The 57,671-nt window shown below is 38.3% G+C and carries 55 protein-coding genes and 1 other annotated feature (2 of these 56 running past the window's edge); of the genes, 51 read left to right on the top strand and 4 right to left on the bottom strand.

The window, feature by feature from the left end; all coding sequences use genetic code 11:
• From D1B32_RS06720 to pyrE, 17 genes are all read left to right on the top strand, one after another.
• On the top strand, positions 1 to 446 hold the 3' portion of the coding sequence (locus D1B32_RS06720) for a YggS family pyridoxal phosphate-dependent enzyme (protein WP_187393136.1). 226 nt of this gene lie to the left of the window's left edge; 446 of the gene's 672 nt are visible here — the last part of the coding sequence; its start codon lies beyond the left edge, outside the window; its stop codon occupies positions 444 to 446.
• A gap of 28 nt (positions 447 to 474) precedes the next feature.
• Entirely contained in the window at positions 475 to 906 is a 432-nt protein-coding gene (locus D1B32_RS06715; protein WP_095308513.1) for a cell division protein SepF, read from the top strand.
• A 6-nt stretch (positions 907 to 912) separates the two neighbouring features.
• Positions 913 to 1,179: a YggT family protein gene (locus tag D1B32_RS06710; protein ID WP_095308514.1), complete on the top strand. Its 267-nt coding sequence runs from the start codon at positions 913 to 915 to the stop codon at positions 1,177 to 1,179.
• Positions 1,180 to 1,241: 62 nt separating this feature from the next.
• The gene (locus tag D1B32_RS06705) at positions 1,242 to 2,018 is read left to right on the top strand and encodes a YlmH family RNA-binding protein (protein ID WP_095308515.1); all 777 of its coding nucleotides are present in this window, start codon (positions 1,242 to 1,244) and stop codon (positions 2,016 to 2,018) included.
• Positions 2,019 to 2,127: 109 nt separating this feature from the next.
• Entirely contained in the window at positions 2,128 to 2,631 is a 504-nt protein-coding gene (locus D1B32_RS06700; RefSeq protein WP_095308516.1) for a DivIVA domain-containing protein, read from the top strand.
• Between the two features lie 57 nt (positions 2,632 to 2,688).
• Positions 2,689 to 2,908 (top strand) — a binding site (T-box leader).
• A 68-nt stretch (positions 2,909 to 2,976) separates the two neighbouring features.
• Positions 2,977 to 5,733, top strand: a complete 2,757-nt coding sequence (gene ileS / locus D1B32_RS06695) for an isoleucine--tRNA ligase (protein ID WP_118888957.1) — start codon at positions 2,977 to 2,979, stop codon at positions 5,731 to 5,733.
• A 143-nt stretch (positions 5,734 to 5,876) separates the two neighbouring features.
• Entirely contained in the window at positions 5,877 to 6,347 is a 471-nt protein-coding gene (gene lspA, locus D1B32_RS06690; RefSeq protein WP_095308518.1) for a signal peptidase II, read from the top strand.
• A complete protein-coding gene (locus D1B32_RS06685) occupies positions 6,344 to 7,255 on the top strand; it encodes an RluA family pseudouridine synthase (RefSeq protein WP_095308520.1) in 912 nt (303 codons plus the stop codon). Before lspA ends, D1B32_RS06685 begins: the two co-directional genes overlap by 4 nt.
• A gap of 259 nt (positions 7,256 to 7,514) precedes the next feature.
• Positions 7,515 to 8,057, top strand: coding sequence for a bifunctional pyr operon transcriptional regulator/uracil phosphoribosyltransferase PyrR (gene pyrR, locus D1B32_RS06680; RefSeq protein ID WP_118888956.1), 543 nt, complete (start codon positions 7,515 to 7,517; stop codon positions 8,055 to 8,057).
• Between the two features lie 233 nt (positions 8,058 to 8,290).
• The gene (locus tag D1B32_RS06675) at positions 8,291 to 9,217 is read left to right on the top strand and encodes an aspartate carbamoyltransferase catalytic subunit (RefSeq protein ID WP_118888955.1); all 927 of its coding nucleotides are present in this window, start codon (positions 8,291 to 8,293) and stop codon (positions 9,215 to 9,217) included.
• Positions 9,174 to 10,457 carry a dihydroorotase gene (locus tag D1B32_RS06670; protein WP_118888954.1) on the top strand — a complete coding sequence of 428 codons (1,284 nt, stop codon included), beginning with the start codon at positions 9,174 to 9,176 and terminating at the stop codon, positions 10,455 to 10,457. Before D1B32_RS06675 ends, D1B32_RS06670 begins: the two co-directional genes overlap by 44 nt.
• Positions 10,450 to 11,550 (top strand): carbamoyl phosphate synthase small subunit, encoded by a 1,101-nt coding sequence (locus D1B32_RS06665; RefSeq protein ID WP_118888953.1) that lies wholly within the window; start codon positions 10,450 to 10,452, stop codon positions 11,548 to 11,550. The genes D1B32_RS06670 and D1B32_RS06665 overlap by 8 nt, the downstream gene beginning before the upstream one ends.
• Positions 11,543 to 14,746: a carbamoyl-phosphate synthase large subunit gene (carB, locus tag D1B32_RS06660; RefSeq protein ID WP_095308525.1), complete on the top strand. Its 3,204-nt coding sequence runs from the start codon at positions 11,543 to 11,545 to the stop codon at positions 14,744 to 14,746. Before D1B32_RS06665 ends, carB begins: the two co-directional genes overlap by 8 nt.
• Entirely contained in the window at positions 14,746 to 15,495 is a 750-nt protein-coding gene (locus D1B32_RS06655) for a dihydroorotate dehydrogenase electron transfer subunit (protein WP_275669470.1), read from the top strand. The genes carB and D1B32_RS06655 overlap by 1 nt, the downstream gene beginning before the upstream one ends.
• Positions 15,492 to 16,409, top strand: a complete 918-nt coding sequence (locus tag D1B32_RS06650) for a dihydroorotate dehydrogenase (RefSeq protein ID WP_118888952.1) — start codon at positions 15,492 to 15,494, stop codon at positions 16,407 to 16,409. The genes D1B32_RS06655 and D1B32_RS06650 overlap by 4 nt, the downstream gene beginning before the upstream one ends.
• A complete protein-coding gene (gene pyrF, locus D1B32_RS06645) occupies positions 16,406 to 17,119 on the top strand; it encodes an orotidine-5'-phosphate decarboxylase (protein WP_095308529.1) in 714 nt (237 codons plus the stop codon). The genes D1B32_RS06650 and pyrF overlap by 4 nt, the downstream gene beginning before the upstream one ends.
• Positions 17,103 to 17,717 (top strand): orotate phosphoribosyltransferase, encoded by a 615-nt coding sequence (pyrE, locus tag D1B32_RS06640; RefSeq protein ID WP_118888951.1) that lies wholly within the window; start codon positions 17,103 to 17,105, stop codon positions 17,715 to 17,717. Before pyrF ends, pyrE begins: the two co-directional genes overlap by 17 nt.
• A gap of 386 nt (positions 17,718 to 18,103) precedes the next feature.
• Here pyrE and D1B32_RS06635 read toward each other — a convergent pair whose 3' ends face one another.
• Complete coding sequence (locus tag D1B32_RS06635; RefSeq protein WP_187393137.1) at positions 18,104 to 18,868, bottom strand: class I SAM-dependent methyltransferase; 765 nt, start codon at positions 18,866 to 18,868, stop codon at positions 18,104 to 18,106.
• A 123-nt stretch (positions 18,869 to 18,991) separates the two neighbouring features.
• Here D1B32_RS06635 and D1B32_RS06630 point away from each other — a divergent pair, with 123 nt between their 5' ends.
• Together D1B32_RS06630 and D1B32_RS06625 are read left to right on the top strand one after the other, a co-directional pair.
• Positions 18,992 to 19,855, top strand: coding sequence for a LysR family transcriptional regulator (locus D1B32_RS06630; RefSeq protein WP_095308532.1), 864 nt, complete (start codon positions 18,992 to 18,994; stop codon positions 19,853 to 19,855).
• 105 nt (positions 19,856 to 19,960) lie between these two features.
• The gene (locus D1B32_RS06625) at positions 19,961 to 20,383 is read left to right on the top strand and encodes an organic hydroperoxide resistance protein (protein ID WP_095308533.1); all 423 of its coding nucleotides are present in this window, start codon (positions 19,961 to 19,963) and stop codon (positions 20,381 to 20,383) included.
• Between the two features lie 141 nt (positions 20,384 to 20,524).
• Here the strand turns inward: D1B32_RS06625 and D1B32_RS06620 are convergent, their stop codons facing one another.
• Positions 20,525 to 22,237, bottom strand: coding sequence for an Rqc2 family fibronectin-binding protein (locus D1B32_RS06620; protein WP_118888949.1), 1,713 nt, complete (start codon positions 22,235 to 22,237; stop codon positions 20,525 to 20,527).
• A gap of 93 nt (positions 22,238 to 22,330) precedes the next feature.
• Between D1B32_RS06620 and D1B32_RS06615 the strand changes: the two genes are divergently transcribed.
• From D1B32_RS06615 to spoVM, 15 genes are all read left to right on the top strand, one after another.
• The gene (locus D1B32_RS06615; protein WP_118888948.1) at positions 22,331 to 24,985 is read left to right on the top strand and encodes a cation-translocating P-type ATPase; all 2,655 of its coding nucleotides are present in this window, start codon (positions 22,331 to 22,333) and stop codon (positions 24,983 to 24,985) included.
• A 414-nt stretch (positions 24,986 to 25,399) separates the two neighbouring features.
• Positions 25,400 to 26,278, top strand: a complete 879-nt coding sequence (locus D1B32_RS06610; protein ID WP_118888947.1) for a YicC/YloC family endoribonuclease — start codon at positions 25,400 to 25,402, stop codon at positions 26,276 to 26,278.
• Between the two features lie 336 nt (positions 26,279 to 26,614).
• Positions 26,615 to 26,875, top strand: coding sequence for an extracellular matrix/biofilm regulator RemA (gene remA / locus D1B32_RS06605; RefSeq protein WP_095308538.1), 261 nt, complete (start codon positions 26,615 to 26,617; stop codon positions 26,873 to 26,875).
• A gap of 39 nt (positions 26,876 to 26,914) precedes the next feature.
• Entirely contained in the window at positions 26,915 to 27,535 is a 621-nt protein-coding gene (gene gmk / locus D1B32_RS06600; RefSeq protein WP_095308539.1) for a guanylate kinase, read from the top strand.
• A complete protein-coding gene (gene rpoZ / locus D1B32_RS06595) occupies positions 27,532 to 27,735 on the top strand; it encodes a DNA-directed RNA polymerase subunit omega (RefSeq protein ID WP_095308540.1) in 204 nt (67 codons plus the stop codon). The genes gmk and rpoZ overlap by 4 nt, the downstream gene beginning before the upstream one ends.
• Before the next feature lie 761 nt (positions 27,736 to 28,496).
• The gene (gene coaBC / locus D1B32_RS06590) at positions 28,497 to 29,699 is read left to right on the top strand and encodes a bifunctional phosphopantothenoylcysteine decarboxylase/phosphopantothenate--cysteine ligase CoaBC (RefSeq protein ID WP_095308541.1); all 1,203 of its coding nucleotides are present in this window, start codon (positions 28,497 to 28,499) and stop codon (positions 29,697 to 29,699) included.
• 2 nt (positions 29,700 to 29,701) lie between these two features.
• Positions 29,702 to 32,110, top strand: coding sequence for a primosomal protein N' (gene priA / locus D1B32_RS06585; protein ID WP_095308542.1), 2,409 nt, complete (start codon positions 29,702 to 29,704; stop codon positions 32,108 to 32,110).
• 32 nt (positions 32,111 to 32,142) lie between these two features.
• A complete protein-coding gene (gene fmt, locus D1B32_RS06580; protein WP_095308544.1) occupies positions 32,143 to 33,087 on the top strand; it encodes a methionyl-tRNA formyltransferase in 945 nt (314 codons plus the stop codon).
• 1 nt (position 33,088) lies between these two features.
• The gene (rsmB, locus tag D1B32_RS06575; protein ID WP_095308545.1) at positions 33,089 to 34,432 is read left to right on the top strand and encodes a 16S rRNA (cytosine(967)-C(5))-methyltransferase RsmB; all 1,344 of its coding nucleotides are present in this window, start codon (positions 33,089 to 33,091) and stop codon (positions 34,430 to 34,432) included.
• A 111-nt stretch (positions 34,433 to 34,543) separates the two neighbouring features.
• A complete protein-coding gene (locus D1B32_RS06570; protein WP_095308546.1) occupies positions 34,544 to 35,302 on the top strand; it encodes a Stp1/IreP family PP2C-type Ser/Thr phosphatase in 759 nt (252 codons plus the stop codon).
• Positions 35,299 to 37,461, top strand: a complete 2,163-nt coding sequence (gene pknB, locus D1B32_RS06565; RefSeq protein WP_118888946.1) for a Stk1 family PASTA domain-containing Ser/Thr kinase — start codon at positions 35,299 to 35,301, stop codon at positions 37,459 to 37,461. Before D1B32_RS06570 ends, pknB begins: the two co-directional genes overlap by 4 nt.
• 4 nt (positions 37,462 to 37,465) lie before the next feature.
• Positions 37,466 to 38,347, top strand: a complete 882-nt coding sequence (gene rsgA, locus D1B32_RS06560) for a ribosome small subunit-dependent GTPase A (protein ID WP_118888945.1) — start codon at positions 37,466 to 37,468, stop codon at positions 38,345 to 38,347.
• Between the two features lie 2 nt (positions 38,348 to 38,349).
• Complete coding sequence (gene rpe, locus D1B32_RS06555) at positions 38,350 to 39,006, top strand: ribulose-phosphate 3-epimerase (RefSeq protein WP_118888944.1); 657 nt, start codon at positions 38,350 to 38,352, stop codon at positions 39,004 to 39,006.
• A 5-nt stretch (positions 39,007 to 39,011) separates the two neighbouring features.
• Positions 39,012 to 39,662: a thiamine diphosphokinase gene (locus tag D1B32_RS06550; protein ID WP_118888943.1), complete on the top strand. Its 651-nt coding sequence runs from the start codon at positions 39,012 to 39,014 to the stop codon at positions 39,660 to 39,662.
• Positions 39,663 to 39,702: 40 nt separating this feature from the next.
• On the top strand, positions 39,703 to 39,786 hold the full coding sequence (spoVM, locus tag D1B32_RS06545) for a stage V sporulation protein SpoVM (RefSeq protein ID WP_095308552.1): 84 nt from the start codon (positions 39,703 to 39,705) through the stop codon (positions 39,784 to 39,786).
• Positions 39,787 to 39,914: 128 nt separating this feature from the next.
• Here the strand turns inward: spoVM and rpmB are convergent, their stop codons facing one another.
• Complete coding sequence (gene rpmB, locus D1B32_RS06540) at positions 39,915 to 40,103, bottom strand: 50S ribosomal protein L28 (protein WP_095308553.1); 189 nt, start codon at positions 40,101 to 40,103, stop codon at positions 39,915 to 39,917.
• Between the two features lie 341 nt (positions 40,104 to 40,444).
• Here rpmB and D1B32_RS06535 point away from each other — a divergent pair, with 341 nt between their 5' ends.
• The 13 genes from D1B32_RS06535 (at position 40,445) to D1B32_RS06475 (ending at position 51,860) form a co-directional block, all read left to right on the top strand.
• On the top strand, positions 40,445 to 40,807 hold the full coding sequence (locus tag D1B32_RS06535) for an Asp23/Gls24 family envelope stress response protein (protein WP_118888942.1): 363 nt from the start codon (positions 40,445 to 40,447) through the stop codon (positions 40,805 to 40,807).
• A gap of 31 nt (positions 40,808 to 40,838) precedes the next feature.
• Positions 40,839 to 42,497 (top strand): fatty acid kinase ATP-binding subunit FakA, encoded by a 1,659-nt coding sequence (locus D1B32_RS06530; protein WP_095308555.1) that lies wholly within the window; start codon positions 40,839 to 40,841, stop codon positions 42,495 to 42,497.
• A gap of 889 nt (positions 42,498 to 43,386) precedes the next feature.
• Positions 43,387 to 43,689: an urease subunit gamma gene (locus D1B32_RS06525; RefSeq protein ID WP_095308556.1), complete on the top strand. Its 303-nt coding sequence runs from the start codon at positions 43,387 to 43,389 to the stop codon at positions 43,687 to 43,689.
• A 13-nt stretch (positions 43,690 to 43,702) separates the two neighbouring features.
• A complete protein-coding gene (locus D1B32_RS06520) occupies positions 43,703 to 44,026 on the top strand; it encodes an urease subunit beta (RefSeq protein WP_095308557.1) in 324 nt (107 codons plus the stop codon).
• Complete coding sequence (gene ureC, locus D1B32_RS06515; protein ID WP_095308558.1) at positions 44,023 to 45,735, top strand: urease subunit alpha; 1,713 nt, start codon at positions 44,023 to 44,025, stop codon at positions 45,733 to 45,735. The genes D1B32_RS06520 and ureC overlap by 4 nt, the downstream gene beginning before the upstream one ends.
• Positions 45,736 to 45,745: 10 nt before the next feature.
• On the top strand, positions 45,746 to 46,201 hold the full coding sequence (gene ureE, locus D1B32_RS06510; RefSeq protein ID WP_095308559.1) for an urease accessory protein UreE: 456 nt from the start codon (positions 45,746 to 45,748) through the stop codon (positions 46,199 to 46,201).
• The gene (locus tag D1B32_RS06505) at positions 46,194 to 46,880 is read left to right on the top strand and encodes an urease accessory protein UreF (protein ID WP_095308561.1); all 687 of its coding nucleotides are present in this window, start codon (positions 46,194 to 46,196) and stop codon (positions 46,878 to 46,880) included. The genes ureE and D1B32_RS06505 overlap by 8 nt, the downstream gene beginning before the upstream one ends.
• Positions 46,881 to 47,067: 187 nt before the next feature.
• A complete protein-coding gene (gene ureG / locus D1B32_RS06500; protein WP_095308562.1) occupies positions 47,068 to 47,688 on the top strand; it encodes an urease accessory protein UreG in 621 nt (206 codons plus the stop codon).
• The gene (locus tag D1B32_RS06495; protein WP_095308563.1) at positions 47,681 to 48,505 is read left to right on the top strand and encodes an urease accessory protein UreD; all 825 of its coding nucleotides are present in this window, start codon (positions 47,681 to 47,683) and stop codon (positions 48,503 to 48,505) included. Before ureG ends, D1B32_RS06495 begins: the two co-directional genes overlap by 8 nt.
• Before the next feature lie 336 nt (positions 48,506 to 48,841).
• Entirely contained in the window at positions 48,842 to 49,378 is a 537-nt protein-coding gene (locus tag D1B32_RS06490) for an RNA polymerase sigma factor SigV (RefSeq protein ID WP_095308564.1), read from the top strand.
• On the top strand, positions 49,362 to 50,237 hold the full coding sequence (gene rsiV, locus D1B32_RS06485; RefSeq protein WP_118888941.1) for an anti-sigma-V factor RsiV: 876 nt from the start codon (positions 49,362 to 49,364) through the stop codon (positions 50,235 to 50,237). The genes D1B32_RS06490 and rsiV overlap by 17 nt, the downstream gene beginning before the upstream one ends.
• Before the next feature lie 99 nt (positions 50,238 to 50,336).
• Positions 50,337 to 51,155: a polysaccharide deacetylase family protein gene (locus tag D1B32_RS06480; RefSeq protein ID WP_118888940.1), complete on the top strand. Its 819-nt coding sequence runs from the start codon at positions 50,337 to 50,339 to the stop codon at positions 51,153 to 51,155.
• 243 nt (positions 51,156 to 51,398) lie between these two features.
• Positions 51,399 to 51,860 carry a HicA family toxin-antitoxin system gene (locus D1B32_RS06475; RefSeq protein WP_095308567.1) on the top strand — a complete coding sequence of 154 codons (462 nt, stop codon included), beginning with the start codon at positions 51,399 to 51,401 and terminating at the stop codon, positions 51,858 to 51,860.
• A gap of 61 nt (positions 51,861 to 51,921) precedes the next feature.
• Here the strand turns inward: D1B32_RS06475 and D1B32_RS06470 are convergent, their stop codons facing one another.
• On the bottom strand, positions 51,922 to 53,178 hold the full coding sequence (locus D1B32_RS06470) for an NCS2 family permease (RefSeq protein ID WP_118888939.1): 1,257 nt from the start codon (positions 53,176 to 53,178) through the stop codon (positions 51,922 to 51,924).
• A gap of 197 nt (positions 53,179 to 53,375) precedes the next feature.
• Here D1B32_RS06470 and sdaAB point away from each other — a divergent pair, with 197 nt between their 5' ends.
• The 4 genes from sdaAB to fapR form a co-directional block, all read left to right on the top strand.
• On the top strand, positions 53,376 to 54,038 hold the full coding sequence (gene sdaAB, locus D1B32_RS06465) for an L-serine ammonia-lyase, iron-sulfur-dependent subunit beta (RefSeq protein WP_095308570.1): 663 nt from the start codon (positions 53,376 to 53,378) through the stop codon (positions 54,036 to 54,038).
• Positions 54,039 to 54,060: 22 nt separating this feature from the next.
• The gene (gene sdaAA, locus D1B32_RS06460; protein WP_095308571.1) at positions 54,061 to 54,936 is read left to right on the top strand and encodes an L-serine ammonia-lyase, iron-sulfur-dependent, subunit alpha; all 876 of its coding nucleotides are present in this window, start codon (positions 54,061 to 54,063) and stop codon (positions 54,934 to 54,936) included.
• Between the two features lie 30 nt (positions 54,937 to 54,966).
• Positions 54,967 to 57,000 carry an ATP-dependent DNA helicase RecG gene (recG, locus tag D1B32_RS06455; protein ID WP_118888938.1) on the top strand — a complete coding sequence of 678 codons (2,034 nt, stop codon included), beginning with the start codon at positions 54,967 to 54,969 and terminating at the stop codon, positions 56,998 to 57,000.
• A gap of 142 nt (positions 57,001 to 57,142) precedes the next feature.
• A protein-coding gene (gene fapR / locus D1B32_RS06450) for a transcription factor FapR (protein WP_095308573.1) crosses the window boundary here: on the top strand, positions 57,143 to 57,671 show its 5' portion. 53 nt of this gene lie beyond the right edge of the window; 529 of the gene's 582 nt are visible here — the first part of the coding sequence; the start codon lies at positions 57,143 to 57,145; the stop codon falls past the right edge of the window.

The raw sequence follows: 57,671 nt of genomic DNA, 5'->3' as shown, positions 1-57,671 counted from the left end.
TTATTGGAACCTTGCAGTCACGAAAAGTAAAAGACATTATTGACAAAATTGATATGCTCCATGCTTTGGACAGGGCTTCACTTGCAAAAGAAATTAATAAACGAGCATCAGCACCTGTCGATTGCTTTATACAAGTAAATGTCAGTGGAGAAGCTTCCAAACATGGCTTGAGCGTAGAAGAGGTAATTCCTTTTATTGAGGAAATCGAGAAATACGAAAAAGTTCATGTAGTTGGATTAATGACAATGGCACCCCATATTGAAGACAAAGAGGAGATTCGGAAAGTATTTCGGGATTTAGCATTATTAAGAGACCGTATCAAAGCAAAGAAATTGCATCATGCACCATGTGAATTTCTTTCGATGGGGATGAGCAATGATTATGAAGTTGCGATTGAAGAGGGTGCAACCCATATCCGCATTGGCTCCCAATTAGTTGGTGAATGATCGCAAACTTAAGTAAAGAGGTGAGAGAATGAGTATTAAGAATAAGATTAAAAATTATTTCACCATGGATGACGAGTATGAGTACGAATATCAACAGGAAGAGATTACCCCAGAGAGTAAAGAAAGTACGAAGCAACAAACACAAAAGGTTGTAAGCTTAACTAGTATGCAGCAATCTACATCAAAAGTGGTATTATGTGAGCCAAGAACCTATAACGAAGCGCAGGAAATTGCAGATAACATTGTAAACAGACGTGCCGTTGTCATTAATTTACAACGCGTTGATCATCAACAAGCAAAACGTATTGTTGATTTTCTAAGTGGCACGGTATACGCTGTTAATGGTGATATTCAGAAGCTAGGCTCTGAAACATTTTTATGCACCCCGGACAATGTTGAAGTTTCAGGAACAATATCCGAAGCATTTGCCCAACAAGATGAATTTGAAAAAGGATGGTAGTAGTGGATGGTTGAATTATATACAATATTACATTATGCATTTGTATTCTATGGATATGCACTCATTGTGTATATTTTCATGTCATGGTTCCCAGGAGCAAGGGAATCATCCTTTGGTCAAATGTTGACCAAAATTTGTGAGCCTTACCTAGAGCAATTTCGTAAATTTATCCCACCAATTGGTATGATCGATATTTCGCCAATTGTTGGGATCCTTGTTCTTCATTTAGCTCGAGCAGGACTGCTTCAGTTTTTCCAAATGTTTTTATTTTAGAACGTATGGCGGTATTATGCTAAAAAGATTTTGACGAACAAAATGTTAAAGGAAGTAACAGGATGGATATTTACCAGCATTTTAGAAAAGAAGAACAGCCTTTTATTGATCAAGTATTGTCGTGGAAGGAACGCGTTGAGCAGACATTCCAGCCAAAGCTGACAGACTTTCTCGATCCACGCGAACAACAGTTAGTCGAAATGCTTGTCGGTTTGAATAATCCTGAATTAAAACTTGATAAGCATGGCGGAGGATTAAATACGGAACGAAAACGAATGGTAATTGCTCCTTTTTATGAGGAAATAGCAGAAGAATCTTTTCAGCTGACCTTATTGCAGACAACCTATCCAGATAAATTTATAACCATTGAACATCGGGATGTAATGGGCGCATTTTTATCAATGGGGATAAAGCGTACGAAGCTAGGAGATATTTATGCGGCAGACGGCCTCATTCAAATTGTACTGGCAGATGAAGTAAGTCCATATGTTACAGCAAATCTGAATGCAATAAAAAAAGCGACGGTTACATTTGGCGAGCAGCCGCTTACTCTTTTGAAAGAAAAACAAGAAAGATGGGTAGAAGCAGACAAAACAGTTTCGTCTTTAAGACTTGATGCTGTTATCAAGGAAATTTATCATATTTCAAGAAAAGATGCTTCAGCATTTATTGAAAAATTGCAGGTGAAAGTGAATCATAAGGTTGTTGACGATACTAAATTTCAACTGCAAGAGGGCGATATGATTTCGTTGCGTGGAAAAGGCCGAAGCAAATTAACTGCTATAAATGGGATGACGAAAAAGGATAAATGGAAAATTAGTATTGCATCTTTAAAATAATTTATAGTTCTTGCAGGATTTCCTGTTTTTTTGTCGAATTGATTTAAATACAACTTTGAGAACATTCGATTTTACGTTAATATATTTATACCTTGAGGAGGTGGCCACTGTGCCATTAACACCATTAGATATTCATAATAAAGAATTTACGAGAAAAATCCGTGGTTATGATGAAGATGAAGTAAATGAGTTCTTGGATCAAGTGATTAAGGATTATGAAATGGTCATTCGAGAAAAGAAAGAGCTGGATGAGAAAGTGAACCAGCTGAATGAAAGACTCGGTCATTTTACAAATATTGAAGAAACCCTAAATAAGTCCATTCTTGTTGCACAAGAAACAGCAGAAGAAGTAAAAGGAAATGCAACAAAGGAATCCAGGCTTATTATAAAAGAGGCAGAAAAAAATGCTGACCGCATCATTAATGAAGCGTTAAGTAAATCGCGTCGTATTTCAATGGATGTCGAAGAATTGAAGAAACAGGCTAAAGTTTTCCGCACAAGATTACGCATGCTTGTACAGGCTCAATTAGATATGCTTGGTACGGACGATTGGGAAGAATTATTTAAAACAGAGTTAGGCGAAGAACTCGAATTGATTGAAAATGAATCATAGTTCTTGACGTTCTTAAAAATATTACATATAATTCATACAAGATATGTCAATTATAATAACAATACGTTGAAAGAGAAAGTATAAAAGGACGTTGCTGAAAAGCGAGCTAGGAGATGGTGTGAGCCTGGTACAGCACTCTTTTAGAAAATCACTCTTGAGTATCCATTGTGAAATTTAGTAGTGATGGACGGCTTATCCCCGTTACGGATGTCGAGTGAATTTAAAATATCAATTTTGAATTTATAAGGGTGGTACCGCGAGTCTTCTCGTCCCTTTTGGGATGAAGAAGGCTTTTTTGTATTCAAAAGCGCAAGCGCTATTAAATAACTTAAGGAGGAAGCATAAATGGATTATAAAGAAACATTATTAATGCCGAAAACAGAATTTCCTATGCGAGGAAATTTACCAAATAAAGAGCCAAAACGTCAAGAACAATGGGAAGAAGCAAATCTATACGAAAAGAGTCTTGAACGTACAAAAGAAAGACCGTTATTTGTTTTACATGACGGACCACCGTATGCAAATGGAGATCTTCATATCGGGCATGCATTGAATAAAATTTTGAAAGACTTTATTACCCGCTATAAATCCATGACGGGTTACCATGCCCCATATATTCCAGGATGGGATACACATGGACTGCCAATTGAAACAGCTTTAACGAAGAACAAGAAAGTCAAACGAAAAGAAATGAGTGTAGCTGAATTTAGACAGCTATGTGCAGAATATGCACTCGGACAAGTGGATAGTCAACGCACACAATTTAAACAGCTTGGTGTACGTGGTGACTGGGATAATCCATATATTACACTGACGAAAGACTATGAAGCAGCACAAATTAAAGTATTTGGGGAAATGGCAAAAAAAGGCTATATCTACAAAGGCTTAAAACCGGTTTATTGGTCTCCTTCTTCTGAATCGGCATTAGCAGAGGCAGAAATTGAGTATCAGGATAAGCGTTCAGCTTCTATTTATGTGGCGTTTGAAGTTCGTGATGGAAAAGACTTATTCGATGGTGGAGAGAAATTCATCATTTGGACGACAACACCATGGACCATTCCAGCTAACCTGGGAATTAGTTTGCATCCCGATCTAGAGTACAACGTAGTAGAAGCAAACGGTGAAAAGTATGTACTTGCACACGCTTTACTGGAAGATGTTGCTGAAGAACTAGGCTGGGAAAATGTAAAGGTCGTAAAATCATTTAAAGGTCAAGAAGCAGATCGTGTTGTAGCAAAACATCCTTTCTATAATCGTGACTCGCTCGTAATGCTTGGTGAACATGTAACGACTGATGCTGGAACTGGTTGTGTTCATACCGCTCCAGGACATGGGGAGGATGACTTCTATGTGTCAAAAAAATATGGCATTGAAGCATTTTGTCCAGTTGATGATAAAGGAGTATTTACGGAAGAAGCTCCTGGTTTTGAGGGTTTATTCTACGATGCTGCCAATAAAGTGGTTACCGAAAAACTGGAAGAAACAGGTTCACTATTAAAAATGAGCTTTATTACACATTCCTATCCACATGATTGGCGTACGAAAAAGCCGACAATTTTCCGTGCAACATCTCAATGGTTTGCATCTATTAAAGACTTCCGTCAAGATATTCTTTCTGAAATTAAGGAAGTAAACTGGTATCCAAACTGGGGTGAAACGAGACTTTACAATATGGTGCGTGACCGTGAAGACTGGTGTATCTCAAGACAACGAGCATGGGGTGTTCCAATTCCTGTATTTTATGGTGAAGACGGTACACCGATTATTACAGACGAAACGGTTAATCATGTTTCTGAATTGTTTAAAGAACACGGATCAAACGTATGGTTTGAGCGTGAAGCGAAGGACTTGCTGCCAGAAGGATTTACATCAGAGTATAGCCCGAATGGTCAATTCACGAAGGAAACAGATATTATGGATGTTTGGTTTGATTCCGGATCGTCTCATGAAGGAGTATTAATGAACCGTGATGATCATCGTAGACCAGCAGATATTTATCTTGAAGGAAGTGACCAATATCGTGGTTGGTTTAACTCCTCATTATCAACAGCAGTAGCAGTTACAGGGAAAGCACCTTATAAAACGATTATCAGTCATGGGTTTGTACTTGATGGTAACGGAAGAAAAATGAGTAAATCACTTGGAAATGTCATCGTGCCATCCAAAGTGCAAAAACAGCTTGGCTCTGATATTTTACGTTTATGGGTTGCTTCTGTTGACTATCAATCCGATGTACGTATTTCGAACGATATTTTGAAACAAACTTCAGAAGCATATCGTAAAATCCGTAATACATTCCGCTTCCTGCTTGCGAACCTTGCTGATTTTAATCCAGCAACAGATGCAGTAGCTGAACATGAATTGGAAGAAGTGGATCGTTACATGCTGCATCGCTTACAGAAATTGCTATCTGATGTGCGTGAAAGCTATGAGAAGTATGAGTATGCACCAATTTTCCACCAAATTCATAATTTCTGTGCAGTTGATCTAAGCTCGTTCTATCTAGACTTTGCAAAAGACGTTCTCTATATCGAGGCAGCTGACAATAAACGTCGTCGTAGTATTCAAACTGGCTATTATGAAGTATTGACAACGTTGGTTAAGCTACTCACACCAATCATTCCACATACAACAGATGAAGTGTGGGAATATATCCCAGGGGCAGAAGCAGAGAGTGTACAATTGACAGATATTCCAGAACCAAGAGAAATTGCTGGAATGGACGCATTAGCTCCGAAGTGGAATCATTTTATGAATGTTCGTGATGATGTACTGAAAGCATTAGAAGAAGCACGAAATGATAAAGTTATCGGTAAATCATTAGAAGCAAAAATTACAATTGTTCCAAAAGATGAGGAAACAAAAGAAGTCTTAACAAATATGGAACATTTACATCAATTCTTAATCGTATCTGAAGCTGTTTTAAGCGAAAGCAATGCATCTGCAAAAGAATACAAGTTTGTTGATGTAGCTGTTGAAAAGCACCCTGGGGAAAAATGTGAACGTTGTTGGGTTGCTTCAGAAACAGTTGGCGAGGACCATGACCATCCGGAACTATGCTCGCGTTGTGCAGCAGTAGTAAAAGAGCATTATACCGAATAATGAAAAGCGTGTAATTCATAATAGCCCTCTTGAAATAAGGGGGCTATTATTATTGAAAAAGTGAAGAATAAAGTATACTATAAAAAAAGACTTGATAGAGGTTTTTAACCTCTTGTGAATACGGATGAAGCGGGGGATAAAAGATGATCTGGTATTATGTCATCGCGCTCTTTATTATCGGAATCGATCAACTAACAAAATGGATAATTGTAAGCACGATGGAACTTGGTGAGCGGATAACGGTAATCGAAAACTTCTTTTATATTACATCACATCGAAATTCAGGAGCAGCCTGGGGAATCTTACAAGGTCAAATGCTGTTTTTCTATATTGTAACAGCGGTCGTTGTAATCGGCATTATCTATTACATGCAAAAGTTTGCCAAAAACGATACATTACTAGCAATTGGCCTTAGCTTCGTTCTTGGTGGCGCAATCGGTAACTTTATTGATCGTTTATTCCATCAGGAAGTAGTTGATTTTGCTGATTTCTATATTTTTAATTATAATTTCCCTATTTTTAATGTTGCCGATTCTGCTTTAACTATCGGTGTTATTATCGTCATTATTGCAACGATTATGGATGAACGAAAGAAAGGAAAGGCCAAAAAATGACACAATTTCAACATGAAGTAACAGAGGAACAAAATAAAACAAGAGTCGATAAGCTGCTTGCTGCCATTAACCCAGAGCGATCTCGCTCGCAGATTCAGGGATGGATTAGTAAAGGGCATGTATTCGTAAATGAAGCGGAAGTAAAGGCAAATTATAAATGTCAAACTGGCGAAGTGTTAACATGGTCTATTCCAGAAGTTGAAGAGCTGAATATTCAAGGCGAAGATATTCCATTAGAGATTATTTATGAGGATTCTGATTTAATAGTAATTAATAAACCAAAAGGAATGGTTGTTCACCCTTCTGCAGGACATCAGACTGGTACATTAGTAAATGCACTCTTGCACCATTGTAAGGATTTATCCGGAATCAACAGTGTAGAAAGACCGGGAATTGTTCATCGTATTGATAAGGATACGAGTGGCCTGCTTGTCGTAGCGAAAAATGACCACACACACATGAAGTTATCAGAACAGCTAGCAACGAAGGAAGTAAAACGTAAATATGAAGCGATTGTCCATGGAGAGATCGGTCACGAATCCGGTATCATTGATGCACCAATAGGCAGAGATCCAAAAGACCGACAAAAAATGGGAATTGTTGATAGTGGTAAACCTGCAGTGACGCATTTTAAAGTTATCAAGCATTTTCCTGATTATACCCATGTAGAATGTCAGCTTGAAACAGGACGTACGCATCAAATCAGAGTACACATGAGGTATATCGGTTTTCCGCTTGTTGGTGATCCGAAATATGGCCAACGTAAAACACTAGATGCAGATGGTCAAGCCCTTCATGCGAAGACATTAGGCTTTACGCATCCACGAACAAATGAATGGATGGAGTTTGAAGTGGAAGCTCCAAAAGTCTTTCAAGAAGTCCTGGGAAAAATAAAGAATATGTATTGACAGATGATAATTAGTTTGTAATAATGAATGAAGATTAATAAAGGTGACCTTTAAATAATAGTCCTGTGAGGCTAAAAAGGAACGGTTTGTTCGTTAGGTATCGTATGTTCAAAACCCTTTTTTCCTACAGGAGAAGAGGGTTTTTATTTTTTATGCAGATAAGAAAGTATAAAACTTTCCTACCTGTATAAGTGCAACTAAGACATTCGCCTAAATGCTTTGCGAATGCCAAGTTTTCTAAGAAACGGGGTGCAAGTGATTGAATAAAAAAACAGAGATATTAGATACAGCTGCCATCAATAGGGCATTGACCAGAATGTCCCATGAAATATTGGAGAAGAATAAAGGCGGCGAAGATATAGTGCTTGTAGGTATAAAAACAAGAGGAGTTCCACTTGCTAAACGAGTTCACGATAAGATTAAGCAAATAGAAGCGATCGACGTTCCACTTGGTGAACTTGATATTACACTTTATCGTGATGATTTGGAAAAAGCGACAACAGATAATGAACCAGAAATTAAATCTGCAACGATTGATGTAGAGTTAACAGGAAAAAATGTTATTTTGATTGATGATGTCCTCTATACAGGACGCACAGTTCGCGCTGCAATGGATGCCGTAATGGATATTGGCAGACCGTCAAGAATCCAGCTTGGTGTACTTGTCGATCGGGGTCACCGAGAGTTGCCCATTCGCGCAGATTATGTTGGTAAGAATATTCCAACCTCTGATAAAGAGATTATAGTCGTTCAACTTGATGAAACGGATGAAGCAGAACATGTTTCGATCTATGAAAAATAAATAGTTACAACTTTTAAGCAAATCCAGAGAGATTTGAAAGGTTGTGTTAAGAAATGCGTGTATACACTACACGTCTACCTCTTTGCAGCCTTTTTGCAAAGAGGTTTTTTTATTGCTCTTGTAACTATTCAAATGGGAACCACTGTAGGTAACTGGAGACCCGTAATCACATCCATAAAGCATTCAAGTTCGACCCGAAATCCTAAAACGCTCACTTAAAAGGAGAGGATATGATGAGACATTTTATATCGGTTGATCAGCTAACAGAAAAGGATATTTATTCCATGATACAAAGAGCGGAGAGCTACCGAAACCAGAAGATGAAGGATTTGACTCGGCAATTGTTTACAGCCAATCTCTTTTTTGAACCTAGCACGAGAACAAAAATGAGTTTTATCGTAGCGCAACGAAAAATGGGATTTGAAGCACTTGATTTTCATGAGGACACATCAAGCGTACGAAAAGGAGAGTCGCTTTATGATACAGCAAAGACATTTGAAGCAATCGGAGCGAACCTTTTAGTTGTGCGCCATCCAGATGATAATTGGTATGAGGCGCTTGAAGGAAAGATTTCCATACCAATGATTAATGCAGGGGCTGGTAAGGCAGAGCATCCAACACAATGCATGCTCGACCTCTTGACGATTTATCAGGAATATGGACGGATCGAAGGATTGAAGATTGTAATCGTCGGGGACATCAAACATAGTCGAGTTGCTCACTCCAATGCAAAAGCACTTGCTAGATTGGGTGTAGAAGTATACTTATGTGCTGCTCCCGGATTTGAGGACCCAGAGCTTGAATTTCCTTATATTTCAATTGATGAAGCAGTAGAGATATGCGATGTTGTGATGCTTCTCCGAATTCAACATGAGCGACATGTGCAAAAAAATGAAACAAACAATTACTTGGATCTTTATGGATTAACAAAAGAAAGAGAAAAGAAGATGAAGGAGGAGGCAATTATTCTTCATCCAGCGCCGATTAATCGTGGAGTAGAAATTGATACCGATATAGTAGAATGCAGGCGCTCACGAATTTTTAAACAAATGGAAAATGGTGTCTATGTAAGAATGGCAATTATGTCACACGTATTAAATGAATGGGGGATTATGAATGAAAACTTTATTGAAAAACGCCAAAAAGTTAGCAGCTACTAATGAATTCGAAGTATGTGAAATTTTAATCGAAGGAAAACAAATAAAAGAAATTGCACCTATTATTTCTGAAGAAGCAGACGAGATAATTGATTTACAAGGAAAGCTTGTTTTGCCAGGATTTATTGATGTCCATATTCATTTACGTGAACCAGGTGGAGAGCATAAGGAAACAATTTTGACAGGGACAGAAGCTGCAGCACGTGGAGGTTATACGACAGTATGTGCTATGCCAAATACAAATCCGGTGCCAGACAGTAAAGAAGCATTGGAAGCACTATGGGGAAAAATTAACACGGATGCGAAAGTTCGCGTTCTCCCTTATGCAGCAATAACAAAGGGACTAAAAGGGGAAGAACGAACAAATATTAAGGAATTACAGGAACTAGGCGCATTTGCTTTTACCGATGATGGAGTAGGCATTCAAACGGCTGACCAAATGCTTTCCGCCATGAAGGAAGCTGCAGCATGTGACGTAGCAATTGTCGCACACTGTGAGGATAATTCAATTGTGTATGGTGGTGTCACTCATGATGGAGAGGTTAGTGAACGGTTAAACCTACCAGGAATTCCTTCTTTAAGTGAATCGGTACAAATTGCAAGAGACGTACTGCTTGCAGAAGCTGCGAATTGTCATTATCACGTTTGTCATATAAGTACAAAGGAATCTGTACGTGTCATCCGTGACGCAAAGCGAGCAGGTATCCATGTTACTGCGGAAGTCACACCACATCACCTACTATTAAATGAAGAAGACATTCGCGAAGCAGATACGAATTTCAAAATGAATCCCCCACTGCGTGCGAAAGAAGATCAGCAAGCACTAATCGATGGATTGCTTGATGGGACGATTGACTTTATCGCAACAGATCATGCACCACATGCAGCCGAAGAAAAAGCAAAAGGGTTTATCAAAGCTCCATTTGGAATCGTAGGACTTGAAACGGCATTCCCGCTTCTATATACACATTTAGTAGAGACAGGGAAGATTTCACTTCTGCAGCTAGTTGAATGGATGACGGCAAAGCCAGCAGACGTTTTTAACCTTCCGTATGGATCGCTTGAGGTTGGAAAGGTTGCAGATATTACAGTAGTTGACCTTGAAAAAGAAAATGTTATCGATAAAGACACGTTCTATTCGAAGGGAAAGAATACGCCATTCGACGGCTGGCGTGTTAAAGGTACCCCAGTCGTAACCATGGTAGAAGGAAAAGTAGTGTATAAGGAGGCAGTTCATGCGTAAAAGACAATTGGTTCTTGAAGACGGAACGATATTTATTGGTGAAGCGTTTGGAAGTGATTGTGAATCAAACGGAGAAGTTGTATTCAACACTGGAATGACTGGCTACCAAGAAGTAATAACGGATCCATCTTATTGTGGTCAAATTGTAACAATGACCTATCCAATTGTCGGAAACTACGGAATTAACAGGGATGATTTTGAAACAGTCACTCCTTTTATTAACGGATTAATTGTGAGAGAGGTGTGTGATGCACCGTCTAACTTTAGGCAGGAGGAGAACTTAGACCAATTTCTTAAAGCGCATGGTATTCCGGGAATCGCCGGGGTGGATACAAGAAAGCTGACCAAAATAATTCGAAAGCATGGAACAATGAAAGCTATTATTTCAAATGTAGATGTTTCATCAGAAGTGCTTATTGATCAAGCGAAAAATCTACTTCTCTCCACTGATCAGGTGAAAAAGACATCAACAGTTAAGCCGTATGTTGTTCCTGGACGTGGAAAGCGGATTATCATGGTAGATTTCGGTGCAAAACATGGAATCTTACGAGAATTAACGAAGCGTGACTGCCATATAACAGTAGTCCCTTATAATTACAGTGCAAAAGAAATTTTGCGGCTAAAGCCAGATGGATTAATGCTGACAAATGGTCCAGGAAATCCAAAGCATGTTCCAGAAGCAATTGAAATGATTAAGGTTATTTTAGGCAAGGTTCCGATATTCGGTATTTGTCTCGGTCATCAGTTACTAGCACTGGCATGTGATGCAGACACAGAGAAGATGACATTTGGCCACCGTGGATCGAATCATCCCGTGAAAGATTTAAAGAATGAAAGAACGTACCTTACTTCACAGAATCATAGTTATGCAGTTAAAGCTGAATCGTTGAAACATACAGCACTTGAGCTAACGCAATTAGCGTTGAATGACAATTCCGTAGAAGGTATTCGACACAGGAATTACCCTGCTTTTTCTGTACAATATCACCCAGAAGCATCACCAGGACCTGAGGATACAAATGATTTATTTGATGTATTTTTACAGATGGTTGAAGAGGCTCAAGTGAAACGGGGGGAAGAAGTATATGCCTAAAAATACAGCAATCCAAAAAATATTGGTTATCGGTTCTGGACCAATTGTAATTGGCCAGGCAGCGGAATTCGATTATTCTGGTACACAGGCTTGTCAAGCATTGAAGGAAGAAGGATATAGTGTTATTCTTGCAAACTCAAACCCGGCAACGATTATGACAGACCATACGGTAGCTGACAAGGTTTATATGGAGCCATTAACAGTTGAATTTTTGACAAAAATCATTCGCAAAGAACAGCCTGACGCATTACTGCCAACACTTGGCGGACAGACTGGACTGAATCTAGCGATGGCATTAGACCAAAGTGGTGTTCTTTCCCAGTACAATGTGGAGTTGTTAGGAACAACATTAGAGGCCATTCAAAAGGCAGAAGACCGTGAGAAATTTAGAGATTTAATGCACGCATTAAAAGAGCCTGTTCCAGAAAGCAAGATTGTCAATACGGTGGAACAAGCGCTTGTTTTTGCCGCGGAAATTGGTTATCCATTAATTGTTCGACCAGCGTATACACTTGGTGGTACTGGTGGCGGGATGTGCTATAACGAGCTGGAACTAAAAGAAATAACGAAGAATGGGTTAGCACTATCGCCTGCTGATCAATGTCTTATCGAACGAAATATCGCTGGTTTTAAAGAAATTGAATATGAAGTAATGCGAGATAAGAATGACCAGGCAATCGTCGTTTGTAACATGGAGAATGTAGACCCTGTCGGTATTCATACTGGGGATTCAATTGTTGTTGCACCATCACAAACATTAAGTGACCGTGAGTACCAAATGCTCCGAAATGCTTCGTTAAGAATTATCCGTGCACTGTCCATTGAAGGTGGTTGCAATGTGCAGCTCGCGCTTGATCCGGATAGCTTTAATTACTATATAATTGAGGTAAATCCTAGGGTAAGCAGATCATCTGCATTGGCTTCTAAAGCAACGGGTTATCCAATTGCAAAAGTAGCTGCCAAAATTGCTGTTGGGTATACACTTGATGAAATTATCAATCCGATAACTGGTACGACGTATGCATTATTTGAACCAGCACTGGATTACGTTGTAACGAAGTTTCCTAGATTCCCATTTGATAAATTTACAGCTGGTGACCGCAAATTAGGAACACAAATGAAAGCAACTGGAGAAGTGATGGCAATTGGACGTAATTTTGAAGAATCTTTATTAAAGGGTATCCGTTCTTTAGAGCTAGGAACTGAAGAACTCTGGTTGAAATCTCTAACGAATCTCTCCGAAACAGAACTCATAGAGCGTATGGAAAAGGCAGATGATGAACGGATTTTTGTTATCGCTGAAGCATTTCGCAGGGGAATGACGGTGGAACGAATTTTTCAGTTAACAAAGATCGATCGTTTCTTTCTTGTGAAATTCGAGAAGTTAGTAAAGCTTGAGCAAGAATTGCAGGAACAGCACTTTTCAAAAGAAATTTTGAAAAAGGCAAAACGTGTTGGTGTCTCTGATGCACAGATAGCAAGAATGTGGAACATATCAATAGATGAAATTTATACATATCGAATGAATGAGAATTTGAAGCCAGTTTATAAAATGGTGGATACTTGTGCAGCTGAATTTGAATCAGCAACGCCTTATTTTTACAGTACATACGAGGATGAAAATGAATCGATTGCATCAAATCGTAAAAAAATTCTAGTCCTTGGCTCTGGACCAATTCGAATTGGTCAAGGAATCGAATTCGATTATGCGACTGTTCATGCGGTGCTTGCGATTAAAGAAATGGGCTACGAAGCTATTATTATGAATAATAATCCAGAAACGGTTTCTACCGATTTTAGTATCTCTGACAAGCTTTATTTTGAACCATTGACACTTGAAGATGTTATGCATGTAGTGGACTTGGAGCAGCCAGAAGGAGTTATCGTACAATTTGGTGGTCAAACAGCAATTAATCTAGCTGCGGGATTAGAGCGAAGGGGCGTTGCTATTTTAGGTACTAGCTTGGAAGCAATTGATCGTGCAGAGGATCGTGATAAATTCGAAACATTACTAGATGAATTGAATTTACTAAGACCAATGGGCAAAGCTGTCCAGAAGCTGGAACAAGTTTTGGAGGTTGCAGACGAAATTGGCTATCCAGTACTTGTAAGACCTTCCTATGTGATTGGTGGAAGCAGGATGGAAATTGTTTATGATGACGAAGAGTTACAAGCCTACCTAAGAAAGACAAATCATTTAAACGCAGAGCACCCAATTTTAATCGATAAATACCTTACTGGTATTGAAGCTGAAGTTGATGCTATAAGTGATGGCGAAACAACGATTATACCTGGGATAATGGAACATATTGAACGTGCTGGTGTACATTCTGGTGATTCCATGGCAGTCTATCCACCACAACGGCTCAGTGATTCGGTAAAACAAAAATGTATGGCAGCTGCTGAACAGATTGCTAAAGCACTTCATGTAAAAGGATTGATTAATATTCAGTTCATTATTCGTGGAGAAGACGTATATATTCTTGAAGTCAACCCACGAGCAAGTAGAACAATTCCGTTCCTAAGCAAAATTACAGGTGTAACCATGGCAGCTATTGCAACAAAATGTATTTTAGGAGAAAAATTGAAAGCTTTAGGCTTTGAGACTGGCATTCTACCAGAAGATAGCAATGTATCTGTAAAAATCCCAGTATTTTCCTTTGAGAAACTCCGAAGTGTTGATACGTTCTTAGGACCTGAAATGAAATCAACCGGGGAAGCAATCGGTTATGATAAGACACTGGAAAAGGCATTGTATAAAGGATTAATTGCTGCAGGCTATACTGTCCCACAAGATGGTGGGGTCCTATTAACAGTGGCGGATAAGGATAAAGCAGAAATGCTGAAAGTCGCTGAACGTTTTCATCAACTTGGATTCGTGCTTTATGCAACAGAAGGCACGGCTGCATATGTAAGAGAAGCAGGAGATTTCCCAATTATTGAAGTAGCAAAAATTGGATCAATCGAACCAAATGTACTTTCGATTATGGAGAATGGGGATGTTCAATTTGTAGTAAATACACTTAATTCGGGTAAAAAGCCAAGGTCAGATGGTTTCTTAATTCGTAGGCAGACGGTTGAACATGGTATCGCCTGTTTAACAAATTTGGATACTGCAAATGCCATTTTAAATGTGATTGATTCAACAACATTTAGCGCAAAACCAATAGGAGAAAAAGAGGCTATAAGACAATGATACAAAAGGAAAAAATGATAATTAAATCTGTAACGAATATTGCACTGGATACAATTGAAATGGTACTTGAAAATACGTTTATTAGTAAAACTGCTATTCCGGGTCAGTTTTTGCATGCTTCAATTGAGGGACATACCTTGCGACGTCCTATTTCCATTGCGGATATCGATCGAGAAAAAGAAACAGTTACCATCTTATTTAAAATTTTAGGTAAAGGTACCGAAAAGCTTGCAACCTATCAAGCTGGTATGTCCTTTAATGTACTTGGTCCGAGTGGAAATGGGTTTCAGATTGAGGATAAACAAGGAACATATCTTTTAATAGGTGGTGGGATTGGCGTTCCTCCATTGTACTACCTTGGGAAAAAACTTGCAGAAAAGCAATGTCAGGTCATTTCAATTCTTGGATTCCAGACAAAAACAAATGTATTTTATGAGGAAAAGTTTAGAGCACTTGGAGAGACCTTTATTGTGACAAATGACGGTTCATATGGTGAAACAGGTTTTGTTACGGACATCATTGAAAGAGCTGGGGACTTTGATTCTTACTTTTCCTGTGGACCAGTTCCAATGCTTAAAGCAATTACGAAAAAACTTCCTACAAAACCTGGATTAATTTCCTTGGAAGAGCGGATGGGCTGTGGAGTTGGAGCATGTATGGCATGTGTTATTCCCACAAATGACGGGAAAAGCTATCAGAAAATCTGCAGTGATGGACCAGTATTTCATGCGCAGGAGGTATCCTTATGACAAATTTAGCAGTACATTTACCCGGTCTTGAGTTGAAAAACCCGATCATGCCTGCATCAGGATGCTTTGGATTCGGAAGAGAATATAGTACATTTTATGATTTAAGCAAGCTTGGTGCAGTTATCATGAAAGCAGCAACTGGAACAGAGCGTTTAGGCAACCCAACTCCCCGTGTTGTAGAAACAGCATCTGGCATGTTGAACGCAATTGGTTTGCAAAATCCTGGAGTGAAAAACATCATTGAAAATGAAGTTCCATTTCTTGCAGCATACGATACAAGTATCATTGCCAATATTGCTGGCAGTACGACAACTGAATATGAAGCAGTTGCTCGTGCATTTAACGAAACAGAGCTTGTACATGCTATTGAGTTAAACATTTCATGTCCGAACGTAAAAGAAGGCGGCATCCAGTTTGGAACGGATCCAGCAATGGCAGCGACGGTCACTGAAATTGTTAAAAATGCTAGCAATCTTCCGGTTTATGTGAAGCTCTCACCAAATGTTACCAATATAGTTGAGATGGCGAAAGCGGTAGAAGCAGCAGGTGCAGATGGTTTATCAATGATTAATACATTGACAGGAATGCAAATGCATTTGCAGTCAAGAAAACCATTGATTGCGAATAAAACAGGCGGTTTGTCTGGTCCAGCTATAAAACCAGTAGCAATTCGTATGATATATGAAGTGAGACAGCATGTTAATATTCCAATTATTGGAATGGGCGGCGTGACAAATGCAGAAGATGTGCTTGAATTTCTATTAGCAGGAGCAAGTGCTGTAGCTGTCGGTACAGCGAATTTTTCCAATCCGTATATATGTCCTGAAATTATTGATGCACTGCCAGCAACATTAGAGCGCTATGGATTTGATTCAGTGGAAGAAGTAATTGGAAAGGGGATTATACCCGTATGAAGGAGAAAATTTACTTAGCATTAGATTTTCCAAATTGGCAAGCTACAAAGCAATTTCTTGATAATAACCAGCTTTACGGCATACCTGTGAAAGTTGGAATGGAGCTATTCTACCATGAGGGCCCTGCTGTTATTAAGAAGCTTAAAGAACGGAACCATCCTATTTTTCTTGATCTGAAATTACATGATATACCAACGACGGTAATGCGTGCTATGAGAAATATCGCTAGTCTAGGGGTGGATATGGTTAATGTACATGCTCTTGGTGGAGGTGAAATGATTCGTTATGCAAAAGAAGGGCTTGTTAGTAGTAACAATGAGAAGATCCCAAAACTAATTGCTGTTACGATTTTAACCTCAATGGAGCAGCAAACACTGAATGAACAACTAAGAATTTCGGGTAATGTGGTTGATAATGCTGCTTATTTCGCAGCTGTTGCTCATGATAATGGTGCAGATGGTGTCGTCTGTTCTGTGCATGAAGCGATGTCAATCAAGGCATTATGTGGAGATACTTTTTTAACTGTAACGCCAGGCATTCGTTTGGCAGATTCAGATAAAAATGACCAGAAACGGATTGCAACTCCGAGCTTCGCCAAGGACAATGGTTCAGATTACATTGTCGTCGGCAGAAGTGTCACAAAGTCGTCGAATCCGTATGAAGCATATCAGCAAATAGTCGAGGAGTGGAAGCATGGCATTAAAGGATGAATTAACAAGGGAGCTATTAGAAATAAAAGCAGTACAAATTAATGCAAATGATTACTTTACATGGACATCGGGAATCAAGTCGCCGATTTATTGCGATAACCGTTTGACGATGTCTTACCCAGCTGTACGTAAAAAAATCGTAACTGCGTTCGCTGAAAAAATCGCTGCAATGGAGGAAAAACCGGATATTATTGCAGGCTGTGCAACTGCTGGGATCCCTCATGCAGCGTGGCTAGCTGAAAAATTAGACCTTCCAATGGTTTATGTACGTTCAAAGCCAAAAGGACATGGGAAGGGAAATCAAATTGAAGGAAAAATATCCAGGGGACAAAAAGTACTTGTTATTGAAGATTTAATTTCCACTGGCGGATCCTCCATCGAATCTGCTAAAGCACTCCAAGCAGAAGGAGCCGACGTTCTAGCTGTCTTTGCAATCTTTACATATGGATTAAAAAAAGCAACAGATCAATTTGCAGCTGAAGCAATTACCTTTGATACGATAACAAACTTTGATGCGTTAATAGAAGCGCTTGTAGAAGACGGCAAGCTGACTACAACCAATAAATCTGAATTACTAGAGTGGCGTAATAGTTTATAGTGTTTGATTTAAGTTTATTATAAGAAAGAAACTACGAACTAACTTCTCGGCTGTTTTCTTCAAGTATGTGCAACAATCGCCGTCCGGGATCGCTCCGGGCGGATGCTTTCCGTGGGCACGGCTTCAGCCTCTCTGGAAGAAACCCACTTCCGGTGAGTCTTCAGACACATGCTATTCCCACTGGAGTCACCGCCCTGCGCTCACCCGGACTGGAAGCGCATCGATATCGTGTTTATTAATACCACAAGTAATAATTGGTGAGCATATACTAGCGAAGTATATTTCCGGAGCGGGCAGACGCACAATCCATTTAAATACACTAATCCACAGTTTATATAAAATATAAATAAAGCAATATTTATTTTGTTACAATCCTAGTTCATGTATTACTTTTCATACAATGCCATCCATTCATCAATTGCAAAGGATTGTATATCGCCTTCTGCATTAAATTTAAATTGATAATAATTCTGAATAGTTTCAGGTGCGTCATTAAGGTAGTGGGATACTTTTTCTATTTTGTCTGTAGAATCAAGAGTTCGGTGGACCCATTCAGCATATGGAAGAGTCTTTTTTCGCTTTGTTTCTTTTAACAGTTTTAATTTATTTCTTTCAAGCAACGACTTCCATTCGGGTATTTTTCGAGAACGAATATGGCTATCATCACGCATCTTTTCAAGGGCATTAATGAACGCATCATAGTGCTTATTTTCGGGTGCAATATTGTCGATGAAAAGAAATTTTCCCGAAGGTTTTAAAACGCGTTGTACTTCATCAATGAATTTCCCTGCGTCTGGAAAATGATGTGCAGCAATACGGCAGGTAACGATATCAAAATAATTATCGATAAATGGTAAATTTTCCGCGTCAGCAATAACATAATGCGTATTCGTTAAATCACTTAAATAATTGGCTGTATTTTCTAGCATTTCCTTTGTAATGTCAGTGGAAATTACTGTTTTAACATATGGTGATATAGTCTTTGTAACATGCCCTCCGCCTGTTGCAATATCTAATGCTACCATGTCTGACTTTAGCTCTAACCATTCCTTTAACAGCTCTAAATCGGTACCGCCAGCATGTGTACTGCTCGTTACATAGGCTTCTTTATTTTTGCCGAATATTTCCTGCACTTTAATTTTTTCTTTCATAATATTTCCCTCCTTCTATAAAGTTGAGATTATTCTTATATTTATTTTATGCTTATATGTGCGATAAGTAAAATACTGATATATAATCAATAGTAATCATAAAAAGTTATCAGGGGGTTTCTAATGAAAATCGATGACTATGAGTTACTATTGAAATTGAATGAAGTTGGAACAATTAGAGGGACAGCAAAGCTAATTCTTATTTCACAGCCAGCTGTAACACAGCGTTTAAAATTCATTGAAGCGCACTTTGGAGAGATGATTTTTATACGAACATCAAAACGGCTTATGCCAACACCGAGTGGTGAAATTATTTTAGAGCATGCGAAACAAGTTGTTGAAAGAGAAAGAGAGTTAAAGAATAAATTATCAGAGACAGGAAAAGATATCCAGGGAACATTGTCAATTGCTTGCTCCTCATTAATAAGTCAACGATTTCTCCCAGCCATTCTTGGGGAATTCACTGCTGCGTACCCGAAAGTGGCGATTGATCTTGTTACAGGAATTAGTGAGGATATAAAAAGGGATCATAAAAAATACCATGTTTGTATCATTCGTGGTGAAAAGTTGAAGGAAACAACATCCATAAGACTTTTTGATGATCCATTATATATGTTTGACACAGAACCCTTCCCTGATAATAAAATAAAAGAACGTCCGCTTATTTCGTTTAAAAGTGATGACAGTATGCATGAACTAGTAGATAATTGGCTTTATCATCACCAAGATCAAATCAAACCATTGAAAACAATGACCGTAGATCAAATTGAAACATGTAAGCAATTTATGAAGCAGGGGATTGGCATGGCGGTATTACCTAAAAGTGTATCCTCTTCATTGATGGATACATATCCGCATATCCCACTAGAGTTAGACGGAGAGGTTGTAGCACGTTATACGTGGCTTAGCTACCAAGAAGGAATCCGCAAGCTGCCACAAGTTGATAAATTTATAGCAGCACTTACGAATACGACTTTTCTCACATGATGGCGCTTAAATTCTGCCATTCGATCATGATTTTCCAGACGATGTTTAACAATGGTGTGGAAAAGGAATGGTATACGTAAATACGGGAAAGGGGAGTGAACGTTAATGAGCGATGTAATTTTCACTGCAAAAGCAACAGCAACAAATGGACGCGATGGTCATGTAAAATCAGATGATGGCTTAATCGATTTGGAACTAGTTAATCCCGCATCAAATAAAGATGATAAGCAAGGTTCAAATCCAGAGCAATTATTTGCAGCTGGTTATGCAGCTTGCTATGATGGAGCGTTAAATTTAGTTGCATCAAAGCAAAATCTAAAAATTGATTCAGAAACAACAGCAGAGGTAAGTTTTATGAAAGATGAAACAGATAATGGATATAAAATTGGTGTGACATTAAATATTGAAATCGAAGGATTAAATCCAGAGGAAGCCCAAGATTTAGCAGAACAAGCCCATCAGGCATGTCCATATTCAAAGGCTACAAGAGGAAATATTGAAGTGAAATTAAATCCACAAGTAGTATAATATTGTTGTTTATATTTAAAAACGCTTCGACGATAATAAGTGGTTGTAATTATTCCACGAAAGTTAAAGCTATAAAAAGCTGACTCTAATTCATTTTCGAAAATGATTTCGAGTCAGCTTTTGATTTTCTCGATTCTGTCACTATTTTTTTTTACTTAATTTGTCGACAGTATCTTTGGATGGTGTAACATAGATTGTTTTTTGGTTATCGTATGTGACATACCCTGGCTTGGCCCCATTAGGTTTTTTAACATGTCTTATTTTCGTATAATCGACCGGAACAGAGGATGAATTCTGCGACTTACTGAAATAGGCAGCTAGTTCAGCAGCTTCCAAAAGTGTTTGTTCACTATACTCTTTTGCTCGAATGATAACATGGGAACCTGGAATATCTTTTGTATGCAGCCAAGTATCATCTCGGTGGGCAAGCTTCATGGTGGCATATTCATTTTGCTTGTTATTTTTTCCTACGACAATTATAGTACCATCAGACGCCACATACGTTTCAGGTTCTGGTATTCTTGGTTTGTTTTTGTGTTTAGCGCTAAATTTTTGCTTTTTCAAGTATCCTTCTTCACGCAGTTCTTCACGTATTTCTTCTATATCTTCGACCCGTGCAACGTCGATCTGTTGCAGTAATTGATTAACATAATTTATTTCTTCTTCTGTACGGATGATTTCTTTTTCAACCACACGTTTTGAGTTTTTAAGCTTCTGGTATGTCTTATAAAATCCTTGAGCATTTTCACTCGGTGATTTATTTGGGTTGAGCTCGATTGTTAGCTCTCTTTGATCCGGATCATAATAATCAATCACATTGATGCTCGGGTCTCCTTGTTTAACAAGGTGCATATGTGCAGTAAGTAGTTCTCCCATCTTTTGATAATGCTCTGCTTTTTCTGCCTTTTTAATTGTTTGCTGATGCTTTTTTAATTTACGTTCATTTTTGCTTTTTTCGTTTTTGATAAAACGATATAAGTCTTTCGCTTGTTGTTTAACTCGATCACGCTCTGCTTTTCCGGAAAAGAAAGAATCCAACATCTTATTAACCGATTGAAATTTGGTAGTCTCTCCATTGAAAGCAGAGATTGGAATAACGTGAAAATCTTCTTTGCCGGCTCGGTAAATTGCCGGTGTGTAATCATGATCGAGTAGCTGCTGCTGCACTTCCGCAAATTTTTCAATATAAACCTCATTAGACCCGAAATTGGTACGCGTTACAATTTCCTTTGTAATTAATGGGGAGAACCCTTCCAAGATTCCGACCATTTGCTGATCAATTTTTCCAGCATTGAAATCAAGTTTCCGTATCAATTGTTCTCCGTCAATTTCAAGTGGGTTTAATTTATTTTGTGAAGGAGGCAGTTTATAAACTTGCCCCGGTAAAATCGTACGATATCGATTTTGTGCCATGGAAATATGCTTGATGCTATCAATAATATGTCCTTTTTCTTTATCAACAATCATTACATTACTATGCTTTCCCATTAACTCAACTACGAGTAATTTATGACTTATATCTCCAATTTCATTCCGTGTTTTTAACGTGAAGGTTACAATACGTTCCATGCGAAATTGTTCAATTGCTTCAACAATGGCTCCTGAAAGATGTTTTCTTAAAACCATGCAAAACATTGGCGGCTCTTTTGGGTTCGTGTATGTATCTTCTGTTAAATGAAATCTTGCATAGGTGGGGTGAACAGAAAACAATAAGCTATGATTTTTTCCTTGGCTTCTAATTGTAAAAACTAACTCCGTCTGTGTTGGCTGATATATTTTATTGATTTTCCCATGTACTATTTCTTCTTGTAATTCTTCTGTTATTGCTCTCGTTACAATTCCATCGAATGGCATAACATCACCTCAAAAGCAATTATAGCATTTTTTTGGATGAGTATGCATAGATATGGAATTAGCTTGTACTATTTAAATGCCGGAGGAATGCAGATGAATTGGTATCAGTTAGATGCAGAAAAGGTAGAGGAGAAGCTTCATGTATCAGCAGACAGAGGGTTATCAGGAAAGCAGGCTAATGAGCGGAGAAAACAATATGGTGAAAATATTCTGGAAGCAAAGAAAAATACATCCAAATGGTTGATCTTCCTAAAGCAATTTCAGGATTTTATGGTCCTTGTTTTGCTCGCTGCTACGCTAATTGCTGGATTGCTTGGAGAATTTGTTGATGCTATTGCGATTATGGTTATCGTATTAGTCAATGGTTTTATCGGTTTTTTCCAGGAACAAAAGGCAGAAAATTCCCTGGAAAAGCTAAAAGAATTATCAGCTCCAATGGCAAATGTGCTGCGTAATGAGAGCTGGGAGAAAATATCCTCAAGAGAAGTAGTTGTAGGGGATATTGTTAAGGTAAATAGTGGAGACCGTATTCCTGCTGATATTCGTATTATTCGATCAAATGGGATGGAAACAGAGGAATCCGCACTAACTGGTGAGTCTCTTCCCGTTGCGAAACATGCAACAGCAATCATTAAAGATGATCTGGATGTACAGGATCAAGTCAATATGGGCTTTATGGGAACACTCATTACAAGAGGCTCAGGTGTAGGTATCGTTGTTGGAACTGGTATGAACACGGTGATGGGGCAAATTGCATCTTTGATGGCGAATACGAAAAAAATGATTACACCACTAGAAATGAAACTAGCAGAGCTCGGAAAGATATTAATCGTTGTCGCTATACTCCTTACTGTACTTGTTGTAGGCCTCGGAGTGATACAAGGACATCCAATGTATGAGATGTTTCTGGCAGGGGTTTCGTTAGCGGTTGCTGCGATACCAGAAGGTTTGCCGGCAATTGTGACAGTAGCCTTGTCACTAGGTGTGCAACGTATGATTCGTAAAAAAGCACTTGTAAGAAAATTATCAGCTGTAGAGACGCTTGGCTGTGCATCGGTGATTTGCTCAGATAAGACGGGAACAATGACTGAAAACCAAATGACTGTAAAAGAAATTTTCCTGAATGGGGAATACCTTTATGTTTCGGGAGATGGCTATCAGACTCAAGGTGACTTTTTCCTGCATCGTGAGAAAGTAGAGCCTTCATTGCCAAATTTAGAAACGATGCTTTCATATGGAATGCTTTGCAATAACGCTTCGATAGTAGTGAAAAAAGGGAAAAATTATATTGATGGAGATCCAACTGACGGTGCACTTCTTGTTGCGGCAAAAAAATTCGGACTGACAGATGAGCTTGGTAAAAAATTTCGGATCATTAAAGAGTTTCCATTTGATTCAGACCGAAAACGAATGAGTGTGGTCCTAGAAGACGAAAATCAAATGCGCTTTTTAATAACGAAAGGTGCACCGGATGTACTCTTACCTAGATCAGCCTTCTATATGGATAAAGATAGTCGAAAGCTATTAAATAAGGAAAACAAAGCACTTATTGAAGGTGCAATAAATGAGATGGCAAATAAGGCCTTACGAACAATTGCCATTGGTATAAGAAACATTTCAAATAATGTGTCACTAGATTCAGCTCTATTGGAAGATGAATTGACGCTTATTGGTTTATATGGTCTGATGGACCCTCCAAGAAAAGAAGTAAAGTCTGCAATTAGAGAGTGTAAGGAAGCTGGAATTAAAACAGTTATGATTACAGGTGATCATGTCAATACAGCTAGAGCAATTGCCGAAAACCTACAGCTGCTTCCGACAGATGGACTTGTCCTTGAAGGGCATCAGCTTAATCGAATGTCAACAGAGGAGCTTAGCAATGTAATCGAGGATACGTATGTCTTTGCTCGGGTTACACCAGAGCATAAGTTAAAGATTGTAAAAGCTTTTCAAGAAAAAGGACATATTGTTGCAATGACTGGAGATGGCGTTAATGATGCACCAGCAATTAAAGCAAGTGATATCGGGATTAGTATGGGTGTTACTGGTACAGATGTAACAAAGGAAGCGTCTTCCTTGATCTTAATGGATGATAATTTTGCTACAATCAAGTCCGCTATTCAAGAAGGAAGAAATATCTATGAAAACATTCGGAAATTTATTCGATATTTACTTGCTTCTAACGTAGGTGAAATACTTGTTATGCTATTTGCGATGTTACTAGGAATGCCTTTACCACTTATTCCGGTACAGATTCTATGGGTGAACTTAGTAACAGATGGTCTTCCGGCAATGGCCCTTGGGCTAGACCAAGCAGAAGAAGATGTGATGAAACGTTCACCAAGGAATCCTAGGGAAGGTATTTTTTCAAGAGGTCTAGGCTATAAAATTATTAGCAGAGGGATTTTAATCGGGATTGTTACGTTGATTGGATTTATGATTACGTATCAAAATAATCCGGACAATTTAATGTTTGCTCAAACAACTGCTTTCTCAACTCTTGTTCTGGCACAGCTAATTCATGTGTTTGATTGCCGGAGTGAACATTCTGTATTTGCTCGAAATCCTTTTGAGAACATTTATCTTGTTTTTGCAGTAATTTCATCCTTGCTTTTATTATTAGTAGTCATATACTGGCCGCCTTTACAGCCGATTTTCCATACTGTCAGTCTATCATTGAGAGATTGGTTGCTAATTATCGGATTAAGTGCAATCCCAACCGTTTTATTCGGCTTCACAAAAAAATAAGCAACACCACTCTGCCCGATAATGTGCAAAACTAACATTTTCGGGCTTTTTATTGTTTGTTTTCATCGTAATTGTAGGGAACTGTGAATTAAAATCGCATTTGTGCAATATTTGCCGTCCGGGATTACAGCGGGTGGATGCGCACTTTAGGGCACGGCTTCAGCCTCTCCGGAAGAAAACCACTTCCAAAAAGTCTTCAGACCCATGGTCAAAGTTCGAAGAGGCTCACGGGTCACCAGCGGAAAGTGAAGGGTTTTCCGGAGCGGAGTAGCGCGCAATTCATTATTACGTGCTTTCGTTCGCTGTTTATATCTATTATGTCATGTGAAATTCGGAGAGATTGTCGAAATGAAATGGTATAATAGGTTTATAATTCTTGAGATTAACGTATAATAAAGGATGGATGTGATTGACATGCCGTTAAGCATGACGGGTTATGGAAGAAAAGTATTACATATCGAAAATACGATGGTTACAATTGAAATTCGCAGTGTGAACCATCGGTTTCTTGATATAGCAATCAAACTACCACGGACTTTTTTATTTTTAGAAGATAAACTAAAAAAAACCGTTCAATCTCAGTTTACTCGAGGGCGAATTGAGGTTTATATCAGCATTGAAGGAGATGGGTTTTCCAACCGAACGCTACAAGCAGATTGGGAATTAATAGATCAGTATGTGACTCATCTCGACAGAGCAAAGCAAAAATACCACTTGAATGGTGAGATTCCACTAACAGTTTTATCATCAATGCAAGACTTTTTTCATATTAAGGATACTGGTGGTTCTTTGGAAAAAGTACATCAGCTTATTCTGGAAGGAACATTGGATGCATGTAAGCAAGTTTCGGTTATGCGACAGGAAGAAGGAGTCTATTTAACAAATGATTTGACAGAAAGGCTCCGTTCAATCACTGAAACGGTGTTACAATTGCGTACGAAAAGAGATATCGTACGTAAGGAATATCAAGAAAGAATTATGGAACGTATTCGTGTTTATGTAGATGATGAAATTTCTAAAGATGGGAAATTCTATCAAGAAATTGTCTTGCTGGCAGAAAAAGGGGATATTACAGAAGAAATAACAAGACTATTAGGTCATATCGAGCATTTTGAGAGAACGATGAATAGCAAGGAAGCCGCAGGTAGAAAACTTGACTTTATTATTCAAGAGATGCACCGAGAAGCAAACACAATTGGTTCAAAATCAACTGATGTTTCAATCAGTGAATGGACAGTTTCGCTCAAAAGTATGATCGAAAAAATGAAGGAACAAGTGCAAAATATAGAATAATAAAGGCTTTGTCTGAAAACCATTGTGAGCAAATATAGTTAATATAAAATAATGCTTCAATTCATATCAAATTCCTTGAAAGATATGCAATAAACCTTTACTGTTTTATTTTTTAGTGTAAATTTCCACTAGGATAAAGTATAATATATATAATCTTGCCTTGATAATAAGATTGTATATAGATTTTTTACGGTATGTGAATAAAATATATAAAAAACAAAGCGAAATTTGTTGGCAGATAAGTTAGTCTAAACCTTTCTTATTTGCATAAGTGCAATGAAGGCATTTACTGGTGCATGCCAAGTTTTCTAAGAACTTTTGCAAGGGGGAAGTCAGTTGAGCTTGAGTTTAATTAATATCGGTTTTGGAAATGTGGTGTCGGCAAATCGTATTATTTCGATTGTGTCACCAGAATCTGCACCGATAAAACGGATTATTACAGTGGCTAGAGAAAATAATAAATTAGTAGATGCTACATATGGAAGACGAACTCGCGCTGTGATCATAACAGATAGTGACCACGTCGTTCTATCTGCTGTTCAGCCGGAGACGGTTGGACAACGGGTAATTAGCAATGATGAAATTTCAGATGAATAGATTATCCATCTATTCTTTAGAGCTTTAGGAGGTACTATGTTGATTGAAGAGAAAGGGATTTTATTTATTCTTTCTGGTCCTTCAGGTGTTGGTAAAGGAACAGTAAGAAAAAAACTATTTGAGGAAGCATCGGAACTGCAATATTCCATTTCGATGACAACAAGAGATATGCGCCCGGGTGAACTCGATGGAATCGATTATTTTTACAAATCCGTTGAAGAATTCGAGACGCTAATAGAGCAAAATCAGCTATTAGAATATGCGAAATATGTAAGTAATTATTATGGTACTCCACGTAAATATGTTGAAGAAACGTTAGCCAAAGGGCAAGATGTCTTTTTGGAAATTGAAGTGCAAGGTGCCTTACAGGTAAAAGAGAACTTTCCTGAGGGCGTATTTATTTTTCTTTTCCCGCCGAGCCTCGAAGAACTTAAAAATCGTATTGTGAATCGTGGTACTGAGTCACAGGAGTTAGTGGTTAATCGATTGAAGGAAGCTCGAAAGGAAATTGAAATGATGGATGCTTATGATTATGTTGTTGTAAATGATCGTGTTGAGCATGCGGTAGACAAGGTAAAAGCAATTATTAAAAGTGAGCATTTAAAACGAGAACGAGTTGCTAAACAGTATAAAAAAATATTGGAGGATGAATTAAAATGATGTTAGAACCATCAATTGATGCATTGCAAGAGAAAATAAAATCAAAATATACACTTGTTACGTTGTCAGCAAGACGAGCAAGAGAATTAAGTGATACAAAGGATATGATGATTGAAAAACCAAAATCTCATAAGTATGTTGGAATGGCGTTGGAAGAAATAGAAGCTGAAAAATTATATATTGCAAAAGATAATAAATAATGAAGTTTACCCTCCGTTCTTTTCTCACGGAGGGTATTCTTGTCATTGCGTCATTTATAAAGTAGCTTTATACAAGATATATGTATTGCGATATGTTATAACTAAATTAATGCAATAGTTGTAGTGTGATAATAAAAAATGCGTCTTGAACGAATGAAAAAAAACAGAAGATATACTGTTCTTTAATTGACAGAAAACCAACTGAGCCTAAGGTAGTGCTTATAATAATTAATAGTGTAACTACATATCATCGCATTTGAAGGCAATTGCGAACTAACTGCTTTGGTAGGAGCAACTGTCGCCGTCCGGAATCGCTTCAGACGGATGCGCACCTTAGCGCACGGCTTCAGTCTTTCCGGAAGAAAACCACTTCCCGTGAGTTTTCAGACACGTGTTATTCCCGCAGGACAAGGAATGCTCCGTCAGCTTTTACATCGCACGAAGAAAATTGGTTTTTATTTTAGAGGAGTCACCGGCCTACGCTCATCCGGACTGGTTAGAGCAACGCTTTTGTTTTTGATAACGTTGTTGTAATAGCCAATAAGCCAGTACGAGCGAAGTGTATTTCCAAAGCAGTGCAAAGGCTCTATACCCCATCGCACATTTGTTCGCAGTTTAATCCTGTTATGTAAAAACAACAACTTTATTTTGATAGGAAAAGTACTCGTAGTCCAATTTTTTACTAAACTTGCTTAAGTACAAGGATAGTATGTTTTAGGGATGTTTCCAACTAGATATTAGGTTTGAAAGGGGTAAAATAAATGGTTAATCAAAAAAATATTCTACTCGGAGTTTCTGGTGGAATTGCCGTGTATAAAGCATGTGCGCTTGCCAGTAAATTAACTCAAAAAGGCGCAAATGTGAAAGTAATGATGACAGAAAGTGCAGCTAAATTTGTTTCACCATTAACGTTTCAAGCTTTATCAAGAAACCCTGTATATATTGATACATTCGATGAAAAAAATCCAAAAAAAATTGCTCATATTGACGTTGCAGATTGGGCAGATATTGCAATTATTGCACCCGCGACCGCAAATATAATTGGTAAACTTGCAAATGGCATTGCTGACGATATGTTATCAACAACACTATTGGCTACGGAAGCGGATGTTTACATTGCACCTGCAATGAATGTTCATATGTATGCCCATCCTGCAGTTATACAAAATATGAAACAACTTGAGGATTGGGGCTACCACTTTATCGAACCCGGAGCAGGTTACTTAGCCTGCGGGTATGTTGGAAAAGGTCGATTAGAAGAACCTGAAAGTATAATTGCAGCAGTTGAAAGTCATCAGCTTAAAGAGCAAATGCTTGCCGGAAAAAAGGTGCTAATATCGGCTGGTCCAACACGTGAAAAGGTTGACCCTGTACGCTTTTTTACAAATCGATCCTCAGGAAAAATGGGTTATGCACTTGCAGAAGTTGCTGCAGAACTAGGTGCTGAAGTGACACTTGTTTCTGGTCCTGTTTCGGAGCGTATTTCACACCCAAAGGTTAAACGGGTTAGCGTATTGACTGCTGAAGATATGTATAAAGCAATGCACGCACATTTTGCAGACCAAGATATTGTGATAAAAGCTGCTGCTGTAGCAGATTACAGACCAAAACTTGTACATGAACAAAAAGTTAAAAAACAAGATGGTAATTGGCAAATTGAAATGGAGCGTACGAAAGATATTCTAAAATCACTTGGTGAAATGAAAACAAATCAATTCTTGGTAGGGTTTGCTGCTGAAACAAATAACCCACTCGAATACGGAGAGAAAAAGTTATTGCAGAAGCATTTAGATGCCATCGTTGTGAATGATGTATCAGCAGAAGGTGCGGGTTTTGAAGGGGATACCAATATGGTGACCTATTTAAATAAAGCGATGCATCAAGATGAGGTTTCTATAGCTTCAAAAAGGGAAGTAGCAGCAAGAATCTTAGAATTTATTGACCGTGATATGAAGGATGAATGAATTTGAATATAGCTAGAGTTATTGTTGATGTACCGTCAAGTTCAACGAACCAAACGTTTGACTATGTAATACCTGAAAAATTTCAAGAAATGCTTACAGTAGGGATGCGTGTAATTGTCCCCTTTGGCCCCCGTAAAATCATGGGGTTTGTTGTAGATAGAGTAAGTGAATCTTCTTTTACCAAACTAAAAGAAATCATAAATGTTTTAGATTTCACACCAGTGTTGACAGAAGAATTGCTTGAACTCGGAAAATGGGTGGCTAATGAGACGCTTAGCTTATCGATTACTGCATTACAAGCAATGCTTCCGCAAGTATTAAAGTCGACCTATGAGAAGGAACTTGTGCGTATGACAGAGGAGCAGCTTCCTGAAGCGTTTGAACTATTATTTGCTGGTCGAGACTACATTCCATTTGCGGAGTTTGAAGCAGCCTCTATTCGTTACTACCAGCTTCAAAAGTTAATTGAAGCAGGAGATATTTCCGTTGATTATCTTGTGAAATCTCGTATTACCAAAAAGCATGTAACAATGGTTAAACCTACAAAAGATATGTACTTGTTAGAGGAAGCATTACACGATTTAAACAAAAATGCGAAAAAGCAAAAACTCCTCCTTTCGTTTTTTATGGAATATGAAAAGCCGATTGAACAGCAGGAATTATTAAAGAAAGTAGGGACCACCAAAAGTACAGTTAAGACGCTCGTTGATAAAGGTTTGCTGGAAACCTACCAACAGGAAGTAATGCGTGACCCCTATCAAAATCGTGAATTCGAGAGAACAACACCACTGACTTTAACCAAACAACAAGAGGAGGCAATTGCACCGATTAATGATGCAGTTCAAGCGGACAAGCATGATGTTTTCCTGATTCATGGGGTTACAGGCAGTGGTAAAACAGAAATTTATTTACAAGCGATTCAAGAAGTCTTGAATAAAGGGAAAGAAGCAATTGTACTTGTGCCGGAAATTTCATTAACACCGCAAATGGTCAACCGGTTTAAAGGCAGGTTTGGCTCCATGGTTGCTGTAATGCATAGTGCGCTTTCAGCAGGAGAAAAATATGATGAATGGCGCAAAGTTCAGCGAAAAGAAGTGAAAGTCGTTGTCGGGGCTCGTTCAGCCGTTTTTGCTCCATTCGAGAATTTAGGAATTATTATTATTGATGAGGAACATGAAACGACCTATAAACAAGAGGATCAGCCACGCTATCATGCGCGTGATGTTGCTATTCATCGCGGGAAAACCAATAGCTGCCCAGTTATTTTGGGAAGTGCCACTCCAGCTTTAGAATCTTATGCAAGAGCCAGTAAAGGCGTTTACCAGCTAGCAACTTTAAGTGAGCGGACGAATCAGATGGACATGCCGGAAGTGAAGATAGTTGATATGCGGCAGGAGTTACATGCTGGAAATCGTACAATGTTTTCCAGAGACTTAATGGAAAAGATGGAACAATGCCTTGAAAATAGGGAACAAATCGTATTGTTGCTTAACCGAAGAGGCTATTCAACTTTTATCATGTGTCGAGACTGTGGACATGTAAAAGAATGTCCACATTGTGATATAGCTTTAACGTATCATAAAAACAGTAATCAAATGAAATGTCACTATTGTTCTTATGAAGAAAGGGTACCTGTTGTCTGCCCAGAATGTGAAAGTGATTTAATTCGCTATTTTGGTACAGGGACACAACGTGTGGAGGAATCATTAACAAAGCTTCTACCTGAAGCAAGAGTGATTCGTATGGATGTTGATACTACTAGAAGAAAAGGCGCACATGAAAAGCTGTTAAAGCAATTCGGGGAAAAGCAAGCAGATATATTATTAGGAACACAGATGATTGCGAAGGGGCTAGACTTTGAGAATGTTACACTAGTTGGTGTTCTGACAGCAGATTCAATGCTGCACCTTCCAGACTTCCGTTCATCAGAGAAAACATTTCAACTGTTAACGCAAGTAAGCGGTCGTGCTGGAAGGCATGAACTTCCTGGAACGGTAATCGTTCAAACATATACACCAGAGCACTATAGTATTGAGCTGGCAAGTCAGTATGACTTCCAAACCTTTTATAAACGGGAAATGGCTATGCGTAAAGCTTTTCAATATCCACCCTATTATTTTTTAGCACTTGTAACGGTTTCTCATGAGAATCAAGTGAAAGCTGTCCAGACAACACAACAAATTGTCCAAATGCTTTCGCAGCATGTCGGAGATGGAACGGTATTATTAGGGCCGACACCGTCTCCTATTCCGCGGATCAAAGATAGATATCGCTATCAATGCATGATAAAATATAGAAACGAACCAAACTTACGAACCTATTTAAATAAATTAAAAGCTATTTTTGCAGACGACATACGGAAAAACGATTTGCTAATTACCGTCGATATGCAACCTTACCATATGATGTAAGACAAGCTATTGAATAGAAAGAAGGCTATAAAATGAAACGAATTGTTTTTATGGGTACACCGGATTTCTCTGTTCCGGTTTTACAAACACTAATTAATTCTGAATATGAAGTTGTGCTAGCTGTTACACAACCAGATCGTCCTAAAGGGAGAAAGCGTGTTATTACGCCTCCTCCAGTTAAAGTAGAAGCAGAGAAAGCAAATATTCCAGTATTTCAGCCAGAAAAACTTAAGGATGAATACGAAGAAATTCTATCCTACAATCCAGATTTGATCGTAACTGCTGCATATGGCCAGTTGCTGCCAAACGAATTGCTTGAAAATCCACCATATGGCTGTATTAATGTACATGCATCATTATTACCAGAATTGCGTGGTGGAGCTCCAATCCATTATGCAATCATGGAAGGAAAGAAAGAAACAGGAATTACCATTATGTACATGGTTGAAAAATTAGACGCTGGAGATATTCTCACGCAACGAGCAGTTCCGATTGAACGAGATGATCATGTTGGGTCAATGCATGATAAATTATCGCAAACAGGCGCATCGCTTTTAATGGAGACCTTGCCAAAGCTCTTCTTAAATGAATTGCAACCAAAAAAACAAGACAACTCAAAAGCTACGTTTGCATCAAACATTAAAAGAGAACAGGAAAAAATTGATTGGAACCAAGATAACATCGCTATTTACAATCAAATCCGCGGCATGCATCCATGGCCAGTTGCATTTACGACATATGAAGGAAATGTGATGAAAATCTGGTGGGGAAATCCCGTTGAGACACTATACGACGGAAGAACTCCGGGTGAAATTGTTGAAAAAATAGGTACAGAAGGATTTGTCGTTGTTTGTGGGAACCAAAAAGGGATAAATGTAACAGAAATTCAGCCCGCAGGCAAGAAGCGAATGTTTGTAAAAGATTACCTGCAAGCTTCAGAAGATCGTATTAAAATTGGAACGGTATTAGGTGAATAATATGACAGTATATCAGCTGCGAAACACAATTCTGGATTTATTACTTCGCATTGAGAAAGATAGTGGATTCAGCCATTTACTAATCGACAATGAGATGAAATCCAAGCGAATTGCTCCAAAAGATGAAGGGCTATTAACAGAAATTGTTTATGGTACAATTCAGCGGAAAATGACTTTAGACTATTATTTAGACAGTTTTGTGAAGAAAAATAAGAAAATGGATGCCTGGGTTCGTATGCTATTACGAATGTCTGTGTATCAAATGGTTTACCTAGATAAAGTTCCTGATCATGCAATAATTCATGAAGCAGTGGAAATTGCAAAACAGCGTGGTCATAAAGGAATTGCTTCTTTTGTTAATGGTGTATTACGTAATATACAGCGTAACGGTGTACCAGATATAAAAGGGATCAAAGATGATGCAAAAAGGCTCTCTATCGGGACAAGCCATCCCGAATGGCTTGTGGAACGATGGATGACAATGTATGACTATGAAACGGTTAAAGCGATGTGTGAAGCCAATCTGACGAAAAAGCCGATTGCCATTCGAATTCAACCGATGAAGATTACGAGAGAGAAAGCGATGCGCAGTTTAGAAGATCTTGGCTTTGAAACAAAAGCATCTCTTTTTTCAGAACAAGGTATTATTGTGGAAAAAGGGAACATTCTGCATACGGAATTGTTTCGACAAGGCTATGTAACAATTCAAGACCAAAGCTCGATGCTTGTTGCAGAAATGTTAGAAGTAGAACCAGGCATGAAAGTACTGGACGCATGTAGCGCACCAGGCGGTAAAGTAACGCACATCGCTGAAAAAATGCGGGATGAAGGGGATATTCATGCATTTGACCTGCACAAAAAGAAAGTTAAGCTTATTGATGATAAAGCGCATCAACTGGATTTGACGATTATTGATGCTAAACCTGGCGATGCTAGAAAGCTTGATGAACTCTATGAGGAAGCTACCTTTGATCGAATTTTGATTGATGCTCCTTGCTCTGGATTAGGAGTAATCCGTGGAAAGCCAGAAATCAAATATCATAAAAACGAAGAAGATATCAAAAGGTTAGCGGTAATTCAATCGGAAATACTTGAACATGTAGCACCATTGCTTAAAAAAGACGGATTGTTGATTTATAGCACATGTACAGTCGATGTGTTAGAAAATGAAAAAGTAGTGCAAAATTTCCTAGCTAATCAGCATGACTTTCAAATCGATGAAACGTTTTTTGAAACATTACCAGCTACATTAAAGTATGCACAAGGAATAACTGATATTGGTCTACAGTTATTTCCTCATGATGGGACGGATGGATTCTTCTTAACACGCTTGAAAAAAAATTAATAAATTTGGTTCTTTTATTGGGAAAATTGTGCAATACTTTAAATGACGTTTTTAACCTGAAAATAACACGTAATTTACGTATATATTACTTGAAAGCAAGGGGGGAATAAGATGGAAGGTTATTTTCTAACAGATCGTGGTAAGATTCGGGCTCATAATGAAGATTCAGGTGGTCTATTTTATAATACAGATGATCAGCTAATTGCGATTATCGCTGATGGAATGGGTGGTCATCAGGCGGGAGATGTAGCGAGTCAGCTTGCTACAAAATTAATGAAACAAAAATGGCAAACAACAGATCGCGTAAATGCTCCAGATAAAGCCGAAGTATGGCTATCGGATACCATTTCAGATGTGAATCAATCTATATATGAACATTCGTTGCAAAACAAGGAATGTGAGGGAATGGGCACGACCATTGTTGCGGCCATTTGTACAGACGAATTTTTAACCATCGCACATGTAGGTGATAGCCGTGGCTACCTTTTAAATGAGAATGGTTTTAAACAAGTGACAGAAGACCACTCATTAGTAAATGAGCTATTACGTTCGGGACAAATCTCAGAACAAGATGCAGAATGGCATCCAAGGAAAAATATAATATTGAAGGCTGTGGGTACGGAAGAAACTGTTTCAGAAGATATATTAACCGTAGAATGGGAGGCAGGAGATAAGCTACTCCTCTGTTCTGATGGTTTGTCCGATAAGCTGAGTGAACAGGAAATGGCTGCTTATTTAACAGCAACGGGAGACTTGAAAGAAACAGGCTTGGAGATGATCAGATTAGCCAATGAACGAGGCGGAGAAGATAATATTACACTTATTCTCTTACAACATGGATCTTCGTTGGAAGCGGGTGAAGATGAATGAGAAGTGGTCACCTTTTAAATGAGCGCTATAAGATAATTGAAAAAATTGGCGGAGGTGGAATGGCGAATGTATTCCTTGCACGGGATACGATTTTAAACCGTGATGTTGCAGTAAAAGCGTTGCGTATGGAGTATATCCATGATGAAGAATTTATTGCACGCTTTGACCGGGAAGCGCAGTCAGCTACAAGTCTCTCCCATCCGAATATCGTTAATATTTTCGATGTAGGTGAAGAGGATCAAGTCCTCTATATGGTTATGGAATATGTGGACGGAATGACACTAAAGGAATACATACAAAATAATGGTCCAATTGATGTGCGTGTTGCATTGGATATTATGAAGCAACTAATATCTGCAATTGCGCATGCTCATGCAAACGATATTGTACATCGCGATATTAAACCGCAAAATATTTTAATTAACAGCTTTGGCCAGGTGAAAGTAACTGATTTTGGTATTGCTATTGCGTTAAGTGCAACATCTTTAACGCAAACAAATTCAATACTCGGATCGGTTCATTATTTATCTCCAGAACAAGCCAGAGGCGGTATGGCAACAAAAAAGTCAGATATCTATTCAATTGGAATTGTTCTCTATGAGCTATTAACAGGTAAACTTCCATTTTCAGGACAATCTCCTGTATCAATTGCATTAAAACATTTACAGACGAATACACCATCTGTAAGAAGGTTTAACCAAGATATTCCACAAAGTGTAGAAAATATTGTTTTGAAGGCGACTGCAAAAGATCCATTTCATCGGTATGAAAATATTTATGAGCTAGAGGAAGCAATTGAAAATGCATTACATCCCGATAAGCTGAATGAGCCTTTATACGCTCCACCAGTCGAGGTTGGAGAAGAAACAAAGGCAATTCCGATTATTACAGATCAGCAAATAGAAGAGGATATGGATCAGGCTACATTAGTTCATCAATTCGATGATGGCACAAAAAATTATCCTGAAGATCATCCAGCAGAAAAGAATGCAGGCAAAAAGGCTAAGAAAACGAAGAAAATAAAGGACAAAAAACCAGCCAAAACGAAGCCGCCTAAGAAAAAACGTGGCAAGAAAAAATGGATTATCATAATCGTTGTGTTACTTCTTCTTGCAGCAGGTATAGCAGCAATGTTCATAATTCCCGATCTGATGCAGCCGAAGGACATTATTGTCAAGGATGTTTCGGAGATGGAAGTTGAAGAGGCACGGGAAGTACTGGAAGCAGATAAATTTATTGTTGAGGAAGAGGAGACATACTCAGATGAAATTGAAGAGGGTCTAGTCGTACAAACGGATCCAAAGGCCGGAAGATCTGCGAAAGAAGGTAGTACTGTTACACTATTTGTAAGCCAAGGAAAAGAACGTGTGACATTTGAAGACTATGTAGGACGCGATTTTAGCCAGGTGAATCGATTACTGGAGGATGAAGGCTTTACGAATATAATAACCATTGAAAAGCATTCTGATAATCCAGAGGGCGAAATTATAACACAAATTCAGCCAGAACCAGGAAGTGAAGTTGTACCAAGTGAAGAAAGAGTTATTTTTGAGGTCAGCATTGGGCCAGAAGCGATTAGATTAAATAACCTCGCAGGAATGACGGAAGATGAGGCAAGGTCTTACTTAGAAGGTGAAAATCTTGTTATGAATGTGATAAAAGAAAATTCTGAAACGGTTCCTGAAGGAGAAGTCATTAGACAAGATCCAGCCTCTGGAGCTGAAGTGGAAGAAGGTTCAACGGTTAACGTGTATATTTCGAGTGGACCTGAAGCAAGGCCACCACGATCACACACAATAAGTCTTACTGTTCCGTACAATCCTGAAACAGAGGACGATGAGGAAGACCAAGGAAACGAAGGTAATCAAGGTAACCAAGGAAACGAAGGAAACCAAGGAAACCAAGGGAACCAAGGGAACCGAGGGAACGAAGGAAATCAGGAAGAAGATTCAGAACCCGTAGAACAGATTGTTCGCATTTATATTGGAGATGCAAACAACGAAATATCAGATGTGTACAGGGAAGAAGTAATTACAGAAGATCGTGAGTTTGAGTTTACATTAACGATTGCCCCTGATAGTGAAGCGGAATATACAATTACTAGAGACGACGAAGTCATACGAAACAGAACGGTTTCCTATGATGGCGAAGAGGAGTGAATCGATGGCAGAAGGAAGAATTGTTAAAGCTTTAAGTGGATTTTATTATGTGAAATCAAATAATATGATTTACTCCTGCAAAGGTCGGGGTGTTTTTCGGAATCGGAAAATCACCCCGCTTGTTGGGGATTTTGTAGAGTTCGAGGAAAGCAATCCCGGCGAAGGATATATTATGGAGATTAAAGAAAGAACGAACGAACTCGTTCGTCCACCGATAGCAAATATCGATCAAGCGATAATTGTTAGCTCTGCTGCTTCTCCGGATTTTAGCACTCTGTTATTGGATCGTTTTCTAGTGTTAATAGAATCGAAGGAAATAGAGCCGGTTATTTTTATCACAAAGATTGATTTAGTTTCTGCAGAAGCACGTCATGACATTGAAGCATATCAAGCTATATATAAGAAAATTGGTTATGCTGTCGAATTAATTTCATCCAAGCAACAAGATTTGCTTCCTGAATTGAAGCATTACTTCAGGAATAAAGTATCTGTTTTTGCAGGACAATCAGGTGTTGGAAAATCAACGCTTTTAAATGTATTAAAGCCATCTTTATTGCTAAAGACCGCAGAGATATCTAAAAGTCTTGGTAGAGGAAAGCATACGACAAGACACGTTGAACTGATGCAGGTAAATGGTGGACTTGTAGCAGATACACCTGGTTTCAGTGTGCTTGATTTTAATGAAATCGAAGCAGAATCATTATCAGATTGTTTTCCTGAAATGAGGGAGATACAAGAGTATTGTAAGTTCCGAGGCTGCATGCATTATAAAGAGCCTAAATGTGCTGTTAAGGAAGCGGTGGAAACGAACGATATTGCGCGCTTCCGTTATGATCATTATTTAAGTTTTCTAGAAGAAATACAATCACGAAAGCCGAGGTATTAATTATGACTAAAATTGCACCATCTATTCTATCGGCAGACTTTGCCAAACTAGGTGAAGAAATAATCGATGTTGAAAAAGGCGGGGCGGATTATATCCATGTTGATGTAATGGATGGACATTTCGTGCCTAATATTACAATTGGACCGTTAATTGTCGACGCAATCAAGCCAGTTACAAGCCTGCCGCTGGATGTCCATTTAATGATTGAAAACCCGGATCCGTACATTCCTGTATTTGCTGAGGCTGGTGCTGCCATCATAACAGTACATCAAGAGGCATGTACACATCTCCACCGTACACTTCAGCTAATTAGAGCAAATGATGTAAAGCCTGGGGTAGTAATTAATCCAGCAACACCAGTAGAAATGCTTAAACCTATTTTAAATGAAGTAGAACTTATATTAATTATGACAGTAAACCCAGGCTTTGGAGGACAGTCATTTATTCACGAAGCAGTAGAGAAAATTGAAAAATTATCCATGTGGCGTAAGGAATTAAATCTAGATTTTGAGATTGAAGTTGATGGGGGTGTAAACCCAGAAACTGCAAAATTGTGTACCGATGCAGGTGCTGATGTTTTAGTAGCTGGCAGCGCTGTTTTTGGACAAGCTGATCGACGTGAAGCGATTCAAGCGATACGTAATGCAACGAAAGGGTAATTATGATGAAAGTAGTAGCAATAGTAGGGAACGGACCATCCGGTTTGGTTCCCAATCTTCATTTGTTTAAAGACAAGATCGATAGCTGGATTGGTGCTGATCGTGGTGCATATTTGATAGCTGAGCAAAAAATTCCGTTAGAATATGCTGTTGGTGATTTTGATTCAATTGATAAACATGAAAGACAAGTAATTTCCAAAAATGCTGCATACATGGAAAGGCATCCAATCGAAAAAGACGAAACAGACATGGAAATTGCATTAAATCGAGCATATGCAATGAACCCCAGTAAAATATATTTATTTGGTGTCACCGGTGGCAGGCTGGATCATGAATTAATTAATATTCAGTTGCTATATACTATTTTAAATAAGGGTATTCAAGCTGTTATTGTGGATCAATCCAATCAAATAGAAATGCTGTCTCCTGGTATACATACAATAGAAAACCATGAAGCATACCCCTATATATCTTTAATCCCTTTTACAAAAGAAGTGGAAGGGATTTATTTATCTGGATTTTATTATCCTTTATCGAATACAACTATTTCATGGGGATCAACACTTTGCATCTCAAACAAGCTTCTTTCAAAAAAAGGTACTTTTTCATTTGATAAAGGCATAGTATTACTAGTAAAGAGTGGTGATACGATTTGAACGGTATGTTTGAATTGTAAAACAGGAGGGGTCCCTACTTATGAAATTCTATACGATTAAACTTCCAAGATTTGTCGGTGGATTTGTAAAAGTTGTAATTGGGATGTTTAAAAAAGAAAAATAATTGCCTAAGCTAGAAGGTTTTCGTTCATCTTTGTACACGCACTTATAGTTTCCTAAACATTAAAAAGCACCAGGTGCATTGCATCCGGTGCTTTTGGTCGTCTAATGTTAAGCTGACGCTCTGGTATATTATACGCGCTCTACTTTACCTGACTTAAGTGCACGAGCAGAAACATAAACTTTTTTAGGTTTACCGTCTACCATAATACGTACTTTTTGTACATTAGCTTTCCAATTACGTTTGTTGGAATTCATAGCGTGAGAACGAAGGTTACCACTGCGAGTTTGACGTCCAGTTACAACACATTTTCTAGCCATAATATTCACTCCTTACTCTATCATGTGTCAGTAATTACTTATACAATTTATCACAAGTAGACTAATAATGCAACGAATCTTTTTTAAAAATGTCAGATGGAGAGAGGATTGTGTCAATGGGATAAAGCGAAAATACTTGACAGATTATACGAAATCATTCATTGTAGTATGAGGTATTTTTAATTTTATTCGTATCATATTATAGTTGCTTTTAAATATGTTCTGTGTATAGTATAATTTGCTTATATTCTGTTTAAAGGTAATAAGAAATCAAAAGTATTAAGTACTATGATTTGCTTTTCATTCGATGCTTTTTGATATGTACGTTAAGGAGGATAATTATGTCCATTGAACTTCATACAACTGATGGTCAAGTAACAATTACAAATGAAGTTATCGCTACAATTGCTGGCGGAACTGCAGTTGAATGTTATGGAATTGTAGGAATGGCATCTAAAAGCCAAATTAAAGATGGGATTGCAGAGATTCTCAGAAATGAAAATTATGCAAGAGGAATTGTAGTTCGACAAGAAGAGGATAAGTTGCATATTGATATGTATATTATTGTAAGTTATGGGACGAAAATTTCTGAAGTAGCAAATAATGTACAATCACAAGTCAAATATACATTACATCAATCTTTAGGTTTATCCATCGACTCAGTAAATATTTATATTCAAGGAGTCCGTGTAGCAAAAGACTAGTTTTGTTTCGGGTTGTGGAGGAGGAAATTCAGTGACGGTAGAAAAGTTAGATGGCGTTACATTAGCACAGATGATACTCACTGGAGCACATCATTTAGCGAATAATGCCAAGAAAATAGATGCGTTAAATGTATTCCCAGTACCAGATGGTGATACGGGAACGAATATGAATTTATCGATAACTTCGGGTGCAAATGAAGTGAAACAACATACAAGTAATAATGCATCTGAGATAGCCAACGCTTTCGCAAAAGGACTGCTAATGGGAGCAAGAGGCAATTCTGGTGTTATTTTATCCCAAATTTTTCGTGGCTTTGCAAAAGGTATGGAAAAGAAGCAGGCATTGACGGTTGCTGATTTAGCTCAAGCATTCGATGCCGGTGTGGTTAGCGCCTATAAAGCAGTAATGAAACCTGTTGAAGGGACCATTTTAACTGTGGCAAAGGATTCAGCCAAGGAAGCTGTACGCCTGTCTGAGACAGAAAAAGATATTATTCTGTTCATGGAAAAGGTGCTTGCTGAGGCAAAAGCATCTCTAAAGCGTACGCCAGAGTTATTGCCTGTTTTAAAAGAGGTAGGAGTAGTTGACTCTGGTGGACAAGGACTTGTAACAATTTATGAAGGCTTTTTGGCTGCTTTAAAAGGGGAAGCATTACCGGCTGATACAACAGAAGTAAAGATGGAAGAAATGGTGAATGCTGAGCATCATAAAGTTAGCCAAGATTTCATGGATACGTCAGAGATTGAATTTGGTTACTGTACAGAGTTTATGGTGAAATTTGAGGATGATAAATTAGCAGAGTATCCATTTAGTGAAGAAAAATTCCGTAATGAATTAAGTGAGCTGGGAGATTCATTATTAGTAGTGTCAGATGATGAAATTGTAAAAGTTCACATCCATTCAGAAGAGCCAGGAACATGCCTAACAATGGGACAGCGTTTCGGAAGCTTGATCAATATGAAAATCGAAAACATGCGTCAGCAGCATGCGGCAATCGTTGGTGAAAAGTCACAAAATACAAAGAAGCAAAAAAGTAAGTATGGTGTTGTCACAGTAGCTATGGGAAGTGGACTAAAGGCATTATTTGAAAGTTTAGGTGTATCTGTGGTCATTGAAGGTGGACAAACGATGAACCCAAGTACACAGGATATTACGGATGCTATTCAAAAAGCAAATGCTGAGAATGTAATTATTTTGCCAAACAATAAAAATATTTGGATGGCAGCTGATCAAGCAGCAGAGCTTGCTGAGGGAAATGTAGCAGTTGTCGCGACAAAAACAATTCCACAAGGAATAAGTGCAATGTTGGCATTTAATTCGGAAGCTGGCATTAATGAGAATAAAGAAGCGATGGATGAAGCCCGTAAACATGTAAAAACTGGACAAATAACATATGCTGTAAGAGATACGCAAATTGATGGTATTACAATTGAAAAAGACAGCTTTATGGGTATTAATGAAGGTAAAATCGTTACAACACATAAAGATAAAACAGAAGCTGTTAAATTATTATTGAATGAATTAATTACAGATGAAGATGAAATATTGACTGTTTTACAAGGCGAGGATGTAGAAGAAAGTGAAGTTGCGGAGCTTGTGAACTATATTGAAGCAACATATGGGGATATCGAGGTTGAGATTCATAATGGTAATCAGCCCATCTATTCTTATATTTTCTCTGTAGAATAATGTTAAGGATTAAGATCGTGCGATAATGCACGATCTTTTATTGTGGATAAAACACTATAAAATTTGAATGCTGCGAATAATTTAGGAGCTGAGGCTTAGTTGGACTAGAAGCAGCCACACTTATGGACAGTCTGTATGTTGCAACGGCGTGTAAGGCAATAGAGGTGCATAAGACGAATCTTATCGATGAAACGATAAAACGTATCACGATTAAGGATTTTAAATTGTGCTCCTGATGCTGCTCAAATTTCTGCAGTTTTACTAAAGAGAAATGTTCAACATCAAAGAATATCGTTTTTTGTAAACGAAAAGCTTGATTTCTCGCCAAAAATCTGTATCATAGATATAGTATTGAATTAATCATATATTGATTAAAGATTTATTTACACTCTCAAACTATTTTGTCTTTAGTTAATCTACTAACAGACGAAGTAGACAAACCTCTCTTTTCGTTGTTCAGAAGATCCACCGTCTTCATCAGTCCCTAACTGAAAATGAGCGACATGTATGACAAACTTTTATAAACCATTAAAAATTAAATACAGCGTACTACGTGGTTCTCCTATGGAATCGCTTATTTGTGATTGTTTTCACATAGTTTCAAGTATGATCAATAACGATTAATTTAAATACGAAAAAAATCTACTGTCTTTGAAGGGGCCAATATGATTAAAAGATGGTTCTTTGTGAACCAAGATTTCTTACATCTACTTCTGTAAACGGTATGCCTTTTAACTCTGTTAAATAATTTAATTTATAGGTATTAAACAGTGTGAAGGTTCCCAATAATAATACAAACATATTTTTAAAATTTAGTATTTGTTTTGGATTTTGAAGAGGTGGGAAAACTGGTTATAGCACAATGATAGTAAAAGGAGGAAATGAATAGATGCAATTATTACCGCGTGAAATGGACAAGCTCTTAATTGTAGTAGCAGCTGATCTGGCAAGACGCAGAAAAGATCGAGGTCTGAAACTGAATCACCCTGAAGCAATGGCATTGATTACATATGAGCTGTTAGAGGGTGCGCGTGATGGTAAAACGGTTGCTGAGTTAATGGAATTCGGAGCAACGATTTTAACGCGCGAAGATGTAATGGAAGGTATACCGGAGATGATTGATGATATTCAAGTTGAAGCTACCTTTCCTGATGGTACAAAATTAGTAACGGTTCATCATCCGATACGTTAAAAGGAGTGACAAAATGATACCTGGTGAATTGATTTTAAAAGATGAAGAGATCATCTGTAATCAAAATAAAATAAGCTCGAAAGTTACTGTAATCAATACTGGCGATCGACCAGTACAAGTTGGCTCACATTATCATTTTTATGAAGTAAATGAAGCGTTGATATTCAATCGTGAGGAGGCATATGGAAAACGATTAAATGTACCTGCGGGTGCAGCAGTTCGTTTTGAACCTGGTGATGAAAAAGAGATCGAACTAATTGATTATGCAGGTGCGCGCGTTGTATATGGATTCACAAATAAAGTTGATGGGCCATTAGAAGGTAGGGATTCAAAATGAGTTTTAAGATGTCCAGAGAGCAATATTCACAAATGTATGGACCGACAACTGGAGACTCGGTTCGGTTAGCGGATACAGACTTATTCATACAAATCGAAAAAGATTATACGACCTATGGTGAAGAAGTAGTGTTCGGAGGTGGCAAGGTCATCCGAGACGGAATGGGACAGCATCCACTAGCTACTCGTGAAGAAGGAGTTCCAGATACCGTAATTACGAACGTGATTGTGCTCGATTATACAGGGATTTATAAAGCAGATGTTGCATTGCGAGATGGATTGATTTTTGCCATTGGAAAAAGTGGAAATCCGCTTGTTATGGACAATGTAGATATTGTTATCGGAGCTGCAACAGAGGTAATTGCAGGTGAGGGTAAAATTCTGACGGCAGGTGGAATCGATACACATGTTCACTTTATTAACCCTGCGCAAGTAGATGTTGCACTTACAGCTGGATTAACAACTTTAATTGGTGGAGGAACCGGACCTGGTGCAGGTTCGCGAGCGACTACGGTAACGCCGGGCGAATGGAACATGCATCGAATGCTTCAAGCTATTGAGGGACTTCCGATAAATATCGGTTTAACAGGTAAAGGTCACGCTGCAACAGCCGGCCCGCTTGAAGAGCAGATCCGTGCGGGAGCAATAGGTTTGAAGGTACATGAAGATTGGGGAGCAACACCATCTGCATTAGATCATTCATTAAAGGTAGCTGACGAATTTGACGTTCAAGTTGCCCTTCATGCAGATACATTGAATGAGGCAGGTTTTTTTGAAGATACGATGAGAGCAATTAAAAATCGTGTAATTCATATGTACCATACAGAGGGTGCTGGTGGCGGGCATGCACCAGATTTAATTAAATCTGCCGGTATGTTAAATGTGCTTCCATCATCGACGAATCCAACGATGCCATATACAGTCAATACAATTGACGAACACCTTGATATGCTAATGGTTTGTCATCACTTGAATCCATCTGTTCCAGAGGATATAGCATTTGCTGATTCACGCATTCGCAGAGAAACGATTGCAGCAGAGGATATCTTACAGGATATGGGTGTGTTCAGCATGATGAGCTCCGATGCACAGGCGATGGGACGTATTGGTGAAGTTGTCCTTAGAACATGGCAAACTGCTGATAAAATGAAGATGCAAATGGGGACAATGAAAGGCGATAGCAAATATGCGGATAATAATCGTGCTAAACGGTATATCGCCAAATATACCATTAACCCTGCAATTACACATGGAATTTCTGAATATGTCGGTTCGATTGAAGTAGGAAAGTCAGCCGACCTTGTATTATGGGAACCGCGCTTTTTTGGGGTAAAACCAGAGATGATTCTAAAAAATGGTCTTGCTGTACAAAGTTTGATGGGGGATGCCAATGCAACAATTCCAACCCCGCAACCAATGATTTATCGACCGATGTATGCTACAACTGGAAAAGCACTGGCAAAAAGTTCGTTTACTTTTGTATCACAAGCTGCTTATGACGATAACATTCAAGAAAAACTTGGACTGGAAAAAATGGTAAAACCGGTACGTGGGATTCGTCAGCTTACAAAGAAGGATATGAAGCTAAACACAGAAACGCCAGAAATTGATGTTGATCCACAAACGTATGAAGTACGAATAAATGGTGAAATAATTACATGTGATCCTGTTGACACGGTACCAATGGGTCAACGGTATTTCTTATTTTGAGGTGAAATGATTGATAATCGAAAAAATAGTTGGAAATATAAACGAAATGAATCAAGAAGAAATTAGTAAGCGACATAAAGAAAAGGTTTATCTTGAAAGTGCTCACCTAGTCAAGCGGATTCAACGAGTCGAAACAGATCATGGGAAAGAAATTGGAATTCGTCTAAGGGAGCCACGTGATTTAGTAGCTGGTGATGTACTATACATGGATGAAAAAAATATGATAATTATTGATGTGCTGTCAGACGATTTGTTGGTTATTAGTCCAAGAAGTATGCATGAAATGGGAACAATCGCTCACCAGCTTGGAAATCGTCATCTCCCAGCCCAGTTTGAGAAGGATGACATGCTTGTTCAATACGATTACTTAGTAGAGGAACTATTGCAAGAACTTGGCATTCCTTTCAAAAGAGAGGATCGTAAAGTGAACCAAGCGTTCCGACATATAGGACATAGCCATGATTGATCGTGCATTGGCTTTATTTCAGCTATGCGATTCAAATTTTCCTACGGGTTCTTTCAGTCACTCGTTTGGAATGGAAACATATATCCAAGAAAACCTAATTTTTGACAAAGAGTCCTTCTCCAAATGGCTAAAAGTGTATTTACATGAACAGCTCGTCTATTCAGATGGCTTAGCCTCGAAGCTTGCATATGAGGCACTAGTTGAAGACGAGTTGGACAAGGTATGGGAACTGGACCGGCTTTTAACTGTTCAAAATCTTGCGCGTGAATCACGGGTAGGTACACAGCGAATGGGAGAACAGATGATAACTATCGTAGAGGCATTATATAAAATTCCAATTACATCACAATATCGACAACGCATTAAAGAAAAGCGTTCATTTGGTCACTCCGCGCTTGCGTTTACAATCGTTGGTCATTATTTGCAAGTTGATAAGGAAATGACCATTCGATATTACTTATATTCAACCATTGCAGCGCTCGTTCAAAATGCTGTACGTGCGATTCCCTTAGGGCAAACGACAGGACAGCAGATAATCCACGAATTTCAGCAAGAGCTTAGTGTTGCAACGGCTAATGTAATGAAACTTGATAGTATTGATTTCGGAATTGTTTCACCAGGCTTGGAATTAGCTCAAATGCAACATGAACGTGTTAATATCCGAATTTTTATGTCGTAGTTTTAAGTGTGTGTTCAAGAGGAGAAAGAAAAGGTACGAGGTCGGCTAAGTCGCAACGTATTGGGATTTCGATGTTCAACATAGAATGTGGAGGTTTTTAGTCGAAGGTCCTTTGTTCTCGAACTGTCATTTTTACCGGACTTTTTGAACATCCTCTTTAATGAAATTTTATAAAGGAAGTGTTTGTATGGAACCAATTAGAATTGGAATAGGTGGCCCTGTTGGTGCAGGAAAAACGATGCTCGTAGAAAAACTTACACGTGCATTGGATGGAGAAATTAGCATGGCGGTTATTACGAATGATATTTATACGAAAGAGGATGCGAAGTTCCTTGTAGCAAATGGTATTTTGCCAGATGATCGAATCATTGGAGTGGAGACAGGTGGTTGCCCGCATACAGCGATTCGCGAAGATGCATCGATGAACTTCGCTGCAATTGAGGAATTGAAAGAAAAACATCCGGATGTTGAGCTGATTTTCGTAGAAAGCGGTGGTGATAACCTCGCTGCTACATTTAGTCCGGAGCTCGTTGACTTTTCGATTTATATTATTGATGTGGCACAAGGGGAAAAAATCCCGCGTAAAGGTGGACAAGGGATGATTAAATCTGATTTGTTTATAATTAATAAAACAGATTTAGCCCCATTTGTCGGTGCGAACCTTGAAATTATGGAGTCAGATACGAAGGTCTTCCGTGGTGATAAGCCATTTATTTTTACGAATTTGAAGGATAATGAAGGACTTGATAAGGTCATAGATTGGATTAAAAAGCATGCATTGCTTAAGGGATTGGAGCAACATGACTGATTGGACTGGGATTCTCGAGTTAGACTTGGAGAACAGACAAGGAAGAACAGTAGCTAAAAAGGTTTATTTTCAAGGTGCATTAAAAGTGATGCGCCCTGTATATCTTAATAATTATAATTTTCCTTGTTATTACTTGCTAAATCCTGGTGGTGGCTATTTGGATGGCGATACGTACCGTATGAAAGTAACACTTGATGAAGGTGCCGAGGTTACGCTAACAACACAATCTGCAACAAAAGTGTATAAAACACCGAGTAAAGAAGCATACCAGGAAACAGAATTTCATTTGAAAAAAGATAGTTATTTAGAATATCTGCCAGATCCGCTGATTGCTTACCAGGACGCGCGTTACTTTCAGAAAAATACAGTATATATGGAAAAAGGTGCAACATTGCTTTATTCCGATATTTTGACACCTGGATGGTCTCCGGAAGGGAAGCAATTCAGCTATGATCAATTACGGTTAATTAACGAGATTTATATGGATAATGAATTGATTGCCTTTGACCATATTAACTTAAATCCAGGTGCTCAAGAAATTGGTGGTCTGGGATTTATGGAAGGCTATACACATTTAGGCTCGTTAATTGTGATTGGGGAAAAGACAGATTCTGCTCTGCTTGATCTGTTATATGAAACAATTAATGAAGAAACGGCTGATATAAAAGCAGGTTTATCAGAGCTTTATGTACCTGGTTTTACTATAAGATTACTGGCTAATTCTACACAGGTTATTGAACGTGTTTTCACTGCTTGTCATCACGCAATAAGCAATCAATGGTATCAAATGAAGCCGAGTTTTCTAAGAAAATATTAACCTCGTCCGACAATCGAAAAGGTTGTCGGGCTTTTTTCATTGCATTACATTTTAGTATAGATTCATACTATTGGATAAAGAGGGCATTTCTGTTACAAGAAGCACTCTTTTTGTTATTTCAGATTAATAAACGTAAGCAACTAGTTCGTTTTTAAAACTGGTATTTCAAACTTGCTGCGCCTCTACGAACTTTTATCAATAAAGGGATACATATAACGACAACAATTCCTTAAAATAACCTTTTAAAAAATAAATTAAAAATGCGCAAACTTTTTACGCTGTTCGAACGTCTAGTATGTATAAGCTTATTAACCGCCGAAAAAGGAGCTCTTTTAGATGGGTTTGTTTAAAAAATCAAAATTAGAAAAAGAATTAATCGCGTTTATTATAGAGAATAAGGAGAGTTGTTATCGGATTGCCTATAGCTATGTGGGGAATCAAGAGGATGCGCTTGATATCGTACAGGATGCAATTCATAAATCACTAATTCGCATCAACACATTGGAAAATCAAGTTGGTTTAAAAAGTTGGTTTTATAAGATAGTTGTAAACACTTCCCTGGATCATTTGCGAAAGCATAAAAGGCTGAGTGTAGTCGATGATACTGTGATGGAGGTTTTAGCAAATGGCAGAGAAGATGAGTATCACCATTTAGATTTACAAGAGGCGATTGACCACCTTCCAGATAAGTACAAAACAATAATCATACTTAGATATTTTGAGGACATGAAAATAGAAGAAATCGCTAAAATTGTAGGGGAAAATGTTAATACGGTTAAAACAAGGCTATACAGAGCATTGAAAATACTGAAAGTTGAACTGGACGAAGATTCAACAATTGAGGAGGAGGTAAAACGTGGGAAGAAATTTTAAATCCTTAAAGAAAAGGTATGATGAAATCGCGATTCCAAAGGAGCTTGATCGTGTTGTGCAAGATACACTGAAAAAACGAAGAACTAAAAGACTTACAGCTAAATGGTCTGCTGGTGTTGCAGCAGCTGTTTTACTATTTACAATGAGTGTGAATGTCAGTCCAGCAATGGCCCAGGCTTTATCTGAGGTACCTATTGTTGGAGAGGTTGTAAAGGTCATCACAATTACACAATTTGAGGAGGAAGATGAGCTTCTATCAGCAGATATTAAAGTGCCGGCAGTGACAGACTTAGAAAACAAAGAACTTGAAGATAGTCTAAATGAGGACTACTTAGAGGAAGGCAAAACCCTTTATAAAGAATTTGAAGCTATTATGAAAAAGGTTAATGAGGGGGAAACTGGGCATTATGCGATTTCTAGTGGCTTCGAAGTGAAGACAGATAATGAGCAGATCTTTGTGTTAGAGAGGTATGTTAATAGAATTGCTGGTTCAGGTTCAACGACGCTTCAATATGACACGATAGATAAAAATAATGAAATATTGCTGTCGCTACCAATGTTGTTCAGTGATGAAAGCTACATTCAGATAATCAGCGAAAATATCAAGGATCAAATGCGTGAACAAATGAATTCAGATACTAATAAAATATATTGGGTGGAAGATGCTGGCTTGGAAGACTTCGGTGATTTCTTTGAAGCAATACAAGCTGAACAGCAATTTTATATTAATAATGATGGAAAGCTTGTTATCTCTTTCGATGAATATGAAGTTGCACCAGGATATATGGGAACCGTTGAATTCATAATTCCAACTGAAATTTTAAATGAAGTACTCGTTAGTAATGAATACATTCATTAATGACTTTGACCGTAATTGTAATCGAATTGCAAAAAAAGTATAACATGTAGGTAAGGCTATTAGCTCTGCTAATAGTCTGGTAGAAAGGATAAATATAAAATGATTAGGAGAATACGTTGGCCGGGGTGGGTATTAATTATACTTATTGCGTTAACCATTTTTTTCATTTCAGGTGGGTCCGTTGGAAGTAGTACACAAACTGTGTCAACAGTTAAAAAAGAAGCAGATCATGAGTTGAAAGAAATGGTACTGCACGACAAACAGTTTCTGGTACAAAAGGATTCCGAAGTAGTAAATAGTTTGGATCCTAACGAGAAATATATTGCACTTACATTTGATGATGGCCCTAATTCTAACGTTACTCCCCAAGTACTAGAGGCTCTTGCTGAGCATGATGCTAAAGCTACCTTTTTCATGCTTGGCAGTCAAGCGACAGCGAACCCATCGATGGCTAAGGAAATTGCTATGGCAGGTCATGAAATTGGTAATCATACAAATTCACATCAAAATTTAGTTAAGTTAGATACATATGATATTGATGAAGAAATTTCTGAATCAGCTAGAAATATAGAAGAAGCGAGCGGACAGTATCCGACAATGACTCGACCTCCCTATGGTATATTTGATGAGCGTGTTGAAGAAACAGCTACAGCATTAGGAAACTCTCTTATTTTATGGTCCGTCGATTCCCTGGACTGGAAAACGAGAAATGCGAAAAAGATAAAGGAGGAAATTCTGAACAGTATCACTCCCGGTGCAATTGTTTTGATGCACGATATCCACCAAGAAACAGCTGATGCTTTGCCTGAATTATTAACTGCACTTATCAACGAAGGTTATCATTTTGTAACTGTTAGTGAGATTTTATCTTTGCCAGTAGATGTGGGTGCTGGACCATATTACAAAGTGAAATATTAAAACTTAAAGCTAATTCTATGGGGCTGAAGATGGGAACCAATTTATGTACATTATAAAAGTTGCTGGTGCAGTTTTTTTACTTCTGATAAATAAATTACAATAATTGTCATAAATACAATACTTTACAAATGCAATTGAATAGTACATTATTGTTGTTATAAAAATATTGTTATTTAGTTTGAAAGCCGATTTTTTTTATGAGATTCGGGAATATAGTAAGTAAAGAATCAATTCGAGGAGGCGTTGGCGCTGGTCGATAATTTTGAAGTTGAACAAATTTTTGAAGATCGCACGTATGAAAGACATCAATTCAAGTTAAAAGTGCATGGAAACCAATATGTTGGTAATTTCCATGATGGTGAAATTCAATGGCTTAATCCGCATCCACAACAGGATTTGGGAGATGCGTATTTGAAAGCTGTTGAATTAGAAGTGCATCGGCTTTTAGATGAGCATGGAGTAAAAGATGAAACAGATGACATTGAAGTAAAACCCCTGTTTGCTGATCAAACGCACGATGTGCATCAGTTTAAGCTGTCGATCCAAGGGAATGAATATAAAGGAATCTTTCGAGATGATGAGATCAGGTGGTTCCATCCAAAGCCAGAGAGGCATTTAAAAGATGAGCGAGTAGAAAAAGTAGAAGTGATGGTACAAGAAAAAATTCAGAAGCATATTGAAGAATCGAGAGATGATGCGAAATAGACAAAAACCGCCCCGACTTAGAGGATTTAGGCTAATCCATCTAGAATGCCGGGGCGGTTTTTTATATGCCTGTAATTTTCAAGATAAATTCAATGAAAAACAGGGAAGAAATAATAATTAACGGCTTTGTCAATTCCTTTTGTTTTCCTAAAGCTATTTTTACAATCGGATATGCAATAAAACCGAAGGCCATTCCATCTCCAATACTATAGGTGAATGGAATCATAACAATGATTAAGAGAGCTGGAATTGAATCGGCAATGTCATTTAATGGCAAGTGCTTAATATTTTGTGCCATTAAAAATCCAACAATTATTAAGATGGGACTAATGGCAGAATTTGGAACCATTGATATCCAAGGAATGATGAAAATGGTAGCCAAAAAGAAAATACCAGCTGTAATTGCTGCTCGACCTGTTTTTCCGCCAGAAGCTATCACCGCAGCATTTTCAGCGCCAGAAACCGTTGGCGAAGTGCCTAAAAAAGCGGATGTAACAGTTGAAAAAGCAGTAATTCGATATGCCTTATTATAGCTTTCATGGCGTTTTAGCATTCCAAGTTGTCCTGTTAAAATTCCCATATTTTCAAAGATAAGAATCAATGCTAATGGAAATACCGCCAACCAGAACGCAAAGTCTCCGATTGCTGTAAACGAAGGAATAAAAAGTAACTCATTGACATGTACCTGAACCGGCTCTACTTCCGGTTGCTGCAGACCGAAAACAGCAGCAAGTATCGTACCGATAATCATTGTAATTAAAAAGTTTGCAGGTACATTTTTTACGAAAAGAAATATGGCGATAAATAAGGTAAGTAGCCCAACGATTACAGGTGTTGATGTAAAGTCACCGATAGCGACAATTGTGCTACCACCACCAATTACGATTCCGCTTTTTTCCAAACCGATTAAAATTAAGAAAAAGCCGAGACCAACTGTAATTGCATGTGTCAAGGATTCTGGAATCGCATTTTTCAAAATAACGCCGATTTTTGTAAATGCTGTTATAAGAAAGATAAGAGCTGCTACAAGTACTACAGCAAGACCTTCTTGAAACGTAAAGTCGTTATTGTTTATAATCGAATAGGCAAAAAGAGCATTGATACCCATCCCAGGAATTAAAATTAACGGCAGCTTTCCAAAAAGCCCCATCATCATCGTGCCGACAAAGCTGGCCATGATGGTGGCAATCATCCCAGTTTCGAGTGAAATACCTGCTTCACTCAAAATGGAGCCATTGACTACAACAATATAGACAGTTGTAAAATACCCGATGATACCGGCGATTATTTCATTTTTTAATGAAATTTGTTGTTTCATTTGATTTCCTCTAACATTTTACTATCCCTCTCCCACCCGATATATAGAATTGTTATCCCGTTTGAGTCGATTGGTAATACATGGTTAGACTTCTGCGAATAAACAATTGTTCTATAATCCACAAATGATTATTATAAACTTTTTTGTTATACTTTACAATAGAGCAAGAACTATGCAATGAAGAGGCGGTGAAATTCATGAAATATAATTCAGTGTTCGATATTATTGGTCCTGTCATGGTTGGACCATCCAGTTCGCATACGGCTGGAGCTGCTCGGATTGGAAAAGCTGCCCGTAATCTCTTTGGTAAGCAACCAACATGGGCGAAAATTTATTTGTATGAATCTTTTGCTAAGACATATAAAGGTCATGGTACAGATTTTGCATTAGCAGGCGGGCTTTTAGGATTAGAAACGGATGACCCGGAGATAAGCAAATCTTTAGATACGGCTAAAGAGAAAGGTCTTGAAATTGAGTTTATTGAGGACAGTGCCTCCGCAGACCATCCGAATACTGCCCGACTCGTTATTGGTGATGATTCCGAACAGTTGGAACTTGTCGGCATTTCTATTGGCGGCGGGAAAGTTGAAATTACAGAGCTGAATGGATTTGCACTCCGTTTATCTGGAAACCATCCAGCTATTTTAATCATGCATAGTGACCGATTTGGTGCAATTGCTTCCGTAACAAAAATCTTAGCAAAACACGAAATTAATATTGGTCATATGGAAGTAAACCGAAAAGATGTCGGAAAAGAGGCATTGATGGTAATTGAAGTTGATCAGAATGTGGAAGATACAATATTAAAAGAGTTGGAAAGTGCTGATCATATCATTCAGATATCAAAAATTGTCAGCTAATTTCCAGAAGGGGGTTAAAGCAATGTTTCGAACAGTAGCCGAATTGGTTGAAATAGCTGAGAAAGAAAATATTTTAATTTCTGAAGTGATGATCCGCCAGGAAATGGATGTACAAGAGAAATCACGTGATGACGTTTTTGCTGAAATGGAAAAAAACCTCCAGGTGATGGAGCGCGCAATTGATGATGCGCTAAAAGGTGTGGAATCAGTAACAGGACTGACTGGTGGCGATGCTGTCCGGATCCAAACGTATATGAAGGAAAAAACACCATTGTCAGGTCATTTGCTATTAGACGCAGTAAGTAAAGCAATGGGAACGAATGAAGTAAATGCAGCAATGGGAATCATCTGTGCAACACCAACTGCTGGCAGTGCTGGCTGTGTCCCAGGCACTCTATTCGCTGTGAAAAATCAGCTGAATCCAACCAGGGAACAAATGATTCGTTATTTATTTACGGCAGGTGCTTTTGGCTTTGTAGTAGCAAATAATGCTTTCATATCTGGAGCCGCTGGTGGCTGTCAGGCTGAGGTTGGTTCTGCTGGAGCAATGGCTTCAGCAGCTATAGTTGAGATGGCTGGTGGAACACCTCAGCAATCAGCAGAAGCTTTTGCAATAACGCTGAAAAATATGCTTGGGCTTGTTTGTGATCCGGTAGCAGGTCTTGTAGAGGTACCTTGTGTCAAACGAAATGCTGCAGGCTCGTCCTTGGCAATTGTTTCAGCTGATATGGCATTAGCTGGTGTTACAAGCAAAATACCATGTGATGAAGTAATTGGAGCAATGTACCGAATTGGTAAACAAATGCCATCGAGCTTGCGTGAAACAGGTGAAGGTGGATTGGCAGACACACCAACAGGGAGATTGCTGAAAGAAAAAATATTTGGAATATCGGTTTAGTGTAACCTTATATAGAAAGAGTGATTTACTGTGCTTAATGAGCCTGTAACACACGTTAAAGGTATCGGAGAGAAGGCAGCAGAAGATTTGGCATTATTAAAAATCTACACCATTGCAGATTTACTGCTGTATTTCCCATACCGCTACGATGTGTATGAAATTAAACCACTTAGTGAATTAATACATGACGATAAAGCAACGATTGAGGGGAGGGTGGTACATGATCCTTCCCTCACTTTTTTCGGTAAGCGAAAATCCCGACTCACGTTTACAGTCGAAGTAGAAGGTGTTGCGATCAAAGCTGTGATGTTTAATCGAGCATTTGCAAAGAAACAAATTCAGGCCGGTGACACAATTACATTAACAGGGAAATGGGATGCGCATCGCCTGCAAATTACGGTTAGTAATTATAAAAAAGGTAGTGCCGATGAACAGGCTGATGTACAACCAATGTATTCAGTAAAAGGTGATGTAACCAATTATAAATTAAAAAAGTATATGCAAGCAGCATTAACAGAGTATGGTGATGCAATTACAGAAATATTGCCGGCGAACCTTTTGGTTTCCTATAAGCTGCCAAGTCGTTCAGAAGCAGTTAAGACAATGCATTTTCCTGCTGATCGAATCGCATTAAAGCATGCACGTCGTCGTTTTACATATGAAGAGTTTCTCGTTTTTCAATTGAAAATGCAGCTATTACGTAAACTGAAACGCGAAGCAACTAAAGGAAATGCGCAACACTATGACGCAGAAAAAGTGAAAGCATTTATTTCTAGTTTCCCTTTTGAATTGACAGGAGCACAACAAAAATCTTTACACCAAATAATGGCAGACTTAAAGTCTCCATATCGAATGAACCGACTGTTGCAAGGGGATGTTGGCTCAGGGAAAACAGCCGTCGCAGCAATTGGTCTCTATGCCGCAATCACAGCAGAAAAACAGGGAGCATTAATGGTCCCGACTGAAATTCTAGCAGAACAGCACTTTCAATCCTTAACAGCATTATTTGGACAGCTAGCAAAAATTGCATTGTTAACAGGTTCGGTAAAAGGGAAAAAACGAAAAGAAATGCTGCAAGCCGTCCAAAATGGAGAAGTAGATATAGTGATAGGAACACACGCATTGATCCAAGATGATGTCTTCTTTCATGATTTAGGCTTTGTTATTGTCGATGAGCAACATCGGTTTGGTGTCGAGCAAAGGAGAACATTAAGGGACAAGGGATTAAATCCGGATGTGTTATTTATGACAGCAACTCCAATTCCGCGAACTTTAGCAATTACGGCATTTGGGGATATGGATGTTTCAATCATTGATGAGATGCCTGCTGGAAGAAAAGAAGTCGAAACCCTTTGGGCAAAGGAAAACACGTTTGAAAGAATCCTGGATTTTATTGCAAAACGTATCGCGGAAGGTGAGCAGGCATATGTCATTAGTCCGCTCATTGAGGAGTCTGACAAGCTTGATATTCAGAATGCAGTAGATTTATTTCACCAGCTCGAAGCATATTATCCAGAAGAAATAAATGTTGGATTAATGCATGGTAGATTATCAGCACAAGAAAAGGATAGTGTGATGAAGGAGTTTGCTGCCAATAATATTCAGGTGCTTGTTTCAACAACCGTAGTAGAAGTTGGCGTGAATGTGCCAAATGCGACCGTAATGGTCATTTACGATGCAGAACGATTTGGTTTGTCACAGCTACATCAGTTGCGAGGCCGAGTAGGACGAGGCAGTAAACAGAGCTATTGCATTTTAATTGCTGAACCAAAAGGTGAAGTTGGAAAAGAACGGATGCGAATTATGACAGAAACAACAAATGGCTTCGAACTATCTGAACAGGACCTTCAATTAAGAGGACCAGGTGATTTCTTTGGCAGAAAACAAAGCGGTGTTCCTGAATTTAAAGTAGCGGATATGATACATGATTATCGTGCCTTAGAAACTGCAAGGAACGATGCACAGGAAATCGTGGAAACAAATCAATTAGAAGAAAATAAAGAATATCGTGCGCTAAAGCATTATTTAGAGCGCGAGTTTTCGTTTGCGGATAAAATTGATTAAAAGTATGCTTGCATAAATAAAGTAGCTATTATATATTACTATTAGTACCAAGTCATAAACGAGTAGTTCTAAAAGTCCGGTTATCCTCATTTAGAACTCTTCAATAAAGTGAAAATATGATGAATGGTGGATGGTGCGGTCAATGAGAAAAACAAAAGTGGAACGTCAGCGACTGTTAAAAGAAAAAATAGAACAGACGCCTTTTATTACGGATGAACACTTAGCAAAAACGTTTCAAGTTAGTATTCAAACGATACGACTCGATCGAATGGAATTAGCTATTCCTGAATTAAGAGAACGAATTAAATATGTTGCGACGAATCAGTGGAATGAAACGGTTAAAGCTTTGTCATTAGACGAGGTTATTGGTGAAATTATTGATTTAGAGTTGGACAAGCGTGCGATCTCTATTCTCGATATTACATCTGATCTTGTTTTCTCAAGAAATAAAATTGCTAGGGGACATCATTTATTCGCGCAGGCAAATTCATTAGCTGTTGCAGTAATTAACGATGAGCTTGCACTTACTGCAAAGTCCGAAGTTAAATTCAGACGTCAAGTAATCGAAGGAGAACGTGTGATAGCTAAGGCGGCAGTGGAAGGTAAAGATGAAAAAAGCCGGACCATTGTTGCGGTCCATAGTTATGTTGATAATGAAAAAGTATTTTCCG

The organism is Oceanobacillus profundus (assembly GCF_003515705.1).
Taxonomy (GTDB): Bacteria; Bacillota; Bacilli; order Bacillales; family Amphibacillaceae; genus Oceanobacillus; species Oceanobacillus profundus.
This window is presented reverse-complemented; position numbering and strand designations above follow the sequence as displayed.

Bases quoted from the DNA above. Each gene is read 5' to 3' on its own strand.
- D1B32_RS06715 (WP_095308513.1), top strand. From the start codon at position 475: ATGAGTATTAAGAATAAGATTAAAAATTATTTCACCATGGATGACGAG.
- D1B32_RS06710 (WP_095308514.1), top strand. From the start codon at position 913: ATGGTTGAATTATATACAATATTACATTATGCATTTGTATTCTATGGA.
- D1B32_RS06705 (WP_095308515.1), top strand. From the start codon at position 1,242: ATGGATATTTACCAGCATTTTAGAAAAGAAGAACAGCCTTTTATTGAT.
- ileS (WP_118888957.1), top strand. From the start codon at position 2,977: ATGGATTATAAAGAAACATTATTAATGCCGAAAACAGAATTTCCTATG.
- lspA (WP_095308518.1), top strand. From the start codon at position 5,877: ATGATCTGGTATTATGTCATCGCGCTCTTTATTATCGGAATCGATCAA.
- D1B32_RS06685 (WP_095308520.1), top strand. From the start codon at position 6,344: ATGACACAATTTCAACATGAAGTAACAGAGGAACAAAATAAAACAAGA.
- D1B32_RS06675 (WP_118888955.1), top strand. From the start codon at position 8,291: ATGAGACATTTTATATCGGTTGATCAGCTAACAGAAAAGGATATTTAT.
- D1B32_RS06670 (WP_118888954.1), top strand. From the start codon at position 9,174: ATGAAAACTTTATTGAAAAACGCCAAAAAGTTAGCAGCTACTAATGAA.
- D1B32_RS06665 (WP_118888953.1), top strand. From the start codon at position 10,450: ATGCGTAAAAGACAATTGGTTCTTGAAGACGGAACGATATTTATTGGT.
- carB (WP_095308525.1), top strand. From the start codon at position 11,543: ATGCCTAAAAATACAGCAATCCAAAAAATATTGGTTATCGGTTCTGGA.
- D1B32_RS06650 (WP_118888952.1), top strand. From the start codon at position 15,492: ATGACAAATTTAGCAGTACATTTACCCGGTCTTGAGTTGAAAAACCCG.
- pyrF (WP_095308529.1), top strand. From the start codon at position 16,406: ATGAAGGAGAAAATTTACTTAGCATTAGATTTTCCAAATTGGCAAGCT.
- pyrE (WP_118888951.1), top strand. From the start codon at position 17,103: ATGGCATTAAAGGATGAATTAACAAGGGAGCTATTAGAAATAAAAGCA.
- D1B32_RS06635 (WP_187393137.1), bottom strand. From the start codon at position 18,868: ATGAAAGAAAAAATTAAAGTGCAGGAAATATTCGGCAAAAATAAAGAA.
- D1B32_RS06630 (WP_095308532.1), top strand. From the start codon at position 18,992: ATGAAAATCGATGACTATGAGTTACTATTGAAATTGAATGAAGTTGGA.
- D1B32_RS06625 (WP_095308533.1), top strand. From the start codon at position 19,961: ATGAGCGATGTAATTTTCACTGCAAAAGCAACAGCAACAAATGGACGC.
- D1B32_RS06620 (WP_118888949.1), bottom strand. From the start codon at position 22,237: ATGCCATTCGATGGAATTGTAACGAGAGCAATAACAGAAGAATTACAA.
- D1B32_RS06615 (WP_118888948.1), top strand. From the start codon at position 22,331: ATGAATTGGTATCAGTTAGATGCAGAAAAGGTAGAGGAGAAGCTTCAT.
- D1B32_RS06610 (WP_118888947.1), top strand. From the start codon at position 25,400: ATGCCGTTAAGCATGACGGGTTATGGAAGAAAAGTATTACATATCGAA.
- rpoZ (WP_095308540.1), top strand. From the start codon at position 27,532: ATGATGTTAGAACCATCAATTGATGCATTGCAAGAGAAAATAAAATCA.
- coaBC (WP_095308541.1), top strand. From the start codon at position 28,497: ATGGTTAATCAAAAAAATATTCTACTCGGAGTTTCTGGTGGAATTGCC.
- fmt (WP_095308544.1), top strand. From the start codon at position 32,143: ATGAAACGAATTGTTTTTATGGGTACACCGGATTTCTCTGTTCCGGTT.
- rsmB (WP_095308545.1), top strand. From the start codon at position 33,089: ATGACAGTATATCAGCTGCGAAACACAATTCTGGATTTATTACTTCGC.
- D1B32_RS06570 (WP_095308546.1), top strand. From the start codon at position 34,544: ATGGAAGGTTATTTTCTAACAGATCGTGGTAAGATTCGGGCTCATAAT.
- pknB (WP_118888946.1), top strand. From the start codon at position 35,299: ATGAGAAGTGGTCACCTTTTAAATGAGCGCTATAAGATAATTGAAAAA.
- rsgA (WP_118888945.1), top strand. From the start codon at position 37,466: ATGGCAGAAGGAAGAATTGTTAAAGCTTTAAGTGGATTTTATTATGTG.
- rpe (WP_118888944.1), top strand. From the start codon at position 38,350: ATGACTAAAATTGCACCATCTATTCTATCGGCAGACTTTGCCAAACTA.
- D1B32_RS06550 (WP_118888943.1), top strand. From the start codon at position 39,012: ATGAAAGTAGTAGCAATAGTAGGGAACGGACCATCCGGTTTGGTTCCC.
- spoVM (WP_095308552.1), top strand. From the start codon at position 39,703: ATGAAATTCTATACGATTAAACTTCCAAGATTTGTCGGTGGATTTGTA.
- rpmB (WP_095308553.1), bottom strand. From the start codon at position 40,103: ATGGCTAGAAAATGTGTTGTAACTGGACGTCAAACTCGCAGTGGTAAC.
- D1B32_RS06535 (WP_118888942.1), top strand. From the start codon at position 40,445: ATGTCCATTGAACTTCATACAACTGATGGTCAAGTAACAATTACAAAT.
- D1B32_RS06525 (WP_095308556.1), top strand. From the start codon at position 43,387: ATGCAATTATTACCGCGTGAAATGGACAAGCTCTTAATTGTAGTAGCA.
- D1B32_RS06520 (WP_095308557.1), top strand. From the start codon at position 43,703: ATGATACCTGGTGAATTGATTTTAAAAGATGAAGAGATCATCTGTAAT.
- ureC (WP_095308558.1), top strand. From the start codon at position 44,023: ATGAGTTTTAAGATGTCCAGAGAGCAATATTCACAAATGTATGGACCG.
- D1B32_RS06505 (WP_095308561.1), top strand. From the start codon at position 46,194: ATGATTGATCGTGCATTGGCTTTATTTCAGCTATGCGATTCAAATTTT.
- ureG (WP_095308562.1), top strand. From the start codon at position 47,068: ATGGAACCAATTAGAATTGGAATAGGTGGCCCTGTTGGTGCAGGAAAA.
- D1B32_RS06495 (WP_095308563.1), top strand. From the start codon at position 47,681: ATGACTGATTGGACTGGGATTCTCGAGTTAGACTTGGAGAACAGACAA.
- D1B32_RS06490 (WP_095308564.1), top strand. From the start codon at position 48,842: ATGGGTTTGTTTAAAAAATCAAAATTAGAAAAAGAATTAATCGCGTTT.
- D1B32_RS06480 (WP_118888940.1), top strand. From the start codon at position 50,337: ATGATTAGGAGAATACGTTGGCCGGGGTGGGTATTAATTATACTTATT.
- D1B32_RS06470 (WP_118888939.1), bottom strand. From the start codon at position 53,178: ATGAAACAACAAATTTCATTAAAAAATGAAATAATCGCCGGTATCATC.
- sdaAB (WP_095308570.1), top strand. From the start codon at position 53,376: ATGAAATATAATTCAGTGTTCGATATTATTGGTCCTGTCATGGTTGGA.
- sdaAA (WP_095308571.1), top strand. From the start codon at position 54,061: ATGTTTCGAACAGTAGCCGAATTGGTTGAAATAGCTGAGAAAGAAAAT.